This window comes from Eubacterium sp. CAG:156, assembly GCF_000434315.1.
Taxonomy (GTDB): domain Bacteria; phylum Bacillota; class Clostridia; order Lachnospirales; family Lachnospiraceae; genus Eubacterium_U; species Eubacterium_U album.
The window spans coordinates 1-41,935 of record NZ_FR878113.1; the positions used below are offsets into that span (position 1 = coordinate 1).

Consider the following 41,935-nt stretch of genomic DNA (forward strand, 5'->3'; position numbering starts at 1 on the left):
ACCTTGCAGAGCCGGTAGCAGATTTCATAGCAGTAACCTTTACTGCAATTTTGTTTTATTTCCAGTTTAGGAAAGCGACAAACAAGATTGAATCGTAGTTTATATAGTCGTTAAGGGGAAATTTTCTTCTTGACGGCTATTTTTGTTTATAAAAAATAATAAGCCTGAATTATTCATGGAACAATATCTGAATTGATAACTGTACCATGAAAGTGAACTACAGTCATATAAATGACTATATAGAAAGAATAAAAAACGTACCCCGCTATTTCAAAGAATAGAAGTAGCGAGGTACGTATTAAAATCTATGATTATTTTCGATATTCGTATATTGAGACACCGTAATCATTAAATTGTAATCCATCCAAATGCATTTGCAATTGAACTAAGAAGAATAATTGCTGCAAATATAGGACATAGATATTTAATCATAAAATTAAATATTTTCTTTCTGCGGAAATTACTTTCGCCTGAAAGAACTTCTTCTTCAATACGTTTAAGACCAATTTTTCTTGAAACAAGAAGACAGGTTGCAAATGCTGCAATTGGCATCATTACAGAGTTTGTTAAAAAGTCAAAGAAATCTAAAAATTGCATTCCAATGATTTTTACACAGGCTAAAGGTCCATAACCAAGAGCTGATAAACTTCCAAGAACAAGCATTATTCCACCAAGAATGAAAGTAGCTTTCTTTCTGCCCCATCCAAATTCATCTTGAAAAGTTGAAACTGCACTTTCAGTTAAGGCTATTGAACTCGTAAGTGCTGCAAATAAAACTAATGTAAAGAATAAAATTCCAACAACCGTGCTAAGTCCCATGCTTTCAAACATTTTAGGAATAGTGATGAACATTAATGAAGGACCTGCATTTAAGGCATCAGGGTCACCACCAGAGAAAGCAAATACTGCAGGGATAATCATTAAGCCAGCCATAATCGCAATAGCGGTATCAAATATTTCTACATTTTTAGTAGAATCTTCGATTGATAAATCCTTCTTCATGTATGAGCCGAATGTAATTAAAATTCCCATAGCAATTGATAAAGAATAAAACATCTGTCCCATTGCAGCAACAACAGTCATCCATGAAAAATTCTCAAAATTAGGAATAAGGAAATATTTTACTCCGGCTAAAGCACCAGGTCGTGTCACAGAATAAATTGTAATTATAATTGATAAAACAATTAAAATAGGCATCATAAATTTTGATACACGTTCAATACCATTTCTAACTCCGGCATAAATAATGGCTAAAGTAATAAATGTAAATATTATAAAGCAGATTTCAGCAGAAAAACCACCTGTAATAAAATTAGTAAAATAGTCATCACCCGCTAATAATTTGCTGCCGCCAATTATATATTCGGCTAAATATTTAATAACCCATCCACCAATTACAGAATAATATGGAACAATGAGAATAGGAATAATAGCGTTAATCCATCCGCCTAAAGATGCAAACTTAGAGTTGCCAAAAAATTTAAAAGCGCCCACAGGACTTTTCTTAGTCATACGTCCAATAGATGTTTCAGCAACAATCATTGTATATCCAAATGTCAGGGCAAGAATGATATATACTAATAAGAACATCCCGCCGCCATATTTAGCAGCTAAATATGGAAATCTCCATATATTTCCAAGACCTACAGAAGCTCCGGCAGCGGATAATACAAATCCCAGCTTTCCGGAAAAAGAACTCCTTTTATTATTGTGTTTTTTCATAATTTTTTACCTCTCATATACTTTTTAATCGCAAGTATAAAAAGTGTAACATAGAGCAGATAAAAACACAACAAAAGTAAAATAAAACATGGAAATGTTGTGGGGTATCAGATGAGGTTAAAGTTTTAGTTAAACTTTATTACATAAGAAATAAGGAAAAACCGAAGAATAAAATTTACATAAAAAATACGGATAAAATGAAATGTGTGTTCATTTTATCCGTATTGTGCTTATATAGGTAATTCGCAAAAAAAGAAAATTACCCTTTAATAACTAATTAACAACCGAATTTGAATAAATTGCAAAGAGCATTAAATAACTCGGAACAGCTATTGAATTTAAAACACATAGTTTCGTCCTCCTTATTTTAGATTTGTACTGGCCAATTACAAGATGAATTGTAACAATTTCGTAATATTTAAACAATAGGGGATAATTGGAAATAGTTTATACGTTTAAAATAAAATTTCCTAAGTACATAAATATGTGGAACTAAGCTCAAAGCATTTTAAAAGCCCTACAAATTTAAAAATAAGTTAAATATAGGGCAAGTTGCACGAGTTTACCTAAGCCCAAATAAAGATGCTTTTGAAATTGAATTATGATATAATTACAAATTACTATTAAGAAGAAAGAGAAGGTCAGAAAATGAATATTGCAATTTGTGATGATGATAGGGTGATTATTGAACAGATTGAAGAATTTCTTCAAATTATTCACGATAAATCATTGGAATATGAGGTGTTTTTTTGTGCGGAAGAATTACAGAAATACATAACAGAAAATAATGTTAATTTTGATGTGTTTATATTAGATATTGAAATGAAAGAAATGTCAGGGATAGATTTTGCAAAAAAACTTCGAGAGAAAAATGTTGATTCTTTAATTATTTTTATGACCAGTCATTCGCAATATGTATTTGATGTGTTTGAAACCGTAACATTTGACTTTATACAAAAACCGTTAACCTTCGAAAAAATAAAAAATACATTAGAGAAAACAAAGAACTATTTAGAAATAAAGAGAAGGAGCTTTGTGTTTTCATACAAAAAAAATAATTACAACATTGCATTTTCAGATATTTGTTATTTAGAAAAAGATGGTAGAAAAGTATGGATATATACAATTGATGATAAAAAATATCAATGTAATATGACATTGAAAGAAATATGGTCACAATTAGATGATGAAATGTTTGGAATGTTAAATAAATCGTTGATTGTAAATCTTTCAAAAATCGAAGGGATTATAGGAGAAAATGTAATTTTGCAAGATGACAGGATGCTATATGTAAGCAGAGATTATAGAAAAGAAATTAAGAAAAAACACTTGAATTATTTAAGGGGGCAGGTATGAATTTAATTTATGATTTAATAATAAATATAATTGATTATTTGATTATTTTCAAATATTTTAAGAGCTTTAGTGAAAAAAGAACTATGAAAAAGAAATATTGTACGATTCTTTTTTGTGGATGCATAATTTTGATTAGTGTTGTAAATCAGTTTCACAATCCAAATGTAAATCTGATTTTATGTATATTGATGATTTATCTATATAGTTGCTCATTTTCATATAGTATTTCGTATCATATAATTCTACCGGTTTTGTACATAGGATTTGGAATTGTAGCGGAACTGATAGGATTTTTTGTTTTGAATTTTTTAGGACAGGCAATTCCATATTTTATCCGTTACTATGGAAGTTCTTTTATCTGCGAAATTATCCGCTTTTTAATAGTTTATGCAATTTGTAAAATTAGGAAAATAAAATTCCCTAAATTGTCTTTTGGTATAAGTAAATATCTGGTTATTATTCCACTTACATGTGTTTGTATATGTTGTATAGCTATGAATATTATTCAAAACAGTAAGAATAATCCGGTTATTATAATGTGTTTAATGATAATAGTTATGACGATTTCGAGTAATGTTTTAATGTTTAAAATGTTTGTTAAAGTAACAGAAACATTATCGGATAATTATGAAAAGGAAATGTTGTTACAAGAGGCACAGGCAAAAGAACAATATTATAATGAAGTGGAAAAAAGTAATAAAGAGATACGAAGAATTAAGCATGATTTGAAAAATATGCTATTAGCGATATGCTCAGAGGCACAAAAGAATAATGAGATTTCAAAAGAAATTTATAAAATTATTAATGAGTTAGATGCGAGTAACAAAAAATTATATACATCTAATATAGTTATAAATACGATAATAAATCACAAGATGTGCCTGGCAGAAAATTTGAAAATAAAGACATATGTAAACATTAAAGTACCAAAATCCGTTAATCTTGATTATAAAGATGCAGGAATCCTGTTAGGAAATATATTAGATAATGCAATAGAATCTTGCAAAAAAATTAATATGGAAGACAGATGGATTAAAATAGACATAATTTATAAGAAGAATACAATGTTTATAAAAATCTGCAACAGCAAGATAAAGGAGTTAGTGAATATAAAACAAACTAGTAAACATGATGTGCATAATCATGGAATTGGAGTATCAAGTATAGAGAATATTGTAAATAAATATGGTGGGTATGTAGAATTTATCGATAAAGGAGAAGAATTTGAAGTAGCTGTAAGTTTGTATGGAATATAAGAATTGTTAATAAAAATGGCAATCGGGCAATTATTATATTGATATTTGTAAATGCGAAAAATATTTTACAAATGATTACATATAAAACACAAATGATTACATTGTGGCAAAAAAAGAAAAAATTTAAGGTATGATAGAAAAATCTGAAGCAAAATAATTACTGGAAAATTATATTCTGAAAACAAAAAAGGAGAGGTTATGAATAAAATATTGGAGAGGTTTAAAAATTTCTTTTCTGCATCCCATGATAGGGAACAAAAAGGAATTCAGTCAACTAAGCATGGAATGCTTAATAATTTCATGTATGCAGTTAAGCTGACGTGGAGTTTTAGCAGAATATTTATTATAGCGATTATTGCCGGTGGAATATTAATCTCATTATACAATCTTATTGGAATTTATATACCCAAAATTGCTTTAGCATTGGTAGAGCAAAAGGTTAGTACAGACGTAATGATTAAGGTGATGGTAATAGTGGGAGTGGCAACTCTTATACTTAATCTTATTGCCTATAAGGCTGGTTATGTTTGCGAATATCAGTGGGAAAACGTGTACAAAGGTATAGTTTCAAAATATCTTAGAAAATCATTTACAACGGATTTTAAAAATATGGAAAATCCGGATTTCCTTGATTTAACTCAAAGATCAAAACAGGCATTGTATACATATCAGGGAATCCATGGATATTGCATGAGAGGGCAGAACATAATTTCCAATCTTACCATGGTATTTATTTCCGGCTTTGCCATAGCTTTAGTTAATCCGGTGCTTGTACTTGTTATAATTGCACTTTCATTTTTTATCTATAAAATATTAGATTCAACAATGGAGTGGAGCAAGACAGAATTTAGAGATGCTATGGCATCTAATTATAGAAAAAATAGTTATTTTTCAAATACAGCAAGAGACTTTAAGTACGCTAAGGACATAAGACTGTTTAAAATGCAGGAGTTTATACAGAATATGTGGAATGACATTAACACAATATATTATGCTGCCTGCAAAAAACATCACAGTAAGTGGATTATGTGTGAAGCAAAAATGAGTATGCTTAGATTAATTCAAAATGTATTGCTATATTCAGTGCTTATTTACATGATTATGTTTAGGGGCATGAGTATTTCTAATTTTGTTTTATATATTGGATTAGTGGCTGCATTTTCAACAGCCATGACGGATCTGTTTTGTAATCTTGTGTGGATGAATATGAACAGAATGCAGTTAGATGATTTTAGAACATTTATGGATTGGACAGAGGAGATACCTGATTATCAAAAGGGTGAGGGAACAATAAAGAATATCAAATTAGAAAAATACGAATTTAAATTTGAAAATGTCTCATTTAAATATCCGGGACATGATAAATTTATTCTAAAAAATCTTAACCTCACAATAGAGGCAGGAAGTAAACTTGCAATAGTAGGAATAAACGGCGCAGGAAAAACAACTCTCACAAAGCTTCTTATGAGACTATATGAACCAACAGAAGGAAGAATTTTACTTAATGGAGTTGATATAAAACAGTTTGACAGAGAATCATATTTTAATATCTTTGCTCCGGTATTTCAGAATATAGAAATATTTGCTTTCCCTGTATGGCAGAACATTTCAATGAAGCCTGAAAATGAAACTGACAGAAATAAGGTTATGGAAACATTAAAAAGAAGTGACTTAGAGGAGAAGATTAACAAGTACGAAAACAAAATTGACACTACACTTCTTAGAATTATTGACCCTAAAGGTGTGGATTTTTCCGGTGGAGAAAGACAAAGACTTGCTATGGCAAGAGCATTATACAGTGACAGGGAGGTACTTGTACTTGATGAACCTACAGCGGCACTTGATGCATTGGCAGAAGACAAAATGTATCAGGAATTTAACGAAATGGTAAAGGGAAAGACTGCAATTTTTATTTCTCACAGACTTTCAAGCACAAGATTTTGTGACAAAATAGTTATGTTTGAGGATGGAAAAATTATTGAAGAGGGAACACATGATGAATTAATGAAAACTGGCGGAAAATATAGTGATATGTTTCAGATTCAGGCACAGTATTACAAAAGTGAGAAGGAGGGAGTAACATGCTAAAAAAATTATTTAGTGGAATTAAAGACATAGCTTTTTGCACCGGATATTTTGCAAAGTTTGCATGGAAAAAGCTTCCAATCTATTACTTTTATATTTTGTTGTCAGTTATAGTTAACACAGCAGGACCTTTTGTTTCTATTATCGGCTCAAAATATTTAATTAATGAAATCGTATATGAGCAGAACAGAAACATTGGTATGATAATTTTCTGGGTAGCTTTTATCTGCATTGGAACTTATCTTTATGCAGTAGTAGGAAAGTTTGCAAATGAGAAGCAGAATTATTGTAATGACCGTTTTGACAGAATGCTTCAAATGGAAATAAGTTTTAATACTATGCAAATGAAGTTTGAGTATACTGAAAATTCTGAAATGCTAGACAGTGTAAATAAAGCAGGACGGGCATTTGAACAAACTAACCTTATACAGGGACTTACAGACGGAATCGTAGGACTTATAAGTAATATATTAGTGCTTGCAGGGGTTATGTATATAGTTGTTAATTGCTCAGTATGGTTACTTATTCCTGTATTTTTAAGTTTCGTTATTAATACATATATGACAATGAAAACAACAAAATTAAAGGAAAATTATTTCTCTGAAGCAATGGAAATAGACCGTGTTGTTGATTATTATCTGGATGAACTTACAACAGGTGAGTATGCCAAGGATATTAGAATTTATAATGCAGATAATATGATTATTGATAACCAGAAGGAACAGAGTACTAAGCAATATAATCTTTCAAAAAGAAGCATGAAAAAAATATGGAATAATGAAAAAATTTCAATAACATCAACGGAGATTTGTAATATAGCAGTTTATATTATTCTTGGTGTAAATACATTAACAGGAAAGATTACAATCGGAGATTTTAGCAGCCTTACACAGGCAGTTATTAAGTTTACGGAAGCACTTTATAATATTTCAAGAGGATTAATGGGATTAAAGTATACAGCATCAATTCTAAAATATTATCTTGATTATATTGAAAAAGCTGAAATTGATATAAAATATGAGAAAAGTAAAAATGCAGAAGTTCCAAATGTTAATGATGGTGTATCTATAGAATTTAAAAATGTAAGTTTTAAATATCCTAATACAGATGTTTATATTTTAAAAAACATAAATACATCAATACATCCGGGAGAACATCTTTCAATAGTAGGAAAAAATGGCGCAGGAAAGACAACTTTCATAAAACTTCTTTGCAGATTATATGAAGTTACAGAAGGAGAAATTCTTGTAAATGGAGTAAATATAAATGATATAGAATACTCTAAATATTTAGATTTACTTTCAGTAGTTTTTCAGGATTACAGGCTTATGGCATTTTCCATAAAGGATAATATTGATATGGGACAGAATAAATATGCCAATGGCGATATGGAACAGAAAGAATATTCAAATGTTGATATGGAACAGAAAGAATATGCCAATGGCGATATGGGACAGAATAAATATTCTAATGTTGAAAATAAGATTAATGAACTGTGCAAAATAGTAGAGATTGACGGTTGGATTAATTCTTTGGAAAATAAGCAAAATACAAACCTTTATAAAATGTTTGATGAGTCAGGAGTTGAACCATCAGGTGGTCAGGCTCAGAAGCTTGCAATTGTCAGGGCATTGTATAAGGATGCACCGGTAGTAGTACTTGACGAACCTACAGCAGCCTTAGATCCAATCGCTGAATTTGAGGTCTATAACAACTTTGATAAGCTTGTTGGTGGAAAAACAGCAGTTTATATATCCCATAGACTTTCATCCTGTAGATTCTGCGACAGAATAATAGTTTTTGACGGTGGTACAATAATTGAGGACGGAAGTCATGACAAATTAATGGAAAATACAAACGGATTTTATTTTAATATGTACAATACTCAGGCTAAACACTACCAGAATTAATTGCTACAGGATTTAAGTAGTATCGGAGTTATAGATAGCCATATTGGAATAAGAGCAAGTATTTTATTAAAAAAGAAAAATAAAAAATTATTGTAACTTGAAAAAACGCACACATCCATAGTATCATTGATAAATAAGCTGAATTTTACAGAACCAATATGAGTAAAAACCTAAAAGAAGAGGAAAATAATCAATGACAGTGCAGAAGAAAAATATTCTGGTTATAGAAGATAGTGAACAATACATGGATATGATTTGTAGCAAATTATCAAATATTACCGACATAAATGTTTACAAGGCAAAAGATAGTGCGCAGGCATATAAATATGCGTTAGAAGAAAATATAAGCGTATTTATAGTGGATATAATTCTTGATACAAATGCTTTAGGAGATGTGTCAGGAATTAAATTCGTTGAAAGAATACGAACCATACCTGAATACAAATTTACACCAATTATAATCACATCATCTTTAGAAGACCCTAAGTTACATTCATACAGTTATTTGCACTGTTATCGCTACTTTGAAAAATCTTATGACATCAATGAACTTATGGATACAGTTAAAGAAGTATTAGAATTTGAAACTCCGAAGGAAGAATCGAAGATAATATATTATAAAAGAGACGGAATTTTGTTCTCACTTCAGACAAAAGATATTGTATATGTAGAGAACAGAAACAGGTACATAGAATATCATTGCACAGATGGAGTACATAAGGCACCATATGCGTCATGTAAGAGTATTATTCAGGAGTTAGGAGATAACAATTTTGCACAATGTAATAAACATGTTGTTGTAAATATGAACTATATTTTAAGTATAGACTCAGTTAACAGATATATTAAACTTATAAATAATTATGGAGAACTTGAAATAGGCCCTAGATTAAAAAAAGAATTTATGAGCAGGTTGAAAAATGAGTGAGATTTTAATTTATTTTTTTGAAATAATATCTGTAATAATATGCATACATAACTTATATGGTCGAAAAAATATAATTTCCATTTATACATTAAGTTTTATAAGTTTAGAGATAATTTATATGTATTTAGTTAATGAAGAAGTGCTTTTTAAAGAGACAATGTTAATAATGTATTTGTTTTTCATTATTTATTCGATGCTTCAGTTTGGTGACAGTATTGTAAATTCTGTTTATAACTGCATGTTGACAATGCTCATTGTATCAGTTACGCAAATGATAATGTACATACCTGCAAGTCTTCTTATTTATAAGTTCATTAAAAATGAAAATTTTATGGCATTGTTTATAAACATAGCTGTTCTGATATTTGTATTCTTTTCACAGAAATCAAAATTATATAAGATATTACACAATATAATTGTTGATAAAGAAAAGAGGGGGATGGTGTGTATATTAGTAAATGGATTAATTCTTGCATATTATCTTTATAAGTTCAAAAAAGACAATTTTATTATGACAGATGCATATCTTACAGGAGGATTATTGTTTGTTATAGTAATATTTGCCATCTATAGATGGCAGCAGTCAACTTACGAAGTTAAATTAAAGCAAAAGCAGTTAGAAATGACTAGAATATATAATGATTCCTTTAAAAGTCTGATAGATGTTGTACGTAAAAATCAGCACGATTTTAATAATCATTTGCTTGCTTTATCAGCTCTGGAAAATGAAGAAAACAATGAAAAGATAAAACAGCGAAAGAATGAATATAAGAACAGAATCTCTGAAGAAAATAAGTATAATAGTATTTTATATAGAATTAATGAACCTATTATCGCAGGATTTTTATTTGGCAAATTAAAAGAAACTGAAAATATGGGTGTAGAAACAACGTATGATGTAAATTTATGCACTGGAGAATTTAAATACATATCAGTTTATGATTTCATAGAAATTCTTGGAATATTAATAGATAATGCAAGAGATGCAATTCTTTCAAATAAAACTACACAAAATAACCGGGAAAATATAAAAGATAATAATGAGTGTGGAAATGAAGGAAGTGTAAAGGGCAATAATGACTGTGAAAAAAAAGAAAACATTACAATTAAAATAGCTGAAACTGAAAAGAAAGTAATAGTTGAGGTCTCAAATCCTTATACATATTGTACGGAGGATGAGATAATTAAGATGTTTGAAAAAGGATATTCTACAAAAGGTGAAGATAGAGGAATTGGTCTTAACAAAATAAAAGAATATCAGGATAAATATAAGTTTGATATTTTAGTAGAAAACATAATGACTAAAATTGGAAATACAATAAAGTTTTCAGTAATAATTGAAAAATAAATTCCATAGGCATCAAAGTTGAGGCCTTTTGCCACAACATAATAATTTTGTGTCTACATCGTAATAATCAACAAATAAAAATCTGCCTTTCATTGTAATGACGGTCATACAGACTGTCGGGTGTGTCAATGAAGGCAGATTTTTTGGAGTAAAAGATTATGAAGGTTAATTATTCAAAGTCTTCTTTGCGAGGAAGTTTAGGTTCCCCAAAGAAACAAAAGCTAACTTTTGAAAATTTAAAACCCCATGATAATGCTAAACACAATGTACAAAGTGTGTTTAAAGTAGAAAGTTTGAATTTACGCATTAGCACATTCCTCCTTTTTTGAGATTTTAGCAATAAATAATTGCGCTGTATGTAACACAATAGTCCAGAATCCAACTTGAAAGTATGTAGCAAATAAGCTGAATTCATGGAAAAAGCTAACAAAAATAATAAAAATAAAAATTATAACAAATCCGGTATTTTGACATTTCTTAATCAAAATACTGTCAGGCGAAGGTCTGAACGGTGATGCTATTGGACCTATTTTATAATTGATAATCATACATATTGTACATATGGAAATTATTAATATAGGTGCTACAAATAAAAGTTTGGGAAGTAGTATAATTGAAGAAAATAAAACGACAAATGTTAATAAAAAACATGTAATATAATGTTTACAATGAATTCCGCCGATGTTAATTCTTAAAAATAAAAGCAAAATCAAAGAAACTAAGAATGATTTAAAATAACCTAAAAATCCAAAAAATATACCGAAAATAATAAGTTTTGAAAATTCATAAAAGATGCTTGTAAGTACATATTTTACCATTGCTATATCATAACTGCTGTAGCCGTATTCATCTTTTAATTCATCGATAAGACTTTGCATATTAATTCTCCATTCTTCTGCCATAAGATTTACGGCAGGAATAGTAATGAAATAAATTCACACTAAAACCACACCCAAAGATGTGTAGAGTATAGAAAGATATTTGTCGAATTAAAGAAAAAAAGTAAAAGGTATGTTGTTTAAATGAAAAAATACAGAAAATTGCTGATAATATGAAAAAATGTGCGTTTTTTAGTAAAAAAACATATAATTTAAAAGAAATATTGGTGATACATACTCAATATTTGACGAATTAAAAATCAAATAAGTATAAAATTTAGAAATAGGAAATATAAAATTTGAAAAATTAACTAATGGTTTATATGAATGATAACCTTCAATTTAATAAAACAATTGAAAAAAATAATTGAGTTTGCTATACTTTTATCGGCAAACAAGCGTTCTTAGAGTTGAAAATAGCAGATAATATAAGAGCTTATCAACGCGAACTAGGGAAATATTAAACGTTTAGAAGAGAGGATTTAAATTAATGAAAAAAGGTACAGCTTTAAAAGAAATTTTTAATGATTTTCTCAAAAATGAATTAAAAGACATTGCTAAGCAGAAAAAGATAAGAGGTTATTCAACACTTAATAAAGAACAATTGATTGATAAAATTGTAGAACATATGTTGAATGACGAAGAAGTAGAAAAATATTTCCAATATCTTACAAATGAAGAAATTGAAGCGGTTAAAAAAGAAATTACTTCAACTGAAGGTGGAAAGTCTAACGATGCTTTATATGAAAAATTATATGCAGCCGGTTATTTAGGCGGAATGAATAATGGTGAAATAGTAGTGCCGGTAGAAGTTCAGGCAGTACTTGAAAAAATAGAAAATAAAGAGTTTAATGAGAAACGTAAAGTGACCAGTTTCTTATTAAGCAGTTTGAGAACAATGTGTGTATTATATGGAAAGATTTCGATAGATTTGCTTATGCAGATTATGAAAGATGGAATTAATTATAATGAAAGCACAGAAGAGTTAATTAACAGAATTGAAAGTATACCGGAAGTATATAATGAATTTGAAGTTAATGATAACGTTGTATCTCATAAGAGATTGTCTGATTCAGAAGACAATTCTATAAAAGATGAAAGTAAATATTATATTCCAACTGTTGAGGAAATAAATACAATAGGTGTTTATGGAGAACTTCCTAATGGCCCTTCTAATGTTGAATTAGTAAGTTCTGTAGTTAAAGAAAACACCGGCGAAAATAAAGCAGCAAGAAAGGTAATTTCTAATCCTACCAGAATAGATGATTCAATTCCTTGGACATTTGACAATATGGGCAAAAGATTAGTTAATCAGCCGGTTGTTAAGACAAAGAAAGTTTATCCTAATGATAAATGCCCTTGCGGAAGTGGAAAGAAATATAAATATTGTTGCGGAAGATAGAGGTGAATGACAATGTGGTTGGTATTTGCAATTTTGTCATCTGTATTTGCAGCTTTAACATCTATACTTGCTAAAGTTGGAATAGATGGAGTTAATTCTAATCTGGCTACAGCCATAAGAACTCTGGTAGTTTTAATTATGGCATGGGCAATGGTATTTCTGACTAATAATCAATCGGGAATTACGGAAATAGGAAAGAAAAGTTGGATATTTTTGATTTTGTCAGGGCTGGCCACAGGAGCTTCATGGTTGTGCTACTATAAAGCATTACAGATGGGAGATGCGTCAAAGGTAGTTCCAATAGACAAATTAAGTGTAGTGATAACTTTGATTATGGCTTTTGTATTTTTACATGAAGATTTTACATCAAAATCAATTATAGGATGCATACTTATCACGTCAGGAACTTTGTTCATGGTTATTTAGAGAATATAAGATATAGAATAAGCAGTTTAATATACCAAATAAGTTTATATTAACTATAACGAACAACAGTTTTATAAAAATTTATAAATATAAAATACACTTTTAGTAAAAAAATCAGAAGTAATATTGTGAATTTAATAAACGCAATATTGCTTCTGATTTTTTTTGTAAAGACACCAAACACAAAATAATTAGAAGATTCTATATTATAAAATAGATTAAACTGCAAATAAATATAAAAATGCAGGGATTGTAAATAGAGATAAAAGTGTTGTTAAAAAAATAGTTCTTGAAGTTAATTTTTTGTCTAAATCATATTCTGTGGCAAATATAAGTGCTGTATTTGCTACAGGCATTAGTGATTCAATAAAAAAGACATTTCTAACTAAAGTATCTTTAATGAATAGTTGAAATAATGGATAACAAATTAGTGGAATAATAATTAGCTTGACAAATGTAAATAAGTAAACTCTTTTATCTTTAAATATTTCACCTATTTTCATAGATGCTAACGTTGAACCAATTAACATCATTGCAAGTGGTGAGGTCAGATTACCAAGTATTGATATTGCATTTGTTATAGGAATAGGAAAACTTATGTCTAATGCATAAATTACAATGGAAAGCAAAGAGCATATTATACCTGGTGATAATATGTTTTTTAATGTAAAGGCCATCTTTTTCGCAGTCCCATATCCTATTAAAACTACTCCATAAGTAAATGTACAACAGGTAAATATAATGTTGAGAATGGCTGCATAAAATACAGCGGTAGTTCCCTGCTCAGAGCCAAATGCAGCCTGAATAACAGGAAAACCCATAAATCCTACATTTGAAAAAGTTAGCATAAAAGTATATATGCCTTGTGTATTGAAAGGCATTTTAATTAATTTAATTATTATAAAACTGATAATAGGTAATACTGCGTATAAAATAATTGAAGCAATAAATACGAATAACACAGTTGAACCTTTAGGACGTTGTGCCATAGACAAAACAGAATCTATTGTTGTCATGGGTAGGGTTATATTTACAACCAGTTTATTTAATTTCTTATTAGTAAGTTCGTCAAAATACTGTAATTTATATGCAAGATATCCGGTACATATAATTAAAAAAAGCATAATGAGCTGATTAAAAAGAACGGATATATTTATCATTTGAAAAACCTCCGGAATTTGTAAATGTGTAGATAGTCATTAAAAATATTATCGCTAAAACGTTAAATAAGCAATGTTTTTATTAAGTGAAAAAATTCTCGGATTTGTGCTATACTTTATATGATAGGGCAAAAGCATAAAGGATTGATGCTCATTTTGTGAATGACTTAGGAATATTCACAGAGTTATTTATAATCTGCCTTTACCTATAATATTAATTTTACTTTAGCAAAGGAGACATAAAATAAATGGAAAATTACAGTATGCATCTTCCAAGCTATTCAATTGGAGATAAAATATATAATAAAATATCTGAAATTTGTGAGCCATATGGTACAAAGGTTATTGCTATAGGTGGGCATAAAGCAATTGCAGCCGCAAAGGATAAAATAATAGCAGCCTGCAAAGAATCAAAATTAGAAATATTAGATTTTATCTGGTATGGTGGAGAAGCAACTTACGAAAATGTAGAAAAATTAATGGAAAATGATTTGGTAAAACAAGCAGATATGATTTTCTCAATTGGTGGAGGAAAATCAACAGATACTGGAAAATGTCTTGGGGTAAAATGTGGTAAACCTGTATTTTCATTCCCAACAATAGCGTCAAACTGTTCTGCCTGCACAAGTGTTTCCATTATGTACTATCCTGATGGAAGATTTAAAGAACCGTTTTTCTTTCAGGCACCACCGGTACATGCATTTATTGATACGGATATTTTAGTACATTCCCCTTCAAGATATATGTGGGCAGGAATGGGTGATACTATGGCAAAGTACTTTGAAAGTTCAATGTCTTCAAGAGGAGAAGAATTAAATCACTATACACAGATGGGTGTAGATGTAAGTAAAATGTGTTATGAACCGGTTCTTCGATATGGAAAAGAAGCAATGGAATCAAATAATGCGCAGGAAGTTTCATATGCCTATGAACAGGTTGTATTAGCAATTATAGTTTCAACCGGTATTGCATCTATATTTTTGACTGCAGAGCATATAATTGATTACAACACAGGACTTGCTCATGCAATATTTTATTCTCTTACGGCATATCCACACATAGAAAAGAATCATTTGCACGGAGAAGTAGTAAGTTATGGTGTATTAAATTTGCTGCTTGTAGATAAGAATGAAGAAGACTTTGAAAAAGTGTATAAGTTTAGTAAAGATGTAGGTCTTCCAACATGCCTTGCAGATTTAGAATTTGGAAAGGACAAGTTAGAAGAATTGGCTGAAAATGCAGTTGCCATGAAAGATATAGAGCATAATCCTTATAAAATTACAAAAGAAATGGTTGCCTGCTCAATGGGCAAATTAGAAAAAATGAAATAGTAGGAAGAACTTTGGAGGTGGTTTATGAAAAAGAAAATCAGTATTATTGCATTATGTGTAGCTGTTGCAGGAGTTATAGCTTATTTTCCAATAAAGACTGCACTTGGTGGTAATGATGTAATGTCACAATGGGGTAAAATTTTAAGTGATGACAGCAAAAATGAAACATCAGGAAGTAAAGGTAAATTTAGAATTGCAACTGACGGACCGGCAGCACAAACATATTCTGCATCAGATGAAATATTTGAGTGTGGGAAAGATATTTTAATAACTAAAAGGGAAATAGAAGTTTCAAAGGCTTTTTATATGCTTAAGGGAGAAAGTGAGAAGACGGCAGAAAAAGAAGCTGTAAAATATATGGAAGAATTTAATGCAATGTATGTTAAGGCAATAAAAGCAGGTTTTGATGTTACAGATGAAGAAGTGGATAATTATATTGCTGATTTGAAGAAAATGTCAGATGAAGCTGAGAATGCCGATGATGTAAAAAAAGTGATAGCACAGTTTGATTCAGAAGATGAGTATTGGGCTTATGAAAAAGAAGTATATCAGAAGCAGTTGCCGATTCAAAAGTACGTTGAATCATTGGAAAGTGATTATGTTAAGAAGCCAGGTACGGATGTAAACAATGAGTCGGGTACAAAAGCGTGGAACAAAGAGTTAGATAAAATTAAAGAAAAAGCAGCAAAAGAGCAGAAGTACAAAAAAGTAAAATCTGTAAAAGATATAGATAATAAATTCGTTAAGTAATTAAAAAAAGATGCCGGAATTGTGGTGCGTAGCACTCAATAGTTTCGGCATCTTTTAGTATATGCTTAATTTTTATTTGAAAATAATGTAAGCCTAAAATCCACTATCACAAATTTTAAGTAGAAATAAATTTTGCTTCACGGCAAAAATTTAAACGTATAGAAAATATAAGTTAGTGTAAAATTTTAGGTGGCAAAAATATAAAAAAATAATTGACTTGTATTTTTTATAGCGTTATAATTCAAAACAACGATATAGATGACCATTAAAACCGTTGATGCGGAGGTAAAAGTGAATCGTGCACTTACAGAGAGCAAGGGCTGGTGGAATCCTTGCAGAACGCAGCTCACATAAATGGACCGCAGAGGGCACAGAACAAAGCATTATATTTGTTAGTATTCTGTGACGTGAAGGCATACGTAAGTTGCACAGAGTATGATAGTACTCGTTGAGTGTGTAAGATATTTTTCTTACGAATCAAGGTGGCACCGCGGAATATTATTTTAGTATTTTCGTCCTTGATGATAACATTTTGTTAAGTGTTATTGTTAAGGATTTTTTTATGCAATAAATACTCTAGAGGTTATCCAGATTGTTAAAAAACTCAAAGTGAAGAAAAGGAGAAAAAAGATGAGAAAGATGAAGAAAGTTTTGAGCGTTTTATTAACAGTAGGAATGGTAGCAACAGCATTTACAGGATGCGGAGGAAACGGAAGCAACAGTTCAGGAAAGACTGATTCAAAGGACACTAATGGAGATGGAAAAGTAAAAGTTGGTGTAGTTTCAATGATTGAAAATGGAGCTTTTACAGATATGAGAGATGGTATTATTGATGAATTAAAAGCACAGGGATATGAGGATTCACAGATAGAATATAAATGTGCAGCAGGCGATTCAACAGCACTTACAACAATTGTGACAAATATGACAGATGGAACATATGATATGGTATTTACTATTGCCACACCTCCTACACAGGCTATGGTTAATACAGAAACAGATACACCTGTATTTTTCTGTGCTGTATCAGCACCTGTAGCAGCAGGAGTAATTACAGACATGGATAAACCGGATAAGAATGCAACAGGAACATCTAATGCAATTCCTGTATCAGACATTATTGATTTTGCTCAGTCAGTAACACCGGCAAAGAAGGTTGGTATCATTTATAGCGGAAATGAGGATAATGCAACAAACACAGCAAAGCAGTGTGAAGAATATTTAGGCAAAACAAGCGTTGAATATGTTGAAAAAACAGCACCAACATCAAATGATGTAGAATCTGCAACAAATGCATTAGTAGCAGAAGGTGTAGATATGATATTTATTCCAAATGATTCAATTATTCAGGACGGAATTAGTACATTAACAGATATTTGCAAAGAAAAGAAAATTCCAACATATTGTTCATCAGCAACAACAGTTGTTTCAGGCTGTTTTGCAACATTAGCAATTGATGATAAGGGAATTGGTAAGAAAACAGTTGATATTGCAATGGACTATGTAAATGGAAAGAAAGTTGAAGATATTCCGGCACAGGTTGTAGGAATTGATTATTGCACAGTTAACAAAGCTACAATGGAAGTATTAGGAATTAGCGAAGATAACATTAAAACAGATTATGAAGTTAAGTTAATTGAGAACTAAAGAGGAACAAAGATGATTGAATTACAGTATTATATATCAAACATTCCGGATTGCTTGATCTATGGATTGTTGGCAATGGGAATATATATATCACTTAGAATATTAGATATACCTGATTTGACAACAGAAGGAAGTTTTGGATTCGGAGCAGTTATTTCAGTATTAGTTGCATTAAACGGACACCCTATTCTTGCATTATTTGCAGGAATTGTGGCAGGAGCAGTAGCAGGAGCAATTACAGGTTTATTGCAGACTAAGTTGCAGGTACATCCTGTACTTGCGGGAATAATAACAATGAGTGGATTGTACTCGATAAATCTTGTATGTTATTCCCTTACGGAAAAAGGTGCAACAACGAACTTAAGTTATAACAAGATTACTATATTTGAAAAAGTAAAAGAGATATTTGCAATTCGAGGACAATTTGAAACAAGTGTTGTAAAATCAGTAGTTAGTTTGATAATTGTAATCGTAGTTTTATCATTAATAATATGGTTCTTTAAGACACATATTGGACTTTGTATACGAGCTACAGGAGATAATCCTGATATGGTCAGAGCATCTTCAATTAATGTTGACAGAACAAAGATTATAGGACTTATGCTTGCAAATGCCTTAATAGGACTTGCAGGAGCAATGGCATCACAAAGTGTTGGATATGCAGATATAAATACAGCAAATGGAACACTTATATATGGCTTGGCTGCAGTTATTATAGGTGAAGCCGTATTTGGAAAAAGAGGAGCAACTATTGGAATGATTTCAGCAGTTGTAGGTTCAATTGTTTACAAAATAATTGTTGCATTTGTAATTAGAGAAAATTTATTTGGAGATTTGAGCAGTAATCTTATGAAATTTACATGTGCATTAATCGTAGCAATTACACTGGCGGTTCCTGCAATAAAACAGAAAATTGCAGAGACAAAACAGAGAAAGGCGGCGAAATAATGTTAGATATTCAGAATATTTCAAAGACATTTGAAAAAGGGACAGTAAATGAGCATGTAGCAATTAACAATATGAGCCTTAAGTTAGAAGATGGCGAATTTGTAACAATTGTAGGCTCAAACGGAGCCGGTAAAAGTACATTGTTCAATGCTATATGTGGTAGTTTTATGGTTGATTCAGGTCATATTTTGCTTGATGGGAAAGACATAACTTATGACAGTGAACATTCAAGAGCTAAAGTTATTGGAAGAGTATTTCAGGATCCAATGAAAGGAACAGCTCCTAATATGACAATAGAAGAAAATCTTGCTTTAGCATATTCAAGAGCATCTAAGGGTTCAAATCCATTTGCAAGAGCAATTACTAAAAAGAAAGTTGAATTTTTCAGAGAAAATCTTGCACGTTATAATATGGGGATTGAAGACAGAATGAAAACAAAAATAGGTTTGCTTTCAGGAGGACAGAGACAGGTTGTAACACTGCTTATGTGTACTTTGTCAATTCCTAAATTATTACTGTTAGATGAACATACAGCAGCTCTTGATCCTGCAACGGCACAGAAGGTTATGGACATTACAAAGACAATTGTAAGTGAAAATAATATAACAACAATGATGATTACTCATAACATGAAGCAGTCATTAACAACAGGAACAAGAACGATTATGCTTGATTCAGGGGAAATACTTCTTGATTTGTCAGGAGATGAAAGAGACAACATGACAATGGAAGACATGATTAAGATGTATTCAATGAAGAAACAAAAAGAATTTGATAATGATAGGATATTGTTAAGCTAGCAATTTTTATATGTAAAATTTTCCATAAATTTTACATGGAATATATTTGAAATTGACTAAGCTTTGTTATTATACAATCACAGGCTTAAATAAGTCAGTTAAAAGCCTACAAGTTCATATTTTGATAGAAGACATCTTAATAACTCCGTGTCATTAATTAGTCTGGGAAACTAAATAGTGTTAAATAAGATGTCTAAAGTGAAATTACGTTGTAGTTTCACATTAAAAACACCTACATCAGGAAATGACTCATTTCTTTTTCATTCAAATATTATGCGGGTGCCGTATTAGATATGGCACCTTGCATAGGAAAAGGCATATTTGAAAGAAGAAGGTAGACAATAATAAGGCTTATCTACATTTGCTTGACAATACATAATCATAGCGATATAGTATGGAATGAAAAAAAAAACTATACCCCTATAGGGTATGAGAAAGAGGCATAATTATGTATAAAACAGTTGTAAAAGTAGATGGAATGATGTGTGGAATGTGTGAAAGTCATGTTAATGAGGCTGTAAGAAAAGCAGTACCATTAAAAAAAGTAACATCTTCTCACGGTAAGGGAATAACGGAAATTATTTCAGAAGACAAGATAGATGAAGAGGCTGTAAAGAAAGCTATTGATGATACAGGATATAAGGTATTGTCGATAGAAACACAACCATATGAAAAAAAGAAGTTTTCATTATTTGGAAGAAAATAATAAATCAGAGATACCTGAAATTACACAAAAAAGTGTTTTTTTAGGTATTTTTTATAGAAACAACATATTTATATAAAGATTTTATTTTGATAGATTAAAAAAGTAGGAAAAAGTAATAAGTAATCGGAAAAGTCGATAAAAAACAGTTGAAGATATTTGTATTTATATTAAAATATATAGTAGGGTATTTTAATAAAATAATGATGGGTCGCAAGATGCAATTGGCATTGTGTATGCATTATAGATACGAAAAATAAAAATAATACAAACAGATAAAATATAGACGATTTTTATTTAGGAGAAATGAAATATGTTTATAGGAATATGTGACGACGATAATATAATGAGGGAAAGAATAGAGAGAGTATGTAAAGACGTCACGAAGAAATACAACGAAGAAACAATTATAAAAAAATATAAAGACGGACAGGAAATTACTGATCAGAACATAGATATTTTAATACTTGATATCGAAATGCCTATGGTAGGTGGTATTGCAGTAAAAGAAAAATTAGAGAATGCAAAGAGTAATACAGTAATTATTTTTGCAACGAGCCATGAAGAGATGATGGCTCAGGCATTTGGAGTAAATGTTATTGGATTTGTTACAAAGAAATACATAGAAGATCAGTTGCCGGTAGTTTTAGAGAGAGCTTTAAAGATAGTAAGAGGAACAGTTCTTATAGAAGGCATAGACAGTAGAAATATTGAATACATTAAATCAGAGCATATTTATTGTAATTTGTATCTTACAGACGGACAGGAATTTTTACTGAGAGAAAGTATGAAAGCCTTAGAGGACAGATTGGAAACTGTAGGATTTATAAAGATTTTCAGAGGATGTCTGGTTAACATGGAACAGGTGGAAGAAATGAAGAATGGTAAAGTGTATATGCATGGAGGAACAGTTCTTCAGATTAGTAGCAGATTAAAAGCGTCTGTTGAGAAAAAATACACCAGCTTCTGTATAGAGAATGCGAGGTTTTGCTAATGATTTATGGATTAAAGGTGTTAAGCACATTTTTAAGCTTCATTAAATACATAGTATTTCCAATTGGCATTATGGGATTTAATTTGCGAAAGAGTAAATTAAGATATGCAATAATACCTATTTTAGGTTTGACGGCTGCTTATTTGTTTAATGTAAATAAGCCTACTGTTACAGCAGAAGTTATATTTCAAATAGTAATTCTTTTAGTGCTGTTTGATGAAAAAATACAGACTATTATAAGAGGATTCATTATAGAGTTTGTTTTAGTATCGCTTATAGATTTAATGGTTTGGCTGATACTGGTTGGAATTACTTCACTTGGAAATGATTATGCTGATTATGAACGAAAAATTTATATCTATGGTAATTGCATAGGAGTTATAGTAATTTTTATGGCAGCAATATTTTTGTATAAACGAAGAAAAGATATTGCTGAGGTAATAAGGAATATAAAGATTAAAGAACTTATTTTTGTTATCGCTGTAATGGGAACTTTAGGAATTGTAGTTGCATGTATTCAGGGTGCTTATTTAGGTGAAATGACATTGAGCATTCAAAGAATGGCAATGATTGTAGCAGTTATATTTTTAGTCATAATAATTGCAATGAGTGTTATGTTTGTGTATGTAGTAAACTCAAGAAAAATCTTAATGGAAATTAATGATTTGAATGAAGAGTGTATGAAATACCAAAAAAATTATTATGAGAGACTTATAACGGAAGATAGTGAATTAAGGGCTTTCAGGCATGATGTTAATAAGCATTATAATGCAATATCAGCATTGTTAAATGAAAATGATGTTGAGCAGGCAAGAGACTATGTAAATGAACTAATAAATAGAAAAGATGTACATTTTACGTATAAGACAGGAAATGTGGTTGCGGATTACATTATTAATGGCGAAGTACAGGCAATCAAACAGGAAAATGGTGATGATGTTAAAATTCAGATTCTTGGAAAATTCCCACAGTCAGTAGGAATAGAACAAACTGATTTATGTATTATTCTGGCAAATTCATTGGATAATGTTAAAGAGGCTTTTAGTCGATTTGAAGGAAAGAAAGAATTAGGAATAACAATTCAGAACCACAAAAAGAGAATAATTTTAAAAATAGAAAATACATCACAGCCGGTGGATGTGAAAAATATAAATACATCAAAGAAGGACAAAAAGAACCATGGATATGGTATTTCAAACATAAGGAGGGTAGTGGATAAATATAACGGCACAATGCAAATCAAATATGTTGATGGCAGATTTTTGTTAGAAATGCTAATTTAATTTTATTGAACGGGTCGTGAATATAAAGGTTAGCGGATAAAGTAAGTTGATGATTAATTAAAGATAGTAAGAAGGTTATGTAGAAGTAGATGTGTTAGGAACGAAAATGATTAAGTTAAGAACAGAAAACTTACACTCGTAACAGATTTTACTACGTTAAGAACAAAAAAACTGCGTTAAGAACATATGGATTGCAGTTAAAAGAAATATTAGATACAATTAAATTCAGAAAGAAACAAACAAGTAAGTTTGGAAGAGGTAAAAGATATGTTTATTGATACATGTGCAATGGATACAATTTGGAGAATAATTAAATTTTTCTTCAAATAGAATAAGTTTAACAGATACGATTTGAAAACATTAATTTCAATCGTCAACAAATAATTAACAATTAGAAGGTACACGTTGAGTGTAGCATTTGGAAATATATGTATTGGGACTAATAAGAGACAGGTTTTCCGTATGAGGTGTATACAAAATAATAATGTAATTGGGGAATTACAAGTGGAACGACCTGTTCACTAAAGAAGCCTTTCAAGTAGAGTAATCTATTTGAAAGGCTTTTCTTGTTATACGCAATGAGCCAAATACTTTCAGCTTTTTGCTTGCAAAAAAAGCTGAAAGTATTTGGCGAATGCATAATCACTGAGAAGAAGCGGAGCGGATTCGAAGTGTTATGAACGGCGAAGCCGTGCGTATAACAAAGTTATTTCAAAGCGTCTTTAATTTTAGGAATCATCTTTTTGCCGTAAATATATCCGGCTTTTATACAATCATTAATCATATTAAAAGTTAAAAGACCGGCATTTTTATCAAGTGAAGGTTCAAGTAAAAGTCGTTCTCCCTGAGAAAGGCATGTTTTCAAATTGTAAGACATAATAGAAAAAGAATGAGAGAGAATTTCAGTAATAGAATTGTTGTGAGGAGTTTTATAATCTACACCAATGTCAACAGCAATAATTTTGTCAACGCCTGTGGACATTAAAAGATTTACCGGAAGGTTGTGGGTGACACCACCATCAACCAGGTAGTACTTGCTCATTTTGACAGGACGAAATATTCCGGGGACAGAGCAACTTGCGGTAATAATGTCACATAGTTTTCCGTTAGTTTTCCACACTACATTTTCTAGAGGAGATTTTACTTTGGAATTAGTAAAAGCAATCGTATTGCCGGAAATTAAATCTACAGCAGGAATTACAAGTTGACTATTTAAGTCAGAAATTTCTTTACCATCAGTATAAGAGCAAAGAAAGTTATTAAGTTTATGCCCTTTTAATAACCCCGTTAAATGCTGCTTGCGACAAGTTAAAAATAGAGGAAAAAATAAAAGCATTCCAATAATATCCGGGTCTAATATAGTAGTTGGGTGAGAAGTTAAAATCTGGGCAATTTTTTGCATGGTATCAATAGAAATATTTGCAGCATATAAGCCTGCGATAATACTTCCGGCACTCGTTCCTGCGATTGAAGAGGGCAACATATTTTCTTCAGCGAGAGCCATTAAAATTCCGATGTGAGCGCTTCCTCTTGCACCACCACCAGATAAAGCTAATCCGTAATCCATTTTAAATCCTTATACTAAGTATAAATTAAATATATGTTTAAAAAAGCAAAAAAGAACTGAAATGTAATGTTTATTATAATTTTTGAAAAGAGAAAAAATTTATATTATTAAAAGTAAAAATGCTAATAAACATATTGTTCCTGATTATGCCGTTCTTGAAAATGAATATAAAAAATAGTATACTTACTATAATTAATTGTAAAATGTCGAGATTTAATTTATGCAATAGTAATTTATTCTATAAGATATTTACAATTAATAGGTAAATTTATAGTATAGATGTTGCAAAACACAAAGGTAATTCTAATCATTGTGTTTTGAAATGCAGGAAGGGACGGACTAAAAAGTGAAGCTGATAATAATGAGATTTGAGGACGCAATGGTAGTTTGTGAAGACACGAATGGAAAAGAGTACGTTATTCAGAAAAAGAAGATTCCGGAAGAAGCAACAGAAGGAAATGTAATAAAGAAGGGAATAACGGGAAAATATTCTATGGACACAGATGAAGAATTTCTTAGAAAACATCGTATGGAAAAAATGAATGAAAAAGAAGAAAAAGTTATTGTTGAACCGTCGATATACAGTTGATAATAAAAACAGGCACTGCAAGTGAGCCGACTCTAAAAAGTTATAACTGGAATTTTAACTTTTTGGGGGTCTGTTCAGTATGTAGTGCCTGTTTTGTATAAGGATATTAAACGTAATACTTATACGTTCTATGAATGTTTAACTGCAAATTCAATTTATTTTAAAACATACATTTCGAACTATTGTCTTTTCCACGAAATTGGTGCAAAAAGCATTAACATAGGGAAAATTTCAAGTCGTCCGGCTAACATATCAAACATTAAAATAAATTTTGAAAAATCAGAAAATATTCCAAAATTACGGGTAGGTCCAACAAGTTCTAATCCGGGACCAATATTATTTAATGTGGCAGCTACGGCTGTGAAATTAGTTGTGAAGTCTAAATTATCAATGCCGATAAGTAAAATTGAAAATGCCAAAATAAATATGTATGCAACCATAAAAATATTTGTTAAACGTACTGTTTCATGTTCAATAGGTCGTTTGTCCATAGTTATTTTTTTGACTCCGCGAGGATGAACAATAGTAAATAATTCTTTTTTTAATGTTTTGATTAATATTAAAAGTCGTGAAACCTTAATACCACCACCTGTACTTCCGGCACAGGCACCCATAAACATTAGCATAATAAGAATTGTTTTGGATACTTGTGGCCATAAATCAAAATTTGTGGTCGAAAATCCTGTTGTAGTAATAATTGAACCAACCTGGAATGCCGCATGTTTTAATGCTTCACCTATAGTTGGGAAAAAACTACGAATATTAAAAGTAATAATTCCTATAGTTGCAAAAATTACTAAAAGGTAAGCTTTTAATTCTTCAGAATGTAGTGCCTGTTTAAATTTTTTACATAAAATAAGATAGTATATATTAAAGTTTAAACCAAATAATATCATAAAAACAGTTACTATAATCTGAATCGATGAGTTATATCCGGTTATACTGTCATTTTTTATTCCAAATCCACCTGTACCGGCAGTACCAAAAGATGTAGTTAAAGCATCAAATAACGGCATACCTGATATAAGAAGAAGTAGTACTTCAATAAAAGTCATAACAGTATATATCCCATATAAAATCATTGCAGTATTTCTAACTTTTGGTACAAGTTTTTCAACAGAAGGTCCGGGACTCTCTGCTTTCATAAGATACATTCGCTGTCCACCACGCATTGGGAGAATCGCAAGTATAAAAACCAGAACTCCCATACCACCAATCCAATGCGTAAAGCATCTCCACATATTATTACAATAGGATAAAGATTCAACATCAGATAAAATACTTGCTCCTGTAGTTGTGAAACCGGAGATGGTTTCAAATAAGGCGTCTACCATTGAAGGTATCTCTCCACTTATAACAAATGGAAGACAACCAAATATACTTAAAATTACCCAGCTTAATGAAACTGTTATGTAACCTTCTGTTGCATAAAATTCTGTATCTTTTGGTTTCTTGTGACTAAGAATAGTACCAATAATCAGACACATAGCAATGGTAATTACATAAGAGTATGCTGATTTTTCAGAATAAATTATGCCCACAATCAAAGGCAGACACATTAATATGCCTTCAAGTTTTAATACAATTCCTAAAATATATCGTATAATTGAATAATTCATGACTTTATGTTAATCCTCCAAAATATCCCTAGCGTCTTTTAAGCCTAAAAGAGTTGTAACTATAATCATTGAGTCACCAGGAGCAATTACATCATCTCCACCCGGAATAATTAATTTATCATCACGGGTTATACAACAAATTAATACACCCTTTTTTATATTAAGGTCTTTCAAAGGAACACCTGTCAGTTTTGATTTCTCGGCAATGTTAAATTCCAAAGCTTCAACCTTATCGTCACATAATCTATATAGAGTAACGATATTACTTCCAATGGCATTTTGCTTTGCACGTACATATTGTAAAATTCGTTCAGTACAAAGATTTTTAGGATAAATAACACTGTCTAAATTTAAATTATGAACCACTTCAGTTAACTGTGAACGATTTATTTTTGACACAACTTTAGTTTTTACTCTCTTTTGAGCAAATAAAGCAAGAAGTATATTTTCTTCATCATAATTAGTTAATGTAACTAATGCATCAGTCTGATCAATTCGCTCTTCAATAAGAAGAGTATTGTCTGTTCCGTCACCGCAAATGATAGTAGCATTAGGTAGCATTTCACACAATTCCTGGCAACGTGCAGGGTCATGTTCGATTATTTTTACTGAAATCTTTAACTTCAAAAGCATTTGTGCTAAATATACAGCAATTTTTCCACCACCAACAATCATCGCATTTTTAACTTCGTGAGTATGGAAATTAATAAAATGGAAGAAGTCAATGGTTGTCTGTCTAGAAGACATCATTGATACAACATCTCCTGATTTTAAAACAAAATCACCTGTTGGGATTGTTACTTCATTATCCCTTTCAATAGCACATATAAGAACACCTGCAAATATACGGGATGATAAATCTTTTATATGTACATTATCAAGAACAGAATCCTTAGGAATTCTAAAACGAATCATTTCAGCTCGTCCTTTTGAAAATAGATCAACATCAATTGCATTTGGAAAACACAAAATACGTGAAATTTCAGTTGCTGAAATAAATTCAGGATTAATAATCATGGATAATCCTAATTCTTCCTGAAGAAAATGACGTTCTTTGTTATATATAGGATTTCTGACTCTGGCAATTGTGTTACAGTTGCTTCCTTTTTTTGCAATCATGCAGCATAAAAGATTTACTTCGTCAGACTTAGTTACAGCGATTAATAAATCAGCATATTCAAGACCGGCTTCCTGTAAAACGCTATAACTTGCACCGTTACCGATAATTCCCATAACATCATAAGTGTCAGCTAACTTGTGAACAACATTTCCATCAATGTCAACAACGCAGATACTATTATCCTCTTTGCTCAACTGTGCAGCCAGATTTTTTCCAACTTTACCACAGCCAACTATGATTATATTCATTTTCCGTACCAAACCTTGTAAAAACAAGACACAAATCAAAGATTAGACAATGACTTGTATTTAAAATCCTTTCTTAATATTAGTTTAAAACTATCAACAAAAATGTTTAAACTTAATACAAGAAACCTATAATTAGTTTGAATAATTATAAGTTCCTTGCGTCAAAGATTATAACATAGTTAGATTGGAAAGTATAGGATATTAGATAAACAAAAAAATCGACTGAAAAGGAAAGAAAAGAACTATTGTGAAAATAACGGGAGTGAGCAGAAAATCAATATTAATATAGTAGATTATTTAATAGCATTAAAGAAAAAAATATGTTGACAGAAATGAAAAAAAAATATACTATAAACATATGAACAATTATTCATATGTTTGGAGAAAGGTGGAATTAGAATGATAAATCACAATGTAGAATGTTGCGATGAATGTAAGACTCATGAAGACTTGTTGAAAATCGTTAATGATAATATGCCTGATGAGGATGAATTATATGATTTGGCAGAGTTATTTAAAGTATTTGGCGATTCTACAAGAATTCGTATACTTTTTGTATTATTTGAATCAGAAGTATGTGTATGTGATTTGGCAGAAACTTTGAATATGACTCAGTCAGCCGTATCTCATCAGTTGAGAATTTTAAAGCAGGCTAAACTTATTAAGAATAGAAGAGAAGGTAAATCAATTTTCTATTCACTTGCAGATGGTCATGTGAGAACGATAATTTCCCAGGGAATTGAACATATAGAAGAAAAATAAATATATTAGAGATTAGAGAGTTAGTACTAAAGCATTAGTGGAAAGGATGTTAATTATGAAGAAGAAATTTAAATTACAGGATTTGGATTGTGCAAATTGTGCAGCAAAGATGGAAGATTTAATTAAGAAAATTGATGGAGTAAATGATGCATCTGTAAGCTTTATGACACAGAAGATGATGGTTGATGCAGACGATGCAAGATTTGATGGCATTATGAAAGAAGTAGTAAAGGTTTGTGCAAAGGTAGAACCTGACTGCAAGATTTTATTATAATTGTCCATAGTTATAAAGCCGGCAGATTTTCAATGCATAAGTCAAAGAAAGTTACCGGCTTTATAAATAGAAATTAGAAAAGACAGTTTTTGATTATACATCCGTAAAATAAATACGGAAGAATGGAGCATGTTATGAGTGAAAAGCAAAAAAAGGTGTTAGGACGAATAATAGCAACATTAATTTTATTTGTAGTTCTTCTTGTATTAGATAAAACAGGAAAGTTTGATGATGTAAATAAGTGGATATTATTTGTTATTTATCTCGTACCATATATTATTATTGGATATGACATTGTTTTTAAAGCGTTTAGAAATATAAGTCACGGACAGGTGTTTGATGAAAACTTTTTGATGATGATTGCTACATTTGGTGCATTTGGAGTTGGTGAATATTCAGAAGCAGTAGCAGTTATGTTGTTTTATCAGGTAGGTGAATTGTTCCAGGCATATGCCGTTGGTAAATCAAGAAAGTCAATTTCAGATATGATGGATATTTGCCCGGAATATGCAAATATTGAAACTGAAAACGGATTAGAACAGGTCGATCCGGATGATGTTGAGGTAGGAAGTATTATAGTAATTAAACCGGGTGAAAAAGTACCTCTTGATGGAGTTGTAGTTGAAGGAGAGTCATTTGTTGACACTGCAGCTTTAACAGGTGAGTCTGTTCCAAGAAAGGTTAGTGCAGGTGATGAAATCATAAGTGGCTGTGTTAACGGAAGTACGACTTTAAAAGTAAAAACTACAAAGGAATTTGATGACTCTACAGTAGCTAAGATTCTTGAATTAGTAGAAAATGCAAGCAGTAAGAAAGCTCGAGTTGAAAACTTTATTACAAGATTTGCAAAGTATTATACACCTGTAGTTACTATTGGTGCAGTTGCTTTGGCAATAATACCGCCTTTGTTTTGTGGTGGACAGTGGGGGGATTGGATTCAGAGGGCTTGTATATTCCTTGTAATCTCATGTCCATGTGCTTTAGTTATATCAGTTCCGTTGGGATTTTTCGGTGGAATTGGAGCTGCTTCTAGAATTGGAATACTTGTAAAGGGAAGCAATTATTTAGAAGCATTGGCAGAAATGTCAACAATAGTATTTGACAAGACAGGAACTCTAACTAAAGGTGAGTTTAAAGTATCAGGGATAAATGCAGTCGGATGTAGTGAAAAGGAATTGTTGGAAGTAGCAGCATATAGTGAATCGTATTCGACACATCCTATTGCTGAGTCTATTAAAAATGCATATGGAGAAAAAATAGATACATCAAAACTTCAGAATGTTGAAGAAATTGCAGGGCATGGAATACATGCACAGTTTGCAGGAAAAGATGTTTTTGTTGGCAATGAAAAACTGATGAATAAACAAAACATTTCCTATGAAAAATGTGATGCAATTGGGACAATAATTTATGTAGCGATTGATGGCAAATTTGCAGGCTCTTTAGTTATTTCTGATGAAATAAAAGAAGGTGCTAAAGAAGCTATTTCAGATATGAAGCATGTGGGTGTTAGAAAGACTGTAATGCTTAGCGGAGACCAGAAGGAAATAGTTGAGAAGGTGGCAAATGAACTTGGAATTGATGAGTATCATGCTCAATTATTACCGGCAGACAAAGTAGACCGTGTAGAAAAACTTCTTGAACAAAAGAGTGAAAAGGACAAAGTGGCATTTGTTGGTGATGGAATTAACGATGCTCCTGTACTCACAAGAGCTGACATAGGTATTGCAATGGGAAGTATGGGAAGTGATGCGGCAATTGAAGCAGCGGACGTTGTATTAATGGATGATGATGTTACAAAAATTGCCTCAGTTGTGAAAATATCAAGAAAAACACTTTCTATTGTAAAGCAAAACATTGTATTTGCGTTAGGAGTTAAAGCATTAGTGCTTATATTAGGAGCTTTTGGCGTTGCAAATATGTGGGAAGCAGTATTTGCAGATGTAGGCGTATCGGTTATAGCAATACTTAACTCGATGCGAACATTAAAAGAAGAATAGATGAATAAAATGAAAAACTTGACCGGTTAAATTTTGACCATGTTTTTTGAGTTTAAAGATAATATATAAACAAATAAGTATATAAAAATTATACAGGAATAACATGGTGCAAATTTGTGATTAATAATTTAGTGCCATTTATTGACACAAAAAAACAAGTGTGCTATAAAATGAGTTAGAAACAAATAACTACAGATAGATGATTGAAACATTTTAGTAATGCTTTGCATAATAGGGCAATAAAATGGATTGCTAAATTTTAATAAGTTTTACAATAGTTTTGAAGTCTTAAGGTAGCAGTAGAATTAGGAGGAGAAAAATGTTAGACATATTAAAGAAAATTGATATTAAGAAAACAGGAATTTTTGCAGCAGGTGTATTGTTTGGAACAGCAGGTGTAAAAGTTTTAGGAAGTAAGGATGCTAAAAAAGTATATACAAACTGTACAGCAGCAGCTCTTAGAGCTAAAGATTGTGTTATGAAGACAGCTACAACAATTCAGGAAAATGCAGAAGATATTTATGCAGAAGCTCAGCAGATTAATGAAGAAAGAGCTGCAGCAGAGGAAGCAGAAAATATTGAAGATGAATTTGAAGATGTAGTTGAAGATACAACAGAAGATGCAGAGTAAATTTGAAGTTAATAGTTTATAACTTATTAAATTACATAAATGCAGATAAAAATAACTTTATATCGAAATAGGTACTATGAAAGCAGCGAGGGCAGGGAATAACTGCTTAAGTTGCTTTTTATAGTTGTATGGAGGCACAAAAATGAAAGTTAAAATAATGCATGAAATAAAAGGTCGTATACGTTTTCACGTCATTCAAAATAGAATGTCATATGAACAGGCAGACATACTACAATATTATTTTTCTATGGGAAAGAATATTACTCATGTAAATGTTCAAAACAGAACAGGTGATGTAACTGTATGTTATCAGGGAGACAGGGAAGAAATAATTAAAATGATTAAGACATTCTCTTATGAGAATGTAGAAGTACCAAAGATTTTTCTTGAAAATTCAGGAAGAGAATTGAATGAAAAATACAAAGAAAAACTTATAAATAAAGTAGTTCTTAGATATAGTTCAAAGTTATTTATTCCATATCCTATAAGAGCAGCCATATCAGTTGTTAAATCGACAAAATATATTAAACATGGAATACAGACACTTCTTAAAGGAAAAATTGAAGTACCGGTATTGGATGCGACAGCAATAACAGTTTCTATGCTTAGAGGAGATATGGAAACGGCAGGCTCGGTAATGTTTTTACTTGGAATAGGTGAGATTCTTGAAGAGTGGACTCACAAGAAATCTGTTGATGATTTAGCAAGAAGTATGTCACTTAACATTGATAAGGTATGGCTTGTTGGCAGTGATGGAAAAGAAATCCTTGTAGATTCAAATAAGATAAAGGCAGGGGACAAAGTTATAGTACATATGGGAAATGTTATTCCGTTTGACGGTACTGTTACAGATGGAGAAGCTATGGTAAATCAGGCGTCAATGACGGGAGAATCACTTCCGGTACAAAAGGAAAAGGATAGTTCAGTATATGCAGGAACAGTTGTTGAAGAAGGGGAACTTACAATTTGTGTTAAAGAGGTAAGTGGCTCAGGAAGATTTGATAAAATTGTATCAATGATTGAAGAGTCGGAAAAACTCAAGTCACAGGTAGAAGGAAAAGCAGAACATTTGGCAGACAGACTTGTTCCATACACTTTGCTTGGAACAGGTATAACGTGGCTTATAACAAGAAATGTTACAAGAGCTTTGTCAGTGCTCATGGTTGACTTTTCATGTGCATTAAAACTTGCTATGCCGATATCTGTTTTGTCAGCAATTAGAGAGGCAAGTATTTATAACATAACCGTAAAGGGTGGTAAATATCTTGAAGCAATAGCAGAAGCAGACAGTATTGTGTTTGATAAAACAGGCACACTTACAAAGGCACAACCTACAGTTGTAGATGTTATTTCATTCAACGGACAGTCTCAGGATGAATTGTTAAAAATTGCAGCGTGCTTAGAAGAACATTTTCCACATTCTATGGCTAAGGCTGTTGTAGATGCAGCAGCAAAGAAAGGCCTTGAACATGAAGAAGAACATACAAAAGTTGAATATATAGTTGCTCATGGTATTTCTACGTTTTATAACGGAAGAAAAACAATTATAGGAAGTTCGCATTTTGTGTTTGAAGATGAAAAATGTGTGGTTCCAAAAGGAATGGAAGAAAAGTTTAATAATTTGCCATTACAGTGTTCTCATCTGTACCTTGCAATTGAAAATGAACTTGCAGGCGTAATTTGTATAGAAGACCCATTAAGGGATGAAGCAGAAGCAGTAATTAATTCGTTGAAAAAAGCAGGATTAAGTAAGGTCGTTATGATGACAGGTGATAGTGAAAGAACAGCTTCAGTTATAGCAAAACGTGTTGGTGTTGATGAATATTATTCAGAAGTACTTCCGGAAGACAAAGCTAAATTTGTAGAAAAGGAAAAGTCACTTGGCCGAAAAGTTATAATGATAGGTGATGGTGTAAATGATTCACCGGCGTTATCAGCGGCAGATGTAGGAATTGCAATAAGTGATGGCGCTCAAATTGCAAGAGAAATTGCTGATGTTACAATAGGTGCTGACAGTTTATATGAAATCGTAACATTAAAAGCAATTAGTAATGGACTAATGAAGAAAATTCATAAAAACTACAAAGATATAGCAATATTTAACACAGGATTAATTGTTCTTGGAGTGGCAGGAATTATTCAGCCTACATTAGCAGCACTTTTGCATAATACATCAACTTTATTAATAAGCTTGCGTAGTATGCAGAATTTATTGGATGACTAATAAGTTAAAACAATAACAATTATGTTTGGTCAAAAGTTTACAACTGTGATGGATACGGATTGGTATATAGTATTTTATAAAAGTGAAAAATTCAAGGCTCTAAATCTTAAGAAGTAAAGTTTAGAACCTTGAATGATGAACTTTAAGAAAATTATATAAACCAATCCTTTTTATTATTACAGTTTAATTATCACACTCTAAAACAAGAACTTCACAGCTTTCAAGGCTAATAGAGGTAGTCGGTAGAGAACTCCTGCCTTTATTAGAAAGAATAATGTGCTTAAAGGAATATTCAACGGGAACGGTAGCAGTATCCTTTCCAAAGTTTGCAATAACAAGTATACGTTTGTTATTAAATACACGATAATAAGCCATAACTGTTTCAGTGTTTTCATATGCAGGAATAAATTCGCCGTAAGTAAATGTTTCTATATATTCAGGAGATTTGCGCACTGACACTAATTTTTTGTAGTAGTTAAGCACAGAGTCAGGATTTTTTTCCTGGTTTTCAACATTAATTAGTTTATAATTTGAATTTACTTTTAACCAAGGTGTACCATTTGTAAAGCCTGCATTATTACAAGAACTCCACTGCATAGGTGTTCTTGCATTGTCACGGCTCATTTTACAGCAAGCAGCTAACGCGTCTTTGTTATTAAGTCCGGCTTTTCTTGCAATGTAATATTGGTCTATTGTGTTTATGTCGTTAAATTCATCAACGCTTTTCCAAATGGCATTTTGCATTCCAATTTCCTGCCCCTGATAAATAAATGGAATTCCACGAAGCAAAACACTTATTGTCCCTAGCATTTTTGTACCATCAGCGTTTCTGGCATATTCAGGTAAAAATCTTGATACTCCACGAGGTTCGTCATGGTTTTCTATAATATTTGCTTCAAATCCAACCTTTTGGACATCAAGTTGTGAGTTAATTATGGTTTCACGCCACTTCTTAAAAGTGATGTCAGGTGAATCATACCAACCATGTTTACCGTCACTAAGGCACTGCGCACTGAAATCAAAAATAGTTGAGAAATATCCGTTTTCGCCAATAAACTTATTAAGTTCAGATTTGTTTAAATTAAAAGCTTCGGCAACAGTAAATGCTTCATATTTCTCAAACGTGTTTTTCTTTAAGTCGTCTAACAATTCGCCTATTCCATCAACACTCTCTATCATGCGCCAACATCCTGACAAGCCATCAGGACCGTCAGGTCCAAAATCAGGAAAATCAAGGTCTTTTTTGATATTCATAATTGCATCAATTCTAAACCCGGCAAGACCTTTTTCAAGCCACCAGTTTACCATATCAAAAAGTTTTTGTCTTAGAATTGGATTTTCCCAATTTAAATCGGGCTGTTCTTTTGCAAACATATGTAAATAATATTTATCAGTTCCAGGTACAGGTTCCCAACAACTACCACCAAAATATGAACGATAATTGCTAGGTGGATTACCATTTTTGCCTTCTCTGAAATAGAAATAATCAGCGTATTCGCCATCAGGGTCAGCTAAAGCTTTCCTAAACCATTCATGTTGATCAGAACAGTGATTTATAACTAAATCCATTATAATGTACATATTACGTTTTTTTGCTTCAGAAAGTAATTCATCAAAATCTTCCATAGTTCCGAATTCTTTGGCAATAGAATAATAGTCAGAAATATCATAGCCCTGATCAATAAAAGGTGACTTGTAAATAGGAGAAAGCCATATAATGTCAATTCCTAATTCTTTTAAATAATCCAGTTTAGATATTATACCTTTTAAATCACCAATTCCATCCCCATTAGTATCAAGAAAACTTTTAGGATAAATCTGATAAGCAACCTTATCATGCCACCATTTTTTATTCATATAAATACCTCATTTTTACTAAAACTGATGCTTAGTAAATTCTTTCACTCATATAATGTAAATACATTGAAATATATGTATTATACTGCTATTATAAAAATAAAAAATGAAATTATCTTGCAGTATTTTAACAATATATAACACAATACTGCTATTGAAAATAAAATATATGAAGTAATGATAAGAGGTAATAAATTTGAAAAAGGTACATACACTTGCGATAGATCAAAAAGAAGATGCTAAACATGGAGAAAGTTTTTTTCCTGTACAAAAATATATAACAAATCTTTCTTCAGAATACATGGGAGTAACTAACCATTGGCACGAAGAGGCGGAACTTACGTTGATTACAAGTGGAAAATGTATATATAAGATTGATTTAGTTGAATATGAAGTAGAAGAAGGAGATATTTTATTTGTTCCTCCATTGTTTTTACATTCAATAACATTAGGAAATAATAAAAAAGTAAGTTCTGAAACATATGTATTTCACCTGAAATTTTTAGGAGGAAATTCTACAGATATATGCTCGACAAGGTATCTTGCGCCTATTATGAATCAGGAGTTTTCCATGCCATACGTTATAAAACCAAATCATCCGGCATATGTATCTCTTAGAAAAATATTTAATCAGATTAATACAACATATGACGAATCAATAATTGGTTATGAACTTGCATTGAAATCATTATTTTTACAAACAATATTCTTATTGCTTCAATATAGTAAAAAGGTAGCGGTGCCGGAGACAGAAAAGGTGTCGGACAAGATAAAAAATGTACTTGATTATATTGAACTTCATTATTCTGAAACAATTACCGTGTCACAATTAGCTAAACTTTGTTATTTTAGTGATTATCATTTTATGCGATTTTTTAAAAAACATATGAATATGACTTGTGTTGAATACATTAATAATTTGCGACTTGAAAAAGCAGTCGAACTATTTGAAAAGGGAAACTCATCAATAATGGAAGTTTCATTATCTGTAGGATTTCACAATCTTTCATATTTTCATAGGGCATTTAAGAAAAAGTATCGCATGACACCTCTTTCTTTTATAAATGATTTGAAAAAATATAGTTAAAATATTTAAGAATTAATGTTTTTTTCTGTACCTTCCCGGAGTAGTGCCGTATTTTTTCTTAAAGCATCTGTTAAAATAAGATAAATTCTCAAATCCGGTATTAACAGAGATATCAATAATATCATCAGAAGTTGTGGTTAATAATTTAGCTGCAACTTCTAAACGATAATCATTAAGATATTGTATAAAACTCATACCCATAGTTTCCTTAAAAAATTTCATGAAATAGGATTTACTGTAAAAGCAATGACCTGCAATTTCCTCTATAGTAATATTACTTTGAAAATTATCTGCAATATAAGTCAGAATAGACTTTACCTTATCAAGGGACTTTTTACTGATAAGTTTAACTTCGTTTAAGCCACAACTTGAAATTAAGATATAAAATATTTGAAACAGATGGGATTTGACTGATAACTGATATGCATATGGACGAAAATCACATAATCTGTCAATTTCATTAATTTGGGTAATAACAGGCTTATAATATTCAAAACAATCATTAATAACAGGATATATATTTAAACTCCCTGAAAGTAAGGACTGAACAAATTTATCATTACATAAATCATATCCTGAAGATTTAAGAAGACTCGATTTAAATAATATATTTTCATATTCCATAATATTATCTTCATTCTGACTTATTGAATGCAATTGACCTGGAAATACAAAAATTATATTTCCGGCTTCAACTGAGTATGATACTAAATTAACATTAACTATTCCGCAACCTTTCTTTATTACTATAATTTCAACTTCATTATGCCAATGCAAATTAACAGATTTGAAATCTAAAGGAATAGAACAGAGATATGTGTTGTATGGGAAATCGTCCGGTGTATGAGTTTTAGTTTCGTGATATATCTTGTATTGATCTTTATTCATAAATAACCTCCAAAATAAAAAAAGGATAGTATTGTGCAAATAATCGAAAGAATAATGCAATAAATTATAAGATGACAATATTATAATATAAACACAAAAATAAAACCATAATATTTTAGGAGGTACAAAAATGCAACTTTCGGAAATTATTAAAACAGAATATAATAAATCAATTTCAGAATGTACAAACGAAGAGATTTATTATTCATTGCTTACTTTAGTCAAAAATATGGCTGAAAGTAAACAACATAAAAATTCTAAGAAGAAACTATATTATATTTCAGCGGAATTTCTTATAGGAAAATTGTTATCAAATAATCTTATAAATCTTGGAATTTATGATGATGTAAAAAAAGAACTTGCAGATAATGGGAAAAATCTATGTGAAATAGAAGAATTTGAAAAAGAGCCGTCTCTTGGAAATGGTGGGCTTGGAAGACTTGCGGCATGCTTTTTAGATTCAATAGCAACATTAGGCCTTAACGGGGATGGAGTAGGATTAAATTATCATTTTGGCTTGTTTAAGCAGATATTTAAAAATAATGCCCAGACTACAGTACCCGATCCATGGCTTACTAAGAAAAGCTGGTTAAATAAGACAGATGTAACATATAAGGTTAAATTTAAAGGAATGACTGTTACTTCAAGAATGTATGATATTGATGTTACAGGATATAACAGCACAACAAATAAGCTTCATTTATTTGATATTGAAAGTGTTGATGAAAACATTGTAGAAGACGGAATTAATTTTAATAAAGAAGATATAGAAAAGAATCTTACGTTATTCCTTTATCCTGATGATAGTGATGATGCAGGTAGAATTTTAAGAATTTATCAGCAGTATTTTATGGTATCAAGTGCGGCGCAACTTATTTTAGATGAGTGTATTGAAAAAGGGTGCAAACTTTATGATTTATCAGACTATGCTGTAATCCAGATAAATGATACACATCCAACAATGGTTATTCCTGAACTTATTCGTTTGTTGGTAGAACGTGGATTAGAAATGGACGACGCAATAGAAGCAGTTACTAAGTCATGTGCATATACAAATCATACAATTCTTGCAGAGGCTTTAGAAAAGTGGCCTATTTCTTATTTGAAAAAGGCAGTACCTCAGCTTATGCCAATTATTGAAGTATTGGATGATAAGGTAAGAAGAAAATATGATGACAGCTCAGTTTACATTATTGACAGAGAAGAAAGAGTTCATATGGCTCATATAGATATTCATTATTCTTCTAGTGTAAATGGAGTAGCATCGCTTCATACGGATATTCTCAAAAATGTTGAACTAAATAATTTTTACAGAATATATCCTGAAAAATTTAATAATAAAACAAACGGAATTACTTTTAGAAGATGGCTACTTCATAGTAATCCGCAGCTTACAGAACTTATCATATCACTTATAGGAGACGGATATAAAAAGGATGCTACACAATTAGAGAAACTTTTAGAATATAAAGATAATGAAGAAGTGTTAAATAAAATACTTGAAATAAAAGACACTAAGAAAATGGAATTGAAAAATGTATTACGTGATAGACAGAATATTTCAATTAATGAAAATTCAATATTTGATATTCAGATTAAAAGACTTCACGAATATAAACGTCAACAGTTAAATGCTTTATATGTGATTCACAAGTATTTGGAAATTAAAGCAGGTAAAAAGCCAACAACTCCAATAACAGTATTTTTCGGAGCAAAAGCAGCTCCGGCATATATCATTGCACAGGATATTATACACCTTATTCTTTGCTTGCAGGAACTAATAAACAATGACCATGAGGTTAATCCATATCTTAATGTAGTTATGGTTGAGAATTATAATGTTACATGGGCAGAAAAATTAATTCCGGCATGTGATATTTCTGAACAGATTTCACTTGCATCAAAAGAAGCAAGTGGAACAGGAAATATGAAGTTTATGCTTAATGGAGCAGTTACACTAGGAACTGAAGATGGTGCAAATGTAGAAATACATGAACTTGTAGGCGATGATAACATCTATATTTTTGGCGATTTAAGTGAAACTGTTGTAGAAAGATATGCAAACGGAAGTTATAACGCAGCACAGTATTATAATGATAATGCACAAATAAAAGAAGCTGTAGATTTTATAACAGGTAATGAATTAATGGCAATAGGTGACAAGGAAAGATTAGAAAGACTTTCTCATGAACTTATATGGAAAGACTGGTTTATGACATTCCCTGACTTTGATGCTTATGTAAAGACAAGAGAACAGGCTTATGCTGATTATGAAAATAGAAAAGAATGGGCAAAAAAGATGCTTGTTAATATTGCAAAAGCCGGATATTTTTCATCAGATAGAACAATTGAAGAGTATAACAGAGATATTTGGAAATTATAAAAATATATAGAAATAAAAGTACCGTAAAATGGTTGGCTATAAAACTTTTTTATGGTACTTTTTTATTGCGTATTTGTCAGAAAAATAGACAGCAAAATGGCAAAAAGAAAGTGTTTAACAAGAGTGCAAAATACAAAAAAAACTGTGGTAAATGTATAAAAAAGATATAAAAACGTTGCAATGGATGTGAAAAATGCACAAAAAATACGTGAAAAATTAGCTAAAAGGCTGAAAAGACCGAAAATGGTCAGAATACCATTGAAAACGTTTCCAAAAAGTGCTAGTATCAAGCTATGGGAAACGTTTCCAATGTGAAGTTAAATAAAAAACTTTGAGAAGGAAACAACGGAGACCTTTAGTTATTTTTTATTTGAAAAGGAGAAAGAAATATGCGTAGAAAATTATTTAGTGTAGCATTATGCGCAACAATGGTAGCAGGTTTATTTGCAGGATGTGGAAACAGTTCAAGCAGTGATAAGTCAAGTGCTAAAGGATCAGTTTACTGGTTAAACTTCAAACCTGAAGCAGATGAAGCTTTACAGGATATAGCTAAGACTTATGAAAAAGAAAAAGGAGTTAAAGTAAAAGTAGTTACAGCTGCTTCAGGAAATTACAATTCAACATTGACATCTGAAATGGGAAAATCAGCAGCCCCAACATTATTCGTAGTTGGAAATCAGGCAGCAGTAAAGACATGGGATGATTATTGCATCGATCTTAAAGATACAGATGTTTACAAAGAATTAAGTACAGATGCATTTAACTTAACAGATGCAGATGGAAAGGTTTGCTCAATTGGTTACTGTTATGAAAGTTATGGAATTATCGTAAACAAGAAGTTGCTTAAGGAAGCAGGTTATGAAGTAACAGATATTAAAGATTTTGCTTCATTAAAATCAGTTGCAGAAGATATTCATAAGAGAGCTGATAAACTTGGATTTGATGCATTTACATCATCAGGCATGGATGATTCATCATCTTGGAGATTTACAGGACATTTAGCAAATATGCCTTTATTCTATGAAGGAAGAGATGAAGGATGGACAGAAGCTCCTTCAGAAATCAAAGGAACATATTTAGATAATTACAAAAATGTATGGGATTTATATATTAACAATAGTAAATATGACAAGAATTCTTTAGCAACAGGTGGATATGATGCTGAAGCAGAATTTAAGAATGGAGAAGCAGTATTCTTCCAGAATGGTACATGGGAATATGATAAATTGAAAAAGTCAATTTCAGATGATGATATGCAGATGATTCCAATTTACTGTGGAGTTGAAGGAGAAGAAAAAGCTGGTCTTTGCTCAGGAACAGAAAACTGTTGGGCAGTTAATGCAAAAGCTTCAGAAAAAGATCAGAAAGCAACACTTGATTTCATGAACTGGTTAGTAACATCTGATGAAGGAACAAAAGTTATGGCAGAACAGTTCGGTGCTATTCCTTACAAGAAAGCAGCAGACAGTGGTAACGTATTCTTAAAGAATGCAAATGATTTACTTGAAGCAGGAAATTACAACGTAGACTGGACATTTAACTACACACCAAACGTAGATGAATGGAGAGCAAGCCTTGTAGCAGCAATGAACAAATATGATGCAGGTGGATCATGGGATGATGTTAAGACAGCATTTGTTCAGGGATGGGCTACTCAGTATAAAGCAGCTAATAAGTAATAAGGTTTTAGATTGATAAGTATAAAATCATAATTAAATTATTAACACATTGTGGGGCAGGCAGTGTCTGCCCCTTTATT

33 protein-coding genes are annotated in these 41,935 nt (G+C 31.1%); 25 read left to right on the plus strand and 8 right to left on the minus strand.

Going from position 1 to position 41,935, the window contains the following annotated elements; all coding sequences use genetic code 11:
* Positions 1-348 precede the first annotated feature (348 nt).
* Positions 349-1,722, minus strand: coding sequence for a sodium-dependent transporter (locus ABMA45_RS00355; RefSeq protein ID WP_022087901.1), 1,374 nt, complete (start codon positions 1,720-1,722; stop codon positions 349-351).
* 648 nt (positions 1,723-2,370) lie between these two features.
* Between ABMA45_RS00355 and ABMA45_RS00360 the strand changes: the two genes are divergently transcribed.
* The 6 genes from ABMA45_RS00360 to ABMA45_RS00385 all read left to right on the plus strand — a co-directional run bounded on the left by ABMA45_RS00360 (position 2,371) and on the right by ABMA45_RS00385 (position 10,605).
* Complete coding sequence (locus tag ABMA45_RS00360; protein ID WP_022087902.1) at positions 2,371-3,078, plus strand: LytR/AlgR family response regulator transcription factor; 708 nt, start codon at positions 2,371-2,373, stop codon at positions 3,076-3,078.
* Positions 3,075-4,334, plus strand: coding sequence for a sensor histidine kinase (locus tag ABMA45_RS00365; protein ID WP_022087903.1), 1,260 nt, complete (start codon positions 3,075-3,077; stop codon positions 4,332-4,334). Before ABMA45_RS00360 ends, ABMA45_RS00365 begins: the two co-directional genes overlap by 4 nt.
* A 198-nt stretch (positions 4,335-4,532) precedes the next feature.
* Positions 4,533-6,422: an ABC transporter ATP-binding protein gene (locus ABMA45_RS00370; RefSeq protein ID WP_022087904.1), complete on the plus strand. Its 1,890-nt coding sequence runs from the start codon at positions 4,533-4,535 to the stop codon at positions 6,420-6,422.
* Entirely contained in the window at positions 6,416-8,329 is a 1,914-nt protein-coding gene (locus ABMA45_RS00375) for an ABC transporter ATP-binding protein (protein ID WP_022087905.1), read from the plus strand. Before ABMA45_RS00370 ends, ABMA45_RS00375 begins: the two co-directional genes overlap by 7 nt.
* A 193-nt stretch (positions 8,330-8,522) precedes the next feature.
* Positions 8,523-9,257 (plus strand): LytR/AlgR family response regulator transcription factor, encoded by a 735-nt coding sequence (locus ABMA45_RS00380; RefSeq protein ID WP_022087906.1) that lies wholly within the window; start codon positions 8,523-8,525, stop codon positions 9,255-9,257.
* Between the two features lie 118 nt (positions 9,258-9,375).
* On the plus strand, positions 9,376-10,605 hold the full coding sequence (locus tag ABMA45_RS00385) for a sensor histidine kinase (RefSeq protein WP_347996377.1): 1,230 nt from the start codon (positions 9,376-9,378) through the stop codon (positions 10,603-10,605).
* A 299-nt stretch (positions 10,606-10,904) separates the two neighbouring features.
* Here the strand turns inward: ABMA45_RS00385 and ABMA45_RS00390 are convergent, their stop codons facing one another.
* Entirely contained in the window at positions 10,905-11,483 is a 579-nt protein-coding gene (locus ABMA45_RS00390; RefSeq protein WP_022087909.1) for an accessory gene regulator B family protein, read from the minus strand.
* Between the two features lie 490 nt (positions 11,484-11,973).
* Here ABMA45_RS00390 and ABMA45_RS00395 point away from each other — a divergent pair, with 490 nt between their 5' ends.
* Positions 11,974-12,885 carry an SEC-C metal-binding domain-containing protein gene (locus ABMA45_RS00395; protein WP_022087910.1) on the plus strand — a complete coding sequence of 304 codons (912 nt, stop codon included), beginning with the start codon at positions 11,974-11,976 and terminating at the stop codon, positions 12,883-12,885.
* A 12-nt stretch (positions 12,886-12,897) separates the two neighbouring features.
* Entirely contained in the window at positions 12,898-13,311 is a 414-nt protein-coding gene (locus ABMA45_RS00400) for an EamA family transporter (protein ID WP_022087911.1), read from the plus strand.
* 218 nt (positions 13,312-13,529) lie between these two features.
* On the opposite strand, the gene ABMA45_RS00405 is transcribed toward ABMA45_RS00400, so the two are convergent.
* Positions 13,530-14,471 (minus strand): AEC family transporter, encoded by a 942-nt coding sequence (locus ABMA45_RS00405; protein WP_022087912.1) that lies wholly within the window; start codon positions 14,469-14,471, stop codon positions 13,530-13,532.
* Positions 14,472-14,719: 248 nt separating this feature from the next.
* Here ABMA45_RS00405 and ABMA45_RS00410 point away from each other — a divergent pair, with 248 nt between their 5' ends.
* The 8 genes from ABMA45_RS00410 to ABMA45_RS00445 all read left to right on the plus strand — a co-directional run bounded on the left by ABMA45_RS00410 (position 14,720) and on the right by ABMA45_RS00445 (position 22,927).
* Entirely contained in the window at positions 14,720-15,802 is a 1,083-nt protein-coding gene (locus tag ABMA45_RS00410) for an iron-containing alcohol dehydrogenase family protein (RefSeq protein ID WP_022087913.1), read from the plus strand.
* A gap of 24 nt (positions 15,803-15,826) precedes the next feature.
* Positions 15,827-16,552 carry a hypothetical protein gene (locus ABMA45_RS00415; RefSeq protein WP_022087914.1) on the plus strand — a complete coding sequence of 242 codons (726 nt, stop codon included), beginning with the start codon at positions 15,827-15,829 and terminating at the stop codon, positions 16,550-16,552.
* Between the two features lie 630 nt (positions 16,553-17,182).
* Positions 17,183-18,199: an ABC transporter substrate-binding protein gene (locus ABMA45_RS00420; protein WP_022087915.1), complete on the plus strand. Its 1,017-nt coding sequence runs from the start codon at positions 17,183-17,185 to the stop codon at positions 18,197-18,199.
* A 12-nt stretch (positions 18,200-18,211) separates the two neighbouring features.
* On the plus strand, positions 18,212-19,147 hold the full coding sequence (locus ABMA45_RS00425; protein WP_022087916.1) for an ABC transporter permease: 936 nt from the start codon (positions 18,212-18,214) through the stop codon (positions 19,145-19,147).
* A complete protein-coding gene (locus ABMA45_RS00430) occupies positions 19,147-19,947 on the plus strand; it encodes an ABC transporter ATP-binding protein (protein ID WP_022087917.1) in 801 nt (266 codons plus the stop codon). Before ABMA45_RS00425 ends, ABMA45_RS00430 begins: the two co-directional genes overlap by 1 nt.
* Before the next feature lie 448 nt (positions 19,948-20,395).
* Positions 20,396-20,653: a heavy-metal-associated domain-containing protein gene (locus tag ABMA45_RS00435; RefSeq protein WP_022087918.1), complete on the plus strand. Its 258-nt coding sequence runs from the start codon at positions 20,396-20,398 to the stop codon at positions 20,651-20,653.
* 310 nt (positions 20,654-20,963) lie between these two features.
* Positions 20,964-21,644 carry a LytR/AlgR family response regulator transcription factor gene (locus tag ABMA45_RS00440; protein WP_022087919.1) on the plus strand — a complete coding sequence of 227 codons (681 nt, stop codon included), beginning with the start codon at positions 20,964-20,966 and terminating at the stop codon, positions 21,642-21,644.
* The gene (locus tag ABMA45_RS00445; protein WP_022087920.1) at positions 21,644-22,927 is read left to right on the plus strand and encodes a sensor histidine kinase; all 1,284 of its coding nucleotides are present in this window, start codon (positions 21,644-21,646) and stop codon (positions 22,925-22,927) included. Before ABMA45_RS00440 ends, ABMA45_RS00445 begins: the two co-directional genes overlap by 1 nt.
* Before the next feature lie 706 nt (positions 22,928-23,633).
* Here the strand turns inward: ABMA45_RS00445 and ABMA45_RS00450 are convergent.
* Complete coding sequence (locus tag ABMA45_RS00450) at positions 23,634-24,494, minus strand: patatin-like phospholipase family protein (RefSeq protein WP_022087921.1); 861 nt, start codon at positions 24,492-24,494, stop codon at positions 23,634-23,636.
* Positions 24,495-24,840: 346 nt separating this feature from the next.
* Here ABMA45_RS00450 and ABMA45_RS00455 point away from each other — a divergent pair, with 346 nt between their 5' ends.
* The gene (locus ABMA45_RS00455; RefSeq protein ID WP_147339812.1) at positions 24,841-25,083 is read left to right on the plus strand and encodes a DUF3006 domain-containing protein; all 243 of its coding nucleotides are present in this window, start codon (positions 24,841-24,843) and stop codon (positions 25,081-25,083) included.
* A gap of 179 nt (positions 25,084-25,262) precedes the next feature.
* On the opposite strand, the gene ABMA45_RS00460 is transcribed toward ABMA45_RS00455, so the two are convergent.
* Positions 25,263-26,702: a TrkH family potassium uptake protein gene (locus ABMA45_RS00460; protein WP_022087923.1), complete on the minus strand. Its 1,440-nt coding sequence runs from the start codon at positions 26,700-26,702 to the stop codon at positions 25,263-25,265.
* A gap of 9 nt (positions 26,703-26,711) precedes the next feature.
* Positions 26,712-28,070, minus strand: a complete 1,359-nt coding sequence (gene trkA, locus ABMA45_RS00465) for a Trk system potassium transporter TrkA (RefSeq protein WP_022087924.1) — start codon at positions 28,068-28,070, stop codon at positions 26,712-26,714.
* A gap of 399 nt (positions 28,071-28,469) precedes the next feature.
* Between trkA and ABMA45_RS00470 the strand changes: the two genes are divergently transcribed.
* The 5 genes from ABMA45_RS00470 (at position 28,470) to ABMA45_RS00490 (ending at position 33,961) form a co-directional block, all read left to right on the plus strand.
* Entirely contained in the window at positions 28,470-28,832 is a 363-nt protein-coding gene (locus ABMA45_RS00470; RefSeq protein ID WP_022087925.1) for an ArsR/SmtB family transcription factor, read from the plus strand.
* A gap of 55 nt (positions 28,833-28,887) precedes the next feature.
* Complete coding sequence (locus tag ABMA45_RS00475; protein ID WP_022087926.1) at positions 28,888-29,106, plus strand: cation transporter; 219 nt, start codon at positions 28,888-28,890, stop codon at positions 29,104-29,106.
* A gap of 134 nt (positions 29,107-29,240) precedes the next feature.
* Positions 29,241-31,106 (plus strand): heavy metal translocating P-type ATPase, encoded by a 1,866-nt coding sequence (locus ABMA45_RS00480; protein ID WP_022087927.1) that lies wholly within the window; start codon positions 29,241-29,243, stop codon positions 31,104-31,106.
* Positions 31,107-31,425: 319 nt separating this feature from the next.
* Positions 31,426-31,737: a DUF6110 family protein gene (locus ABMA45_RS00485; protein WP_022087928.1), complete on the plus strand. Its 312-nt coding sequence runs from the start codon at positions 31,426-31,428 to the stop codon at positions 31,735-31,737.
* A 142-nt stretch (positions 31,738-31,879) separates the two neighbouring features.
* A complete protein-coding gene (locus ABMA45_RS00490) occupies positions 31,880-33,961 on the plus strand; it encodes a heavy metal translocating P-type ATPase (RefSeq protein ID WP_022087929.1) in 2,082 nt (693 codons plus the stop codon).
* A gap of 183 nt (positions 33,962-34,144) precedes the next feature.
* Here the strand turns inward: ABMA45_RS00490 and ABMA45_RS00495 are convergent, their stop codons facing one another.
* Complete coding sequence (locus ABMA45_RS00495) at positions 34,145-35,818, minus strand: alpha-glucosidase (protein WP_022087930.1); 1,674 nt, start codon at positions 35,816-35,818, stop codon at positions 34,145-34,147.
* A gap of 196 nt (positions 35,819-36,014) precedes the next feature.
* Between ABMA45_RS00495 and ABMA45_RS00500 the strand changes: the two genes are divergently transcribed.
* Positions 36,015-36,905, plus strand: coding sequence for an AraC family transcriptional regulator (locus ABMA45_RS00500; RefSeq protein WP_022087931.1), 891 nt, complete (start codon positions 36,015-36,017; stop codon positions 36,903-36,905).
* 12 nt (positions 36,906-36,917) lie between these two features.
* Here the strand turns inward: ABMA45_RS00500 and ABMA45_RS00505 are convergent, their stop codons facing one another.
* Positions 36,918-37,793, minus strand: a complete 876-nt coding sequence (locus ABMA45_RS00505) for an AraC family transcriptional regulator (protein WP_022087932.1) — start codon at positions 37,791-37,793, stop codon at positions 36,918-36,920.
* 130 nt (positions 37,794-37,923) lie between these two features.
* Between ABMA45_RS00505 and ABMA45_RS00510 the strand changes: the two genes are divergently transcribed.
* On the plus strand, positions 37,924-40,176 hold the full coding sequence (locus ABMA45_RS00510) for a glycogen/starch/alpha-glucan phosphorylase (RefSeq protein ID WP_022087933.1): 2,253 nt from the start codon (positions 37,924-37,926) through the stop codon (positions 40,174-40,176).
* A gap of 389 nt (positions 40,177-40,565) precedes the next feature.
* Positions 40,566-41,855, plus strand: coding sequence for an ABC transporter substrate-binding protein (locus tag ABMA45_RS00515; protein ID WP_022087934.1), 1,290 nt, complete (start codon positions 40,566-40,568; stop codon positions 41,853-41,855).
* Positions 41,856-41,935 lie beyond the last annotated feature (80 nt).

Excerpts from the sequence above, each read along its gene's own strand:
- ABMA45_RS00355 (WP_022087901.1), bottom strand. The coding sequence starts at position 1,722 with ATGAAAAAACACAATAATAAAAGGAGTTCTTTTTCCGGAAAGCTGGGA.
- ABMA45_RS00360 (WP_022087902.1), top strand. The coding sequence starts at position 2,371 with ATGAATATTGCAATTTGTGATGATGATAGGGTGATTATTGAACAGATT.
- ABMA45_RS00365 (WP_022087903.1), top strand. The coding sequence starts at position 3,075 with ATGAATTTAATTTATGATTTAATAATAAATATAATTGATTATTTGATT.
- ABMA45_RS00370 (WP_022087904.1), top strand. The coding sequence starts at position 4,533 with ATGAATAAAATATTGGAGAGGTTTAAAAATTTCTTTTCTGCATCCCAT.
- ABMA45_RS00375 (WP_022087905.1), top strand. The coding sequence starts at position 6,416 with ATGCTAAAAAAATTATTTAGTGGAATTAAAGACATAGCTTTTTGCACC.
- ABMA45_RS00380 (WP_022087906.1), top strand. The coding sequence starts at position 8,523 with ATGACAGTGCAGAAGAAAAATATTCTGGTTATAGAAGATAGTGAACAA.
- ABMA45_RS00385 (WP_347996377.1), top strand. The coding sequence starts at position 9,376 with ATGTATTTAGTTAATGAAGAAGTGCTTTTTAAAGAGACAATGTTAATA.
- ABMA45_RS00390 (WP_022087909.1), bottom strand. The coding sequence starts at position 11,483 with ATGCAAAGTCTTATCGATGAATTAAAAGATGAATACGGCTACAGCAGT.
- ABMA45_RS00395 (WP_022087910.1), top strand. The coding sequence starts at position 11,974 with ATGAAAAAAGGTACAGCTTTAAAAGAAATTTTTAATGATTTTCTCAAA.
- ABMA45_RS00400 (WP_022087911.1), top strand. The coding sequence starts at position 12,898 with ATGTGGTTGGTATTTGCAATTTTGTCATCTGTATTTGCAGCTTTAACA.
- ABMA45_RS00405 (WP_022087912.1), bottom strand. The coding sequence starts at position 14,471 with ATGATAAATATATCCGTTCTTTTTAATCAGCTCATTATGCTTTTTTTA.
- ABMA45_RS00410 (WP_022087913.1), top strand. The coding sequence starts at position 14,720 with ATGGAAAATTACAGTATGCATCTTCCAAGCTATTCAATTGGAGATAAA.
- ABMA45_RS00415 (WP_022087914.1), top strand. The coding sequence starts at position 15,827 with ATGAAAAAGAAAATCAGTATTATTGCATTATGTGTAGCTGTTGCAGGA.
- ABMA45_RS00420 (WP_022087915.1), top strand. The coding sequence starts at position 17,183 with ATGAGAAAGATGAAGAAAGTTTTGAGCGTTTTATTAACAGTAGGAATG.
- ABMA45_RS00425 (WP_022087916.1), top strand. The coding sequence starts at position 18,212 with ATGATTGAATTACAGTATTATATATCAAACATTCCGGATTGCTTGATC.
- ABMA45_RS00430 (WP_022087917.1), top strand. The coding sequence starts at position 19,147 with ATGTTAGATATTCAGAATATTTCAAAGACATTTGAAAAAGGGACAGTA.
- ABMA45_RS00435 (WP_022087918.1), top strand. The coding sequence starts at position 20,396 with ATGTATAAAACAGTTGTAAAAGTAGATGGAATGATGTGTGGAATGTGT.
- ABMA45_RS00440 (WP_022087919.1), top strand. The coding sequence starts at position 20,964 with ATGTTTATAGGAATATGTGACGACGATAATATAATGAGGGAAAGAATA.
- ABMA45_RS00445 (WP_022087920.1), top strand. The coding sequence starts at position 21,644 with ATGATTTATGGATTAAAGGTGTTAAGCACATTTTTAAGCTTCATTAAA.
- ABMA45_RS00450 (WP_022087921.1), bottom strand. The coding sequence starts at position 24,494 with ATGGATTACGGATTAGCTTTATCTGGTGGTGGTGCAAGAGGAAGCGCT.
- ABMA45_RS00460 (WP_022087923.1), bottom strand. The coding sequence starts at position 26,702 with ATGAATTATTCAATTATACGATATATTTTAGGAATTGTATTAAAACTT.
- trkA (WP_022087924.1), bottom strand. The coding sequence starts at position 28,070 with ATGAATATAATCATAGTTGGCTGTGGTAAAGTTGGAAAAAATCTGGCT.
- ABMA45_RS00470 (WP_022087925.1), top strand. The coding sequence starts at position 28,470 with ATGATAAATCACAATGTAGAATGTTGCGATGAATGTAAGACTCATGAA.
- ABMA45_RS00475 (WP_022087926.1), top strand. The coding sequence starts at position 28,888 with ATGAAGAAGAAATTTAAATTACAGGATTTGGATTGTGCAAATTGTGCA.
- ABMA45_RS00480 (WP_022087927.1), top strand. The coding sequence starts at position 29,241 with ATGAGTGAAAAGCAAAAAAAGGTGTTAGGACGAATAATAGCAACATTA.
- ABMA45_RS00485 (WP_022087928.1), top strand. The coding sequence starts at position 31,426 with ATGTTAGACATATTAAAGAAAATTGATATTAAGAAAACAGGAATTTTT.
- ABMA45_RS00490 (WP_022087929.1), top strand. The coding sequence starts at position 31,880 with ATGAAAGTTAAAATAATGCATGAAATAAAAGGTCGTATACGTTTTCAC.
- ABMA45_RS00495 (WP_022087930.1), bottom strand. The coding sequence starts at position 35,818 with ATGAATAAAAAATGGTGGCATGATAAGGTTGCTTATCAGATTTATCCT.
- ABMA45_RS00505 (WP_022087932.1), bottom strand. The coding sequence starts at position 37,793 with ATGAATAAAGATCAATACAAGATATATCACGAAACTAAAACTCATACA.
- ABMA45_RS00510 (WP_022087933.1), top strand. The coding sequence starts at position 37,924 with ATGCAACTTTCGGAAATTATTAAAACAGAATATAATAAATCAATTTCA.
- ABMA45_RS00515 (WP_022087934.1), top strand. The coding sequence starts at position 40,566 with ATGCGTAGAAAATTATTTAGTGTAGCATTATGCGCAACAATGGTAGCA.